This window comes from Pseudomonas sp. ES3-33 (genome assembly GCF_000952175.1).
Taxonomy (GTDB): Bacteria; Pseudomonadota; Gammaproteobacteria; order Pseudomonadales; family Pseudomonadaceae; genus Aquipseudomonas; species Aquipseudomonas gregormendelii.
Genome location: NZ_JZRI01000023.1, coordinates 1 through 40975 on the forward strand (window position 1 = coordinate 1; position 40975 = coordinate 40975).

The 40975-nt window shown below is 60.7% G+C and carries 38 protein-coding genes; 19 read left to right on the plus strand and 19 right to left on the minus strand.

Going from position 1 to position 40975, the window contains the following annotated elements; genetic code table 11:
* The coding region (locus UB23_RS02650; RefSeq protein WP_045057789.1) for an aminotransferase-like domain-containing protein at positions 1 to 766 on the plus strand (766 nt) is incomplete at its 5' end.
* A 110-nt stretch (positions 767 to 876) separates the two neighbouring features.
* On the opposite strand, the gene UB23_RS02655 is transcribed toward UB23_RS02650, so the two are convergent.
* From UB23_RS02655 to aspA, 6 genes are all read right to left on the minus strand, one after another.
* Positions 877 to 1977 (minus strand): polyamine ABC transporter substrate-binding protein, encoded by a 1101-nt coding sequence (locus UB23_RS02655; protein WP_045057790.1) that lies wholly within the window; start codon positions 1975 to 1977, stop codon positions 877 to 879.
* 13 nt (positions 1978 to 1990) lie between these two features.
* Positions 1991 to 3022 (minus strand): histone deacetylase family protein, encoded by a 1032-nt coding sequence (locus UB23_RS02660; protein ID WP_045057791.1) that lies wholly within the window; start codon positions 3020 to 3022, stop codon positions 1991 to 1993.
* A gap of 134 nt (positions 3023 to 3156) precedes the next feature.
* Positions 3157 to 4149, minus strand: coding sequence for an AraC family transcriptional regulator (locus tag UB23_RS02665; protein WP_045057792.1), 993 nt, complete (start codon positions 4147 to 4149; stop codon positions 3157 to 3159).
* Between the two features lie 154 nt (positions 4150 to 4303).
* On the minus strand, positions 4304 to 5308 hold the full coding sequence (locus UB23_RS02670; protein ID WP_045057793.1) for an asparaginase: 1005 nt from the start codon (positions 5306 to 5308) through the stop codon (positions 4304 to 4306).
* A gap of 165 nt (positions 5309 to 5473) precedes the next feature.
* Positions 5474 to 6925, minus strand: a complete 1452-nt coding sequence (locus UB23_RS02675) for an alanine/glycine:cation symporter family protein (RefSeq protein WP_045057794.1) — start codon at positions 6923 to 6925, stop codon at positions 5474 to 5476.
* 412 nt (positions 6926 to 7337) lie between these two features.
* Positions 7338 to 8762, minus strand: a complete 1425-nt coding sequence (aspA, locus tag UB23_RS02680; RefSeq protein ID WP_045057795.1) for an aspartate ammonia-lyase — start codon at positions 8760 to 8762, stop codon at positions 7338 to 7340.
* A gap of 180 nt (positions 8763 to 8942) precedes the next feature.
* On the opposite strand from aspA, the gene UB23_RS02685 reads away from it, so the two are divergent.
* The 5 genes from UB23_RS02685 (at position 8943) to UB23_RS02705 (ending at position 12720) form a co-directional block, all read left to right on the plus strand.
* On the plus strand, positions 8943 to 9851 hold the full coding sequence (locus UB23_RS02685; RefSeq protein WP_045057796.1) for a LysR substrate-binding domain-containing protein: 909 nt from the start codon (positions 8943 to 8945) through the stop codon (positions 9849 to 9851).
* 307 nt (positions 9852 to 10158) lie between these two features.
* Positions 10159 to 10650, plus strand: coding sequence for a 5-(carboxyamino)imidazole ribonucleotide mutase (gene purE, locus UB23_RS02690; protein ID WP_045057797.1), 492 nt, complete (start codon positions 10159 to 10161; stop codon positions 10648 to 10650).
* 11 nt (positions 10651 to 10661) lie between these two features.
* Positions 10662 to 11744, plus strand: a complete 1083-nt coding sequence (locus UB23_RS02695) for a 5-(carboxyamino)imidazole ribonucleotide synthase (protein WP_045057798.1) — start codon at positions 10662 to 10664, stop codon at positions 11742 to 11744.
* A gap of 106 nt (positions 11745 to 11850) precedes the next feature.
* A complete protein-coding gene (locus UB23_RS02700; RefSeq protein ID WP_045057799.1) occupies positions 11851 to 12096 on the plus strand; it encodes a GlsB/YeaQ/YmgE family stress response membrane protein in 246 nt (81 codons plus the stop codon).
* Positions 12097 to 12183: 87 nt separating this feature from the next.
* Positions 12184 to 12720, plus strand: coding sequence for a DUF3299 domain-containing protein (locus UB23_RS02705; protein WP_045057800.1), 537 nt, complete (start codon positions 12184 to 12186; stop codon positions 12718 to 12720).
* 22 nt (positions 12721 to 12742) lie between these two features.
* Here UB23_RS02705 and UB23_RS02710 read toward each other — a convergent pair whose 3' ends face one another.
* Positions 12743 to 13642 (minus strand): D-hexose-6-phosphate mutarotase, encoded by a 900-nt coding sequence (locus UB23_RS02710; protein WP_045057801.1) that lies wholly within the window; start codon positions 13640 to 13642, stop codon positions 12743 to 12745.
* A 70-nt stretch (positions 13643 to 13712) separates the two neighbouring features.
* On the minus strand, positions 13713 to 14117 hold the full coding sequence (locus UB23_RS02715; RefSeq protein ID WP_003176975.1) for an acyl-CoA thioesterase: 405 nt from the start codon (positions 14115 to 14117) through the stop codon (positions 13713 to 13715).
* 365 nt (positions 14118 to 14482) lie between these two features.
* On the opposite strand from UB23_RS02715, the gene UB23_RS02720 reads away from it, so the two are divergent.
* The 8 genes from UB23_RS02720 (at position 14483) to UB23_RS02755 (ending at position 25229) form a co-directional block, all read left to right on the plus strand.
* Positions 14483 to 15781, plus strand: a complete 1299-nt coding sequence (locus UB23_RS02720; protein WP_045057802.1) for an MFS transporter — start codon at positions 14483 to 14485, stop codon at positions 15779 to 15781.
* Positions 15782 to 16022: 241 nt separating this feature from the next.
* Entirely contained in the window at positions 16023 to 17024 is a 1002-nt protein-coding gene (locus UB23_RS02725) for a phosphate ABC transporter substrate-binding protein PstS (RefSeq protein WP_045057803.1), read from the plus strand.
* Between the two features lie 257 nt (positions 17025 to 17281).
* Complete coding sequence (locus UB23_RS02730; protein ID WP_045057804.1) at positions 17282 to 19564, plus strand: ABC transporter permease subunit; 2283 nt, start codon at positions 17282 to 17284, stop codon at positions 19562 to 19564.
* A gap of 15 nt (positions 19565 to 19579) precedes the next feature.
* Positions 19580 to 21250, plus strand: a complete 1671-nt coding sequence (gene pstA / locus UB23_RS02735; protein ID WP_045057805.1) for a phosphate ABC transporter permease PstA — start codon at positions 19580 to 19582, stop codon at positions 21248 to 21250.
* A 185-nt stretch (positions 21251 to 21435) separates the two neighbouring features.
* Entirely contained in the window at positions 21436 to 22269 is an 834-nt protein-coding gene (gene pstB, locus UB23_RS02740; RefSeq protein WP_045057806.1) for a phosphate ABC transporter ATP-binding protein PstB, read from the plus strand.
* Between the two features lie 70 nt (positions 22270 to 22339).
* The gene (gene phoU, locus UB23_RS02745) at positions 22340 to 23101 is read left to right on the plus strand and encodes a phosphate signaling complex protein PhoU (RefSeq protein ID WP_045057807.1); all 762 of its coding nucleotides are present in this window, start codon (positions 22340 to 22342) and stop codon (positions 23099 to 23101) included.
* Positions 23102 to 23267: 166 nt separating this feature from the next.
* A complete protein-coding gene (locus UB23_RS02750; protein ID WP_045057808.1) occupies positions 23268 to 24167 on the plus strand; it encodes a response regulator in 900 nt (299 codons plus the stop codon).
* Between the two features lie 165 nt (positions 24168 to 24332).
* Complete coding sequence (locus UB23_RS02755) at positions 24333 to 25229, plus strand: peptidoglycan DD-metalloendopeptidase family protein (protein ID WP_045057809.1); 897 nt, start codon at positions 24333 to 24335, stop codon at positions 25227 to 25229.
* Between the two features lie 115 nt (positions 25230 to 25344).
* Here the strand turns inward: UB23_RS02755 and UB23_RS02760 are convergent, their stop codons facing one another.
* The 3 genes from UB23_RS02760 to phoB all read right to left on the minus strand — a co-directional run bounded on the left by UB23_RS02760 (position 25345) and on the right by phoB (position 28922).
* Positions 25345 to 26685, minus strand: a complete 1341-nt coding sequence (locus UB23_RS02760; protein ID WP_045057810.1) for a hemolysin family protein — start codon at positions 26683 to 26685, stop codon at positions 25345 to 25347.
* Positions 26686 to 26808: 123 nt separating this feature from the next.
* Positions 26809 to 28131: a phosphate regulon sensor histidine kinase PhoR gene (gene phoR / locus UB23_RS02765; RefSeq protein WP_045057811.1), complete on the minus strand. Its 1323-nt coding sequence runs from the start codon at positions 28129 to 28131 to the stop codon at positions 26809 to 26811.
* Between the two features lie 101 nt (positions 28132 to 28232).
* On the minus strand, positions 28233 to 28922 hold the full coding sequence (gene phoB / locus UB23_RS02770) for a phosphate regulon transcriptional regulator PhoB (RefSeq protein ID WP_008150066.1): 690 nt from the start codon (positions 28920 to 28922) through the stop codon (positions 28233 to 28235).
* A 152-nt stretch (positions 28923 to 29074) separates the two neighbouring features.
* On the opposite strand from phoB, the gene UB23_RS02775 reads away from it, so the two are divergent.
* Complete coding sequence (locus tag UB23_RS02775; RefSeq protein WP_045057812.1) at positions 29075 to 29461, plus strand: COG4315 family predicted lipoprotein; 387 nt, start codon at positions 29075 to 29077, stop codon at positions 29459 to 29461.
* A gap of 126 nt (positions 29462 to 29587) precedes the next feature.
* Here the strand turns inward: UB23_RS02775 and ubiA are convergent, their stop codons facing one another.
* Both ubiA and UB23_RS02785 read right to left on the minus strand, forming a co-directional pair.
* Positions 29588 to 30478, minus strand: coding sequence for a 4-hydroxybenzoate octaprenyltransferase (gene ubiA, locus UB23_RS02780; protein ID WP_045057813.1), 891 nt, complete (start codon positions 30476 to 30478; stop codon positions 29588 to 29590).
* On the minus strand, positions 30478 to 31041 hold the full coding sequence (locus UB23_RS02785; RefSeq protein WP_045057814.1) for a chorismate--pyruvate lyase family protein: 564 nt from the start codon (positions 31039 to 31041) through the stop codon (positions 30478 to 30480). The genes ubiA and UB23_RS02785 overlap by 1 nt, the downstream gene beginning before the upstream one ends.
* A 200-nt stretch (positions 31042 to 31241) precedes the next feature.
* Between UB23_RS02785 and UB23_RS02790 the strand changes: the two genes are divergently transcribed.
* The 4 genes from UB23_RS02790 to UB23_RS02810 all read left to right on the plus strand — a co-directional run bounded on the left by UB23_RS02790 (position 31242) and on the right by UB23_RS02810 (position 33758).
* Positions 31242 to 31409, plus strand: coding sequence for a rubredoxin (locus tag UB23_RS02790; RefSeq protein WP_007954349.1), 168 nt, complete (start codon positions 31242 to 31244; stop codon positions 31407 to 31409).
* Between the two features lie 19 nt (positions 31410 to 31428).
* Positions 31429 to 32577 (plus strand): NAD(P)/FAD-dependent oxidoreductase, encoded by a 1149-nt coding sequence (locus UB23_RS02795; protein ID WP_045057815.1) that lies wholly within the window; start codon positions 31429 to 31431, stop codon positions 32575 to 32577.
* Between the two features lie 192 nt (positions 32578 to 32769).
* Positions 32770 to 33045 carry an HU family DNA-binding protein gene (locus tag UB23_RS02800; RefSeq protein ID WP_003195589.1) on the plus strand — a complete coding sequence of 92 codons (276 nt, stop codon included), beginning with the start codon at positions 32770 to 32772 and terminating at the stop codon, positions 33043 to 33045.
* Between the two features lie 329 nt (positions 33046 to 33374).
* Positions 33375 to 33758 carry a hypothetical protein gene (locus UB23_RS02810; protein WP_045057817.1) on the plus strand — a complete coding sequence of 128 codons (384 nt, stop codon included), beginning with the start codon at positions 33375 to 33377 and terminating at the stop codon, positions 33756 to 33758.
* Positions 33759 to 33913: 155 nt separating this feature from the next.
* Here the strand turns inward: UB23_RS02810 and UB23_RS02815 are convergent, their stop codons facing one another.
* From UB23_RS02815 to exbB, 6 genes are all read right to left on the minus strand, one after another.
* Positions 33914 to 35314: an aminoacyl-tRNA deacylase and HDOD domain-containing protein gene (locus tag UB23_RS02815; protein WP_045057818.1), complete on the minus strand. Its 1401-nt coding sequence runs from the start codon at positions 35312 to 35314 to the stop codon at positions 33914 to 33916.
* Positions 35315 to 35392: 78 nt separating this feature from the next.
* Positions 35393 to 37468, minus strand: a complete 2076-nt coding sequence (recG, locus tag UB23_RS02820) for an ATP-dependent DNA helicase RecG (protein ID WP_045057819.1) — start codon at positions 37466 to 37468, stop codon at positions 35393 to 35395.
* A 9-nt stretch (positions 37469 to 37477) separates the two neighbouring features.
* Positions 37478 to 38407, minus strand: coding sequence for a hydrogen peroxide-inducible genes activator (locus UB23_RS02825; RefSeq protein WP_045057820.1), 930 nt, complete (start codon positions 38405 to 38407; stop codon positions 37478 to 37480).
* Between the two features lie 175 nt (positions 38408 to 38582).
* Positions 38583 to 39332 carry an energy transducer TonB family protein gene (locus UB23_RS02830; RefSeq protein ID WP_045057821.1) on the minus strand — a complete coding sequence of 250 codons (750 nt, stop codon included), beginning with the start codon at positions 39330 to 39332 and terminating at the stop codon, positions 38583 to 38585.
* Positions 39329 to 39757, minus strand: a complete 429-nt coding sequence (gene exbD, locus UB23_RS02835; protein ID WP_045057822.1) for a TonB system transport protein ExbD — start codon at positions 39755 to 39757, stop codon at positions 39329 to 39331. The genes UB23_RS02830 and exbD overlap by 4 nt, the downstream gene beginning before the upstream one ends.
* Before the next feature lie 6 nt (positions 39758 to 39763).
* Positions 39764 to 40741, minus strand: coding sequence for a tonB-system energizer ExbB (gene exbB, locus UB23_RS02840; protein WP_045057823.1), 978 nt, complete (start codon positions 40739 to 40741; stop codon positions 39764 to 39766).
* Positions 40742 to 40975 lie beyond the last annotated feature (234 nt).

Sequence of the window (40975 nt, forward strand, 5' to 3'; positions counted from 1 at the left end):
GTTGCATGGGGTGGCGGTGGACAATGAGGGTATTGATTGCAACCAGCTGGCCAGCCTTGACGATTGCCGCCTCGCCTACGTAACGCCTTCTCATCAATACCCCACAGGGGTGGTGATGAGCCTGGCGCGGCGACTGGAGTTGCTGGCCTGGGCTGAACGCAACGGAGGCTGGATCGTCGAGGATGACTATGACGGAGAATACCGTTACAGCGGCGCCCCCCTGGCACCGCTGGCGGCACTCGATCGCCACGGCCGGGTCTTGTACGTCGGCACTTTTGGCAAAGTCGCCTTTCCGGCGCTGCGCCTGGGATACCTGGTGTTGCCGCCAGCACTGGTGCAGGCGTTTTCCCAGCGTCGGGCGGTGGACGTGCGACATTCCGAGGTCAGCACCCAGGCGGTCATGGCCGAGTTCATGGCCGCCGGGCATTTCCAGCGGCACATCCGCCGCATGCGCCGCGCCGCTCTTAGCCGACGTAATACCCTCCTGGCTGGTTGGCCGCAGGCGATTGCCGGCATCGGCAGCCTGCCCGGCGTGGCCGCCGGGCTGCATCTGACGGTGGCGGTCGACTCGCCGCGCCGAGAGCAGGAGCTGGTCGAGCAGGCCGCCAGCGTCGATGTGGAGATCAATCCGCTGAGCAGCTATTGGTTGCCGGACTCTTCAACCCCCCTGGGCCAGCGGGCCGGACTGGTCCTGGGTTTCGCGGCGGTTCCAGAGCAAGCCATCCGCGCTGCACTGGGCCGCCTGGAAAAGGTTTGGCGCCGGTAGCCGCTACGAGGCGATATTTGCCAGCGGTTTCAGGTCCAGATAGGGCGTGCGCAGTGCCGGCTCATTGAGTGTGCGTAACAGTCCATCGACAGGCTCAGCTCAATGATTACTCAAGTGCCTGACTTGATTTTGGTCCAGGCACGGGTGCGTGCCCGTTCGGCATCGCGCGGCAGAGGTTGCAGGGTATAGAGCGTGCTCATCGCCGAGTCGGTCGGGTACAGGTTGGGGTTATTGCGAATCGCCGGGTCAACCAGTTCGGTAGCGTCCTTGTTCGGGTTGGGGTAACCGACGAAGTCGCTGACCGGCGCAATCACCTGCGGTTGCAGCAGATAATTGATGAAGGTGTAAGCGTCTTCGGTGTTCTTCGCACCCTTTGGAATAGCCAGCATATCGAACCAGATCGGTGCGCCTTCCCTGGGCAGGCGCATGTCGACGCTCACACCATTGTTGGCTTCCTTGGCGCGGTTGGCGGCCTGGGAGAAGCTGCCCGAGTAACCGACGGCAACGCAGATGTCACCGTTGGCGATGTCGGCCATGTACTTGGAGGAGTGGAAGTAGGTGACATAGGGCCGGATTTTCATCAGCAGAGCTTCAGCCTTGGCGTAGTCCGCAGGCTGCTTGCTGTTTGGGTCCAGGCCGAGGTATTGCAGGGCCAGTGGCAGGATCTCCGATGGCGAATCCAGCAGGGCGACTCCGCACTGCTTGAGCTTGCTGATGTTTTCTTCCTTGAAGATCAGGTCCCAACTGTCGACAGGCGCCTTGTCGCCCAGGGCGGCCTTGACCTTGTCCGGGTTGAAACCGATCAGGATGGTGCCGTACATGTAGGGCACCGCAAATTTGTTGCCCGGGTCGTTGGCTTCGATCAGCTTCATCAACTTGGGATCAAGGTGACTCCAATTCGGCAGTTTGCTGCGGTCCAGCGGCTGGAACACGCCTGCCTCGATCTGTTTGGCGAGGAACACGTTGGACGGCACCACCACATCGTAGCCGGAGTTACCGGTCAGCAACTTGGCTTCGAGCGCTTCATTGGTGTCGAAGATGTCGTAGACCAGTTTGGTCTGGGTGTTTTGTGCCTTGAAGTCTTCCAGGGCCTTGGGGGTGATGTAGTCGAACCAGTTGTAGACGCGCAAGGTTCGCTCTTCAGCCTGAGCTGCGCCGCCGAGCACCGTGGCGCACAACACTGGCGCGATAAGACGCTTGAGTCTGTTCATTGTTATTGTTTCCTCATTGAGCGCGTTCGAAACCTTCAAGAACGTTCACCGCATTGATGCCGATTTCCTCCACGGCATAGCCGCCTTCCATCACGAACAGGGTCGGCACCCCCAGCTTGGCGATGCGCTCGCCCATCGCCAGGTAATCCGGGCTGTCGAGCTTGAATTGAGAGATCGGGTCGTCCTTGAATGTATCGACACCCAAGGACACCACAACGATGTCGGCACCGTATGTTTCGATTTCTTTGCAGGCTTGTTCCAGCGCCGCGCTCCAGGCATCCCAGCCGCTGCCAGCGGGCAATGGGTAGTTGAAGTTGAAGCCTTCGCCTGCGCCTTCACCCAGCTCATCATCGTAGCCGAGAAAGAACGGAAACTCGGCTTCCGGATGGCCGTGGATCGAGGTGAACAGTACGTCGTTGCGCTCGTAGAAAATCGATTGGGTGCCGTTGCCGTGGTGGTAGTCGACGTCGAGGATTGCGACTTTCCCATGGCCTTGGTCGAGGAAGGCTTGAGCGGCAATGGCGGCGTTGTTGAGGTAGCAGTACCCACCCATCAAGTCGCTGGCCGCGTGGTGTCCCGGTGGGCGGCAAAGGGCAAAGGCACTGTGGGCGCCGGCCTGGATCTGGGCCTGTGCGGTGAGTGCAACTTGCGCTGCGCTGTAGGCCGCCTGCCAGGTGCCGGCGGTAATCGGGGCGCCGCCGTCGAAGCTGTAGTAGCCGAGTTGGCCGTGCAGACTGGTGGGTTTGATTGCACGCAAGGTCCGCGCCGGCCAGGTGTACGGCAGCAAGTCGCCGTCAGTATTAAATTCAGTCCAGCGTGTCCAGGCGCCCTTGAAGAAGTCCAGGTAGTCGCGGCTGTGGATACGGGCGATGGGGTCGAGGCCGAAATCTTTCGGTGCATGCACGGGGCCGAGGTTCTGGTTCTGCACGCGTTGCAGCACGTGGTCTGCACGCGAGGGCATTTCAAAGCAGGGCTTGAGTTGCCCGTCTATCAATTCGCAGCGGCCGTGGTGCAGGTGATGGTCGTCAGAGTAGATGGTCAGCATTTCTTGTTCTCCGCAGGCTGATTCGGTTGAACACAGTCTTGCTCGCGCAGGGCAATTCGGAGAACGGCAGGAAAGGCCAAAAGGGGATCAATATGGCCAAAAAATGTGACCGAAATTCGCCCCTAAACGATTTTTCAGGGGCGGAACTGGCTTGGCGCTACGCCACTCCAGCGCACGAATGCATGTCGAAAACTGGCGGTCTCGCTGAAGCCCAGCGCTTCAGCAATCCGGTAGATCGGCATCTGGTCTTCGCACAACATGTGTTTGGCCTGTTCGAAGCGCAACTCGTCGAGCAGTTCCTGATAGCTGCACCCCAACTCCTTGAGATGGCGACGTAACGTGCGCGCGGAGCAATTCATCTGCTGCGCCAGGCCTTCGAGGCCCGGTGCGGCATTGAGCTGTGCGCGCAGCAACTGCCGGATCCGCCCCAGCCATGCCTGCCGTCCAGTGAATTCGAGATTCTGCTTGCGGCAGCGCTCGGCCATGGCTTGATGGGTGATGGTGTCGGCCAGTGGCAGGGGGTGGTCCAGCCAGCGCTTGTCGAAGGCGAACGCGTTGTCCCGCGCGTCGAAGTGCAGGGCGCAGTCGAAGTGCTCGGCGTAGATCGCCTGATAGTCAGGCGCCGGGTGTTCCAGGCGCGCCGCCAGCAACGGCAGGGGGTGCCCGAGGAGGTCGTCGCAGATGACTTTCAACGACACCAGGCAGAACTCGGCGTTGAACACCGCCAGTGCCGGGTTCTCCCGGTAATCGGCGGCGACGAACCAGATGCGCTCATCGTCCTCTTCCAGGCTCAACTCGAAAAGTGTTCCCAACAGCGCCGGATAGCGCATCGCCAGGCGCAAAGCGTCACCGAAGGTGGCACTGGTGAGCAGGGCATAACCGAGCATGCCGTAGGATGAAACGTGCATTCTCCGGCCCAGTTCCAGGCCGATATCACGCTTGAGCGCGACCGCGTTGGCGCAGACCTGCATCTCCTGGTTGGTCGTGATGCGCGTGTCCGCCCGGTTCAGATCCGCCGCACTGATACCGCTGCCGGCGAGCAGGGCGTCGCTGGACAGGCCTTTGGCCTTGAAGGCGTCAAGCACGAGGGAAACGGCGTTGAGGGTGGTGAGGTGGGAGTGGAGCATGGGCGGCTTCCAGCCTGGGGATGGCTGGAACGCAGCAAGTTATGTGCCCAATGATCAACCTGTGGGAGCGGGCTTGCCCGCGATGCGGCGGCACATTCAACATTGATGTGACTGACGTCCGCTATCGCGAGCAAGCTCCCACAGGTTTTGTATGTCAGCTGAGCTCGCCGCACAGGTCCAGCTCGACCAGCCGCTGTACCTCAGCGGAGTCCAGACCGGCACCCAGTAACGCATGCAACTTGCCGAACGCCGCTTCACGGGTCATGCCGCCGCCGGAAAGCACGCCAACGCCGCGCAATCGGCTGCCAGCTTCGTACACGTCCAGCTCTACGCCACCTTCATGGCACTGGGTTACCGCGACCACCACCACACCTTTATCCCGGGCCCGCGACAGCGCGGCGAGAAACTCGGGGTTGTCGCTCGGCCCGGTGCCGCTGCCGTAGCACTCCAGTACCAGGCCTTGAATGCCGCTGTTGAGCACGCCGTCCAGTTGCTCGGCGCCAATCCCTGGGAATAGCGGCATCACTGCCACTTTCGCCAGCTGCCTGTGTTGCTGGTAGCCAAGCTGCATCGGCACAGCAGACGCTTTCGCACCACCACCCTGACGCTCCAGACGCTTGAACGGGTGCCGACCGAAACTGCGTACTTTCGCGCAACGAGTCGGGTCCAGCAGTTCGCCATGGAAATACAAATGCACACCTGGGGCCACGCCATGCCCAAGCGCCACCAATGCTCCGCCGAGATTTTCCCAGGCATCGCTGTCAGCGACGCCGGCCGGCAGCATCGAACCGGTGAAACATACCCGGGCCTGCAGGCCGAGCAACTGAAAGCTCATGGCCGCCGCGCTGAAGGCGAGCGTGTCGGTGCCATGCAGGATCAACACGCTGTCGCAGCCCTGGACATCGACGGCGTCAACCACCGCTTCACGCAGTTGCTGCCAATACGTCGGGCTCATGTTGGCGCTGTCGATCAGCGGCGACATCTCGCGAAAACGCCACTGGGGCACCACCAGCTCAGGCTGGCTGTGCAGGTATTCGCGCATTCGTGCTTCGAAACCGGACGCCGGGGCCAGGCCGTTGGCACTGGCCTGCATGCCGATGGTGCCGCCGGTGTAGAGCACCATGACGTGCTGGGCGGCAGGGTAGGAACTGGGAACCATGGGCAAATCTCCGCAAGACATGACGTGTGGGAGTGAGCCTGCTCGCGATAGCGCACTGGCAGCCGACATTGCAGTGTCTGTCGTAGCGCCATCGCGAGCAGGCTTGCTCTCACAGGTTTTACATTTTAACTGACGAGCGCAGGGGATGCGCCCGTCATTCACCGATCAGCGTTGCGCTGCGGGTACGCCTTGCGCTTCAGCTTCAGCCTGGGTGGCTGCGGCTGGTGGCTTGGCTGGCCAGGCGTTCAGGTCGAGGTCCAGGTCCGGGAACTTGCTCGAATCGAACACCGGCGTCTTGATGCCGGCAGCGCGCTGGTCGTCGTAGTCACGCAGGATGCGCATGCCGACGTTAAACAGCAGGAACAGCGCGATCAGGTTGACGAAGGCCAGCATGGTCATGGTGATGTCGGCGAATGCGAACACCGTGCCCAGGTTTTCGATCGCGCCCCAGAAGATCAGCACCAATACCAACGCGCGGTAACCCATCAGCGCCTTGCGGTTTTCACCGATCAGGAAGCGCAGGTTGCTCTCGCCCAGGTAGTAGTTGTAGAGAATCGAAGTGAACACAAACAGGGCCAGCGCCACGGAAATGAACATCCGGCCCCACTCGCCCACTACGGCTGCCAGCGAGTTCTGGGTCAGGGCAATGCCATCGCCTTCGAAACCAGGGGTATAGAAACCCGAGAGCAGGATCAGCAGAGCGGTACAGGTGCAGATCACGAAAGTATCCAGGAACACACTGAACGCCTGCACCACGCCTTGTGCCACCGGGTGCTCGACCGAAGCCACCGCCGCCACGTTAGGCGCACTGCCCAGGCCTGCTTCGTTGGCGAACACGCCGCGCTTCACGCCCATGATGATCGCGCTGCCGATCAGGCCGCCGAACGCCTGGTCGAGACCGAAAGCGCTTTTGACGATGGTCATCAACATGCCTGGCACTTGATCGAACTGCAGCACGATCACGTAGATGGTCACGCCGATGTACACCAGGGTTTTTACGGGAACCAGCAGGTCGGCGACCTTGGCGATACGCTTGATACCACCAATGAACACCAGGCCCAGCAGCACTGCCAGACCGATACCGGTGTAAGTGGTGTCTAGCCCGAAGGCGTTGTTCAGCGAGTGGGTCACGGCGTGGGACTGCAAGCCGTTGAAGGCGAAGCCGAAGGTGATCAGCAGCAGGAATGCCATGATCATGCCCAGCCAGCGTTTCTGCAGGCCGTGCTGGATGTAGTAGGACGGGCCGCCACGGTACTGGCCTTCGGAATCGCAGCGCTTGTAGAGCTGGCCGAGGGAACATTCGAAGAAGCTGCTGGACATGCCGACCAGTGCAGTTACCCACATCCAGAACACAGCGCCCGGGCCACCCAGGGTCACGGCGATGCCGACCCCGGCGATGTTGCCTGCACCGACGCGGCCGGCGAGGCTGAGCATCAGGGCCTGGAACGAACTCAATTGCCCGGCGCTGCTTTTGAGGCTGTCACGGAACACCGCGAACATGTGGAAGAAGTGGCGCAGTTGTACGAAACGCGAGCGGATCGTGAAGTAGCTACCGAGCCCGACAATGAGCACGATCAGTACTTTTCCTGAGAGGAAGTCGTTAATGACTTCGAGCATGGATTATTCCTCGCTGTTTTTTTGTGTAGGCAAATGCTGGGCGGGGCAGAAACATCGCGTTACACCGATTTGCGCACGGCAAAACAGGCGAGGCGAAGTTTTCGTCCCGGTTCCAAATCGCGGGTTTGTTATTAGTTCGGGTTTCGCATGGGTTTGGGTCTCGTTACCGACGACCGCTCACGCGAAGAGGGGCGGCACTATACCCATGCTTTTGTGTGGGAGCGAGCCTGCTCGCGAAAGCGGTTTATCAGTCCCATCTAATCCAGGTTTGCCACCGCCATCGCGAGCTGGCTCGCTCCCACGGGTTTTTCGGTAAAAAAAAGGGCCTGGGGAGCAAGTCCCCAAGCCCTCAAAAGGTGAGAGGTGTCTAGTCCCTCGACCTGGTGAGCGGTACTGCAAACAACGTGTCGGCTCAGGCTTTAAGCGGGACCAGACGCGGAGCAATCATGTTTTCCGGGCGCAGGATGTCGGCGAGCATTTCGTCGTCGAGCAAGCCTTCTTCACGCACCAGCTCCAGCACGCCACGGCCGCTTTCCAGGGCAATACGGGCGATGCGGGTGGCGTTTTCATAGCCGATGTACGGGTTCAGTGCGGTGACCAGGCCGATCGAGTGCTCGACCAGTTCACGGCAGCGTTCTTCGTTGGCGGTGATGCCGACGATGCAGTGCTCGCGCAGCATGTCCATGGCGCGTTGCAGCAGGCGGATCGAGTCGAAGATCTTGAACGCGATCAGCGGCTCCATCACGTTCAGCTGCAGCTGGCCGCCTTCGGCCGCAATGGTCAGGGCCAGGTCGTTGCCGATGATCTGGAACGCCACCTGGTTCACTGCTTCCGGGATTACCGGGTTGACCTTGCCGGGCATGATCGAGCTGCCTGGCTGACGTGCCGGCAGGTTGATTTCGTTGATGCCGGTGCGCGGGCCGCTGGACAGCAGTCGCAGGTCGTTGCAGATCTTCGACAGTTTGACTGCTGTACGCTTGAGCATGCCGGAGAACAGCACGAAGGCGCCCATGTCCGAGGTGGCTTCGATCAGGTCGGCAGCCGGTACCAGCGGTTGTCCGCTGATCAACGCCAGGCGCTGAACGGCCAGGTGCTGGTAGCGCGGGTCGGCGTTGATGCCGGTACCGATGGCTGTGCCGCCCAGGTTCACTTCAGTCAGCAACTCGGGAGCCAGTGTCTTCAGGCGTGCCAGGTCTTCACTCAGGGTGGTGGCGAAGGCGCGGAATTCCTGGCCGAGGGTCATCGGCACGGCGTCTTGCAGCTGGGTACGCCCCATCTTCAACACGTGGCTGAATTCTTCACCCTTGGCGGCGAACGCCTGGATCAGGCTGTCGAGGCTGGCCAGCAGTGCGTCGTGACCCAGCAGCAGACCCAGGCGGATCGCAGTCGGGTAGGCGTCGTTGGTCGACTGCGCCATGTTCACGTCGTTGTTCGGGTGCAGGTATTGGTATTCGCCTTTCTGGTGACCCATGGCCTCCAGTGCGATGTTGGCGATGACTTCGTTGGCATTCATGTTGGTCGAAGTGCCAGCGCCGCCTTGAATCATGTCCACCACGAACTCTTCGTGGAAATCACCGCGGATCAATCGTGCACAGGCTTCGCTGATGGCAGCGTGCTTGGCTTCGCTCAGGTGACCCAGCTCGCGGTTGGCGTCAGCGGCGGCCTGTTTGACCATTGCCAAGCCGACAACCAGCTTCGGGTAATGCGAAATCGGAACGCCGGAGAGACGGAAATTATTCACCGCTCGCAGGGTCTGGATGCCGTAATACGCTTGAGCAGGTACTTCAAGTACGCCAAGCAGGTCTTTTTCTGTGCGGAAAGATGCAGCGGAGGACATGATAGAAATCATCTCAATATGGACCCGGGCTGTGCCGGAACACTGCAAATGCTAGGCTTGTAGAGAGTTTTCGGCCAATGCTGTTAAACACTGACCTATGCAAATTCGGCATAATGGGAATGTGACGCCGTGTTGGTAAAGAGCGTGTGACCTAATTTGGTGCGTGTCCGGGAGGACTTGATGAATCTGGAAAGTAAATGGCTCGAGGACTTCAGTGCCCTGGCCGCTACCCGAAGTTTCTCCCAGGCCGCCGAACGCCGTTTTGTGACGCAGCCTGCCTTCAGCCGGCGCATCCGCAGCCTGGAAACGGCGCTGGGTCTGCAGCTGGTCAACCGCTCGCGCACGCCGATTGAACTGACGGCGGCGGGGCAGTTGTTTCTGGTCACCGCACGAACGGTGGTCGAGCAACTCGGTGAAGTGCTGCGCCACCTGCATCACTTGGAAGGCGGGCAGGGTGAGGTCATGCAAGTCGCTGCGGCGCACTCGTTGGCCCTGGGCTTTTTTCCGCGCTGGATTGCGCAGTTGCGCAACGAAGGCCTGAACATCGCCACTCGACTGGTCGCCACTAACGTAGGTGACGCGGTGCATGCGTTGCGCGAAGGCGGCTGCGATCTGATGCTCGCGTTCTATGACCCTGACGCTGCGATGCAGATGGACCCCGAGATTTTCCCGTCTCTACACTTGGGCCAGACCGAAATGCTCCCGGTGTGCGCCGCCGATGCCGATGGCAAGCCACTGTTCGATCTCGAAGGCGAAGGCAGTGTGCCGCTGCTGGCCTACAGCGCCGGTGCATTCCTGGGGCGTTCGGTCAATATGCTGCTGCGCCAGCGGGCACTGCGCTTCACCACCATCTACGAGACGGCGATGGCCGACAGCCTCAAGAGCATGGCGCTCGAAGGCCTGGGGATAGCGTGGGTGCCGCAACTGAGTGTGCGCGCCGAGCTGGCGCGCGGGGAGCTGGTGGTATGCGGCGGCCCGCAATGGCATGTGCCGCTGGAAATTCGTCTGTATCGCTGTGCGCTGGTTCGCAAGGCGAACGTGCGATTGTTGTGGCGCAAGCTGGAAGGCGGCGCGGCGCAGGGTTCATAAACTGCGCTGTGTTTACGGACGCCAAGATCGCAGCCTTCGGCAGCTCCTGAAGAGATCGGCGCAGGAGCTGCCGAAGGCTGCGATCTTTTGATCTTGTTGGCTGACCTTCAGGTCAATAAAACCGGCACTTTGCGCCGTAGGACAGATGGTCGTTTCGGGGGCTGTTTATCTGCTTCATTACGGTATACTGCGCGGCCTTTGGCCGGTTCGACCGGCCTGAATTCGTACAACAAGCCACGCCGGATTTCCCGCGTGGCTTGTTGTTTTTTGACGCGCCTGCGGGCGCCCAGAGAGAAGAGGCACGACGATGAGTGCACTGGTTGGCGTGATCATGGGCTCCAAGTCCGATTGGTCCACCCTTAGCCACACCGCCGATATGCTGGAAAAGCTCGGCATTCCTTACGAGGTGAAAGTGGTCTCTGCCCACCGTACCCCGGACCTGCTGTTCCAGTATGCCGAAGAGGCCGAGGCGCGTGGCATCGAGGTGATTATCGCCGGTGCCGGCGGCGCGGCGCACCTGCCAGGCATGTGTGCGGCCAAGACCCACCTGCCAGTGCTGGGCGTCCCTGTGCAGTCGTCCATGCTTTCGGGCGTCGACTCGCTGCTGTCCATCGTACAGATGCCTGCGGGCATTCCGGTCGCCACGCTGGCCATCGGCAAGGCCGGTGCAATCAACGCAGCCTTGCTCTCGGCAAGCATCCTGGGCGCCAAGCACCCGCACTTCCACGCGGTGCTGAAAACATTCCGCGCTGAGCAGACAGACAGCGTCCTGGAAAATCCAGACCCACGCATCGCCTGAGGTTGTTGACGATGAAGATCGGTGTAATCGGTGGCGGCCAGTTGGGTCGCATGTTGGCGTTGGCGGGCACCCCGCTGGGTATGAACTTCGCTTTCCTGGACCCTGCGCCGGATGCTTGCGCAGCCGCGTTGGGCGAGCATCTGCAGGCCGATTATGGCGATCAGGATCACCTGCGCCAGCTGGCAGATGAAGTCGATCTGGTGACTTTCGAATTCGAGAGCGTACCGGCGGAAACCGTCGCATTTCTCTCACAGTTCGTTCCGGTGTACCCGAGCGCCGAAGCCCTGCGAATCGCGCGTGATCGCTGGTTCGAGAAGAGCATGTTCAAGGACCTGGAGATACCGACGCCAGCGTTCGCCGACATCCAGTCGCAAGCCGACCTGGACGCCGCAGTGGCGTCTATCGGCCTGCCTGCCGTGTTGAAAACCCGTACCCTGGGTTACGACGGCAAGGGTCAGAAAGTCCTGCGCAAACCCGAAGATGTAACAGGTACGTTTGCCGAACTGGGCAGCGTGGCCTGCCTGCTGGAAGGCTTTGTACCTTTTACCGGGGAAGTTTCGCTGATTGCCGTGCGCGCTCGCGATGGCGAAACCAGGTTCTACCCGCTGGTGCACAACACTCATGACAGCGGCATCTTGAAGCTGTCCGTGGCCAGTACCGATCACCCCCTGCAGGGCCTGGCCGAAGATTACTCAAGCCGCGTGCTCAAACACCTGGATTATGTGGGCGTGATGGCGTTCGAGTTCTTCGAGGTTGACGGTGGTCTCAAGGCCAACGAAATCGCCCCTCGCGTTCACAACTCCGGACACTGGACGACGGAAGGCGCCGAGTGCAGCCAGTTCGAGAACCATCTGCGCGCCGTTGCCGGCTTGCCGCTGGGCTCGACGGCCAAGGTCGGTGAGAGCGCCATGCTCAACTTCATCGGCGTCGTGCCGCCGGTAGAGAGAGTGATCGCCATCGCCGATTGCCACCTGCATCACTATGGCAAGGCGTTCAAGGCTGGTCGCAAGGTCGGTCATGCCAACCTGCGCTGCGCCGACAAGGCTACGCTGGAGCAGCAGATCATCAAGGTCGAAGCGCTCATCGCCGAATAGTTTCACCTGACAGCGGCGGAACCATTCAAGGCCCGCCGTTCTCTGATGGCAGTATGCGAAAGTCTGACTAGTCTTCTGCATAGCCATTCAATCAGAGGGAAATGTCATGGGAATTATTGGAACCATCTTTATCGGCTTGATCGTCGGCCTGCTGGCGCGTTTCCTGAAACCGGGCGATGACAGCATGGGCTGGATCATGACCATCTTGCTCGGTATCGGCGGTTCGCTGGCGGCCACTTATGGCGGCCAGGCGTTGGGCTTCTACCAGGCCGGCGAAGGCGCAGGTTTCCTGGGCGCGCTGGTCGGTGCCGTGATTTTGCTGGTGATCTACGGCTTGATCAAAAAGAACTGATTCAAGCGACAAAGCCCTCTCTGCGCGGCGTGCAGAGAGGGCTAGAATGCTCGGCGTTCCAACATTCCCCCAAACCCGAGCACCTCCATGCGCCGCATTCTGTTGACCGTACTTTTATTGGGCGCCGGCCTCGTCCATGGCAGTGAGCTGCCGGAAACCGACTGGCTGCAATTGATGCCCAAGTCCGACCAGAAGGCCCTCGAGGCCATGCCGGAAATCGATCACGACTCTCCCGAAGGCGATGGCACCTTTACCGAAAAAGGTGGCATGAAGCAGAGCAAGGGCTTGCCCGCAGTGATGTATTCGACCAAAACCGTAGCGTCGATGAACGACAAAAAGATTCGTATCGGTGGTTATCCGGTGCCGCTGGAGAGCGACGCCAAGGGTCGCAGCACGCTGTTCTTCCTGGTGCCCTATCCAGGCGCCTGCATCCACGTGCCACCACCGCCGCCCAATCAGCTGGTGCTGGTGCGTTACCCAAAAGGCTTGAAGCTGGATGATATCTACACGCCGCTGTGGGTCACCGGCACGCTGAAAGTCGAGCAGGTCACTAACGACCTGGCTGATGCGGCGTATGCCCTGGATGCGGCCACGGTGCGGGTGGTGCAGGAGTCGGATTTGTAGGTGTCCGGTAAAAGCGATGCTTTTAAAGCGGCTTGCTGGCGATGCTCACACCAAGCGTGTGACTCGACCCCGGCGCCAGCACCACCACATCGTCCATCACATTCGCCGTCTCGATGCACAGCATGCGCTGCCAGCCATCGTCAGCCATGTCGCTGAACGCTGCCGCGCGCTCAACCCACGGATTCCAGATCACCGCCGAGCGCGAACCGCTGCTGCGCAGCTCGATCCGCCGTTCCCACGCCGGGTCAACAATGCTCAGCGTTTGGGGCGTATCGAGATAGATGCGATCAGTCTCGCCGGTGAACTGCAGGTCACCGATCTGCTTCACGGTTTTCCAGTCATCCAGCGTCTCGATGTAGTTCAAGCCATCCAGGCCCTCGATATGCACAGTGCGCACATCGCTGACCGCGAAATAGCTGTGCAATGCCTGGCTGATCGTGACGCTTGAGTTGCCGCGGTTATGACTGGTCAGGCCGATGTGCAGCTGCTCATCCAGGCGAATGCTCAGCTTCAGATCCATTTCATGCCGCCAGCCTGGAAAGCCGCCATCGGGGTAGGGCAGGGCGAACTCGACCTTCAGGGTTTCACCCTCGGTCTCGATGCCGGCCAGCTCCCAGTCCATCGCCCGGACAAACCCGTGGGCCGTCGCCGGCTCCTGGCTGGAACGCATGGCCTGAACGCTTTGCGGGTTGCGCGCCAGATTGCCGAACCATGGCCAGCAGACGGGCACACCGGCACGAATGCTCTTGCCGGTGTTGAACACTGCCTCATCGTTGAGCCAGATCAGCGGCGGTTGGCCGGCCAACTGATAGCTGAGGATTTGCGCGCCTTGCTGGGCGACCAGCAATTCGGCCTGACCGTGGCGGATGCGCCAGCAGTTCAGGTCATCCAGTTTCATGGCTTCTACGTTGGGCGTGCTCATGGGGCGACTCTCAATCTGGAACAGGGCTGCAATGGACCGCAAAACGCTCCCGGCGTTTGACGCTTTAGGGCTATCGAGCTCTGGACGGAACCGAACGGGTACGCCCACTGCCGTCGATGGCAACGAACACGAACACCGCTTCGGTGACCTTGCGCCATTCGCTGGACAGCGGATCGTCGCTCCACACCTCAACCATCATCTGGATCGAGCTACGGCCGATTTCCAGGGCCTGGGTATAGAAGGAGAGCTGGGCGCCTACCGCTACAGGTACCAGGAACGCCATGCGATCGATCGCCACGGTAGCTACGCGACCGCCCGCGACCTTGCTGGCCATCGCAGTGCCAGCCAAATCCATCTGCGCCACCAGCCAACCGCCGAAAATATCGCCGAAGCCGTTGGTTTCGCGCGGCAATGCAGTGATTTGCAGGGCCAGGTCGCCTTGCGGGATTGGATCTTCTTGTTCGAGCTCTATCATGCCGGGGGGGCCTCTGACCCGTGAGTCTTCATTGGTACTTCAGGTGAATAGCCGTCCTAAGAAAAAACGATTCAGCCCCGAACATACTACGTTCGTCACGTTTTTCGAAAGGCGCCTAAAAGGGAAACTCTGCGAAATCGCCTATGTACCCCGGCAGGCGTTTTCGCACAGCAACCCAGTCAAATCCTTGCAGGATTGCGAGTATATCGGTCGGTAGACTCCGAGACGACCGTCGGGTTCTCATTTTGACCGTCAAATATGCACATCCATGTGCTTTTTCGAACAATTTGCTATCGTGCCGGACCTGCCCAAGCCTCGGCCAGAGCTGTTGAGGTTGCAGATTCGACTATAAGAGAAGCCTTGCCATGACCACAGCGCCCTCGAGCGTCGCGCAGCCAACACAACCCGCACGTCCGCTGACTCGGAATGACTACAAGACCCTGTCGCTGTCCGCCCTCGGTGGTGCGCTGGAATTCTACGACTTCATCATCTTCGTATTTTTCGCCACGGTGGTGGGCAAACTGTTCTTCCCGGCCGACATGCCCGAGTGGCTGCGGCTGATGCAGACCTTCGGCATCTTCGCTGCCGGTTACCTGGCGCGCCCGTTGGGCGGCATTGTCATGGCGCACTTCGGCGACCTGCTGGGCCGCAAGAAAATGTTTACCTTGAGCATTTTCATGATGGCGGTGCCGACCCTGATCATGGGTCTGCTGCCAACCTACGCGCAGATCGGCATGTGGGCACCGATTTTGTTGCTGGTGATGCGGGTCATCCAGGGCGCGGCTATCGGCGGGGAAGTGCCCGGCGCGTGGGTTTTCGTTTCCGAGCATGTGCCCCAGCGTCACATCGGCTACGCCTGCGGCACCCTGACCAGCGGCCTGACCGCCGGCATCCTCCTGGGCTCATTGGTCGCCACCGCGATCAACAGCCTTTACACCCCCACCGAAGTCGCTGATTACGCCTGGCGTATCCCGTTCCTGCTGGGGGGCGTGTTTGGCCTGTTCTCGGTTTACCTGCGTCGCTGGCTGCACGAGACCCCGGTATTTGCCGAGCTGCAACTGCGCAAAGCGCTGGCCGAAGAAGTGCCGCTCAAGGCCGTGTTGCGTGACCATCGTGGCGCTATCCTGATTTCCATGCTGCTGACCTGGTTGCTGTCTGCCGGCATCATCGTCGTCATTCTCATGACCCCGACCGTGCTGCAGACCGTCTACCATTTCGCGCCAACCGTCGCCTTGCAGGCCAACAGCCTCGCCATCGTCTTCCTGAGCCTGGGGTGTGTTGCGTCCGGCGCACTGGCAGACCGCTTTGGCGCAGGTCGGGTATTCGTGTTCGGCAGCGCCGCGTTGCTGATCAGCTCGTGGACCTTCTATCACAGCCTGTTCAACCACCCCGACTGGCTGTTCCCGATGTATGCCCTGACCGGCTTGCTGGTAGGCACCATCGGTGCGGTGCCCTACGTGATGGTCAAGGCCTTCCCGGCGGTGGTGCGCTTCAGCGGGCTGTCGTTTTCCTACAACCTGGCCTACGCCATCTTCGGCGGCCTGACGCCGATGGTGGTGACCCTGCTGCTCAAGGAAAGCCCGATGGGCCCGGCCTACTATGTCGCGATCATTTGTGGCGTCGGGATAGTGGTGGGTGGGTACCTCTGGAAGAAGGGGCGCTAGCGCGCAATCTTCTTCAATCTTGCCGACCCCGTCGCGAGCAGGCTCGCTCCCACACTGACTCTGTAATCACTTCAGAACCGCTGTGGGAGTGAGCCTGCTCGCGATGCGGGCAACGCGGGTCTCCCTTCCGGCATCGAATGGTGGCCTTTCATCCAATTGTCATATTTCAGCCATAGAGTGTTCACACGGCCTGCTAATACTTGGCCCCGACTTAACACACCCTATCTGCTAGGAGTAAGGCATGAAACTGAAGCGTTTGATGGCGGCAATGACTTTTGTCGCTGCTGGCGTTGCGACTGCCAACGCGGTTGCCGCTGTTGACCCTGCTATCCCGAGCTACACCAAGACCACTGGTGTGTCGGGCAACCTGTCCAGCGTCGGCTCCGATACTCTGGCCAACCTCATGACCTTGTGGGCCGAGAACTACAAAAAAGAATACCCGAACGTAAACATCCAGATTCAGGCCGCTGGTTCCTCCACCGCGCCACCTGCGCTGACTGAAGGCACCGCCAACCTGGGCCCGATGAGCCGCAAGATGAAGGACAACGAGCTGCAGGCCTTTGAAACCAAGTACGGCTACAAGCCAACCGCCATCCCGGTTGCCGTGGACGCCTTGGCTGTGTTCGTGCACAAGGACAACCCGATCCAGCACATGACCATGGAACAAGTCGACGCGGTATTCTCGTCGACTCGTCTGTGCGGTGGTAAAGCCGACGTTAAAACCTGGGGCGACCTGGGTGTGACCGGCGACCTGGCGAACAAGCCGGTTCAGTTGTTCGGTCGTAACTCGGTATCGGGCACCTACGGCTACTTCAAGGAAGAAGCCCTGTGTAAAGGCGACTACAAGCCGAACGTCAACGAACAACCTGGTTCGGCTTCGGTCGTGCAGTCCATCAGCTCCTCGCTGAACGGCATCGGTTACTCGGGCATCGGTTACAAGACTGCCAGCGTGAAGACCGTGGCACTGGCCAAGAAAGGCAGCACTGACTTCATCGAAGACACCGAAGAAAACGCCCTGAACGGCAAATACCCGCTGTCGCGCTTCCTCTACGTGTACGTCAACAAGGCGCCGAACAAGCCTCTGGCCCCGCTGGAAGCTGAGTTCGTGAAGCTGGTTCTGTCCAAGCAAGGCCAGGAAGTTGTAGTGAAAGACGGCTACATCCCACTGCCAGCCAAAGTTGCTGCAAAAGCACTGGCTGACCTGGGTCTGCAGGAAGGCGGCGCTGAAGTCGCAAAAAAGTAAAACCCTGAGTCCGGGGAAACCCCGGACTCCGTGTGCAGGAGCTGTGTAGGAGCTGTCGAGTGCAACGAGGCTGCGATCTTTGGATCTGGCTTTTATCAGCAAGATCAAAAGATCGCAGCCTCGTTGCACTCGACAGCTCCTACAGGGTTCCCCACACGCCTCCAATTCCCGCTCCGCTGCCAGTTTCCACAGGCGGCGGATTTGTCGCGTCACTGCACTGTCATCTTTCTGTCATACAGGATCGCTAGGGTGTGCGAATGAATGATCTGGCCAATTCCACAATGACTACAAATCCCCCCAAGCGAATTGATTTCAATACGCCTGAGTTGCAACGCAAGCGCCGTATGCGCGCGCTCAAAGACCGCCTGACGCGTTGGTACGTCCTCATTGGCGGCCTTGCCGTGCTTGGGGCGATCACGCTGATTTTCTTCTTCCTGGGCTACGTTGTCGCGCCGCTGTTTCAAGGCGCCGACCTGACGGCCAAGGACTCGATCACGCCTGCCTGGATGCAGGACGCCGGCAAGCCGCTGATGATCTCCCTGGAAGAACAGAACAAGGTGGCCATGCGGGTTTCGGACAAGGGCCAGGCGTTGTTTTTCGACATCGACAGCGGCGCAGAGCTGCGTCGTGTCGACTTGCCGGTCCCGGCTGGTAGCCAGGTCACTTCCATCGGTGAAGACCAGCCGGGTTCCCCATTGGTTGCGGTCGGCTTTTCCAACGGCCAGGCTTTGGTGTTCCGCCACACTTACAAAGTTAGCTATCCCGACGGCAATAAGACCATCTCGCCAGCCATTGAATACCCGTATGGCGAGACCCCGATCGCGTTGAACGAAGCGGGCGGGGCGCTGGAGCATATCAGCCTCAACGCCACAGATTCGACCCTGTTGCTGGTGGGCTCCACGGGTGCGCAGCTCAACGTGTTGTCGCTGACCCGCGAAGAAAACATGATGACCGGCGAAGTCACCAGCGAGCAGAAGCGTATCGATCTGCCGCAGATGACCGAGACGGTGAAAAACATCTTCGTCGACCCGCGCCAGCAGTGGTTGTACGTAATCAATGGGCGTGCCCAGGCCGACGTGTTCAGCCTGCGCGACAAGAGCCTCAACGGTCGTTACAAGCTGCTTGAAGATGGCGAGGCGCAGATCACCGCCAGCACTCAGCTGGTGGGCGGTATCTCGCTGATCCTCGGCGATTCCAAGGGTGGCCTGGCCCAGTGGTTCATGGCTCGCGACCCGGATGGCGAACAGCGCCTGAAACAGATTCGCACCTTCCAGATGGGCACCACGCCCATCGTTGAGATCACTGCCGAAGAGCGTCGCAAAGGCTTCATCGCCCTGGATGCATCCGGCAAGCTCGGCGTGTTCCACAGCACCGCACACCGCACCCTGCTGGTGGATCAGGTCGTCGACGGCCAGGGCATTTTTGGCCTGTCACCACGGGCTAACCGCGTGATCGTCGAGGCCGGCGGCAAGATTCAACCGCTGCTGCTCGATAACCCGCACCCGGAAGTTTCCTGGAGCGCACTGTGGAGCAAGGTCTGGTACGAGAACTACGACGAGCCTAAATACGTCTGGCAATCGACCGCCGCCAACACCGATTTTGAACCCAAGCTGAGCCTGTCCCCGCTAACGTTCGGTACCCTCAAAGCCGCCTTCTACGCCATGCTGCTGGCCGCGCCACTCGCCGTAGCGGCCGCGATCTACACCGCCTACTTCATGGCGCCGAGCCTGCGCCGCAAGGTCAAGCCGGTGATCGAGCTGATGGAAGCAATGCCGACGGTGATCCTCGGCTTCTTCGCCGGCCTGTTCCTGGCGCCCTACGTGGAAGGACACTTGCCGGGCATTTTCAGCCTGTTGATGCTCCTGCCGATCGGCATTCTGGTGGCGGGTTTCGTCTTCAGTCGCCTGCCTGAATCCGTGCGCCTGAAAGTGCCGGACGGTTGGGAAAGCGCGATTCTGATCCCGGTGATCCTGTTCGTGGGCTGGCTGTCTTTGTACATGAGCCCGTACATGGAAAACTGGTTCTTCGGCGGCGACATGCGCATGTGGATCTCCCACGACCTGGGCATCACCTACGACCAGCGCAACGCCCTGGTGGTTGGCCTGGCCATGGGTTTCGCGGTCATCCCGAACATCTATTCCATCGCCGAAGACGCCGTGTTCAGCGTGCCTCGCGGCCTGACCCTCGGTTCCCTGGCCCTCGGCGCCACGCCTTGGCAAACCATGACTCGTGTGGTGATCCTCACCGCCAGCCCGGGGATTTTCTCGGCGCTGATGATCGGCATGGGGCGTGCGGTCGGTGAAACGATGATCGTGCTGATGGCCACCGGTAACACCCCGGTCATGGAAATGAACCTGTTCGAAGGACTGCGCACACTGGCCGCCAACGTTGCGGTGGAAATGCCCGAATCGGAAGTTGGCGGCAGCCACTACCGCGTGCTGTTCCTCTCGGCCTTGGTGCTGCTGCTGTTCACCTTCGTCATGAACACCCTCGCGGAACTGATTCGTCAGCGTCTGCGCAAGAAATACTCGTCGCTTTAAGAAAGGTAGAAGTCTGTGAAACAGAACTCCCTGAACGGATGGTTCAAGAGCGGCGCCCCGGGCGTCTGGATCAGCGGTGGCGCGGTGTCCATCGCGGTCATCATGACGATCGGCTTGCTGGCCGTGATCGCCGTGCGCGGCCTGGGCCACTTCTGGCCGGCGGACTTGATCCACGCCAGCTACGACGTGCCTGGCCAGGCCAATCACCTGGTCATCGGCGAAGTGGTGCAGAAAGAAGAAGTGCCCCGTGAGCGCCTCAAAAGCGCTGGCCTGCCGGTGCCCGAGCAGGGTCCGGAGTTCATGACTCGTGAGCTGATCAAGGTCGGCAACCGTGACTTGAACGGCAATGACTTCACCTGGGTCGTCGGCGAGTGGCTGACTAACCAGAAGACGCCGCCGGAGCTGATGGCGATCGAACGCCGCGAGTGGGGCAACTTCTACGGCTACCTGGTCAACGTTAAGCAGGATGGCAAAGTCATCGCCGAAGGCGAGGCGGCGTGGCCTGAGTTGCAGGCCCGTGTCGAGCGCGTGAACAGGCTGGCGAGCGAGCTCAAGACCCTGGAGAAGTCCGACATTGGCGCGATCAACGCCGGACTGGAACGCATTCGCCTGCATGGCCGCAAACTGGAACTGGACGGCAAGCTGGACGCTACCGCGCAAGCGGACATGGAGTCCGAGCGCGCCGAGCTCAATGCCCGTTATCAGGACATCGAAGCGCGCCTGGCCGACCTGCATGCCCAGTTCAATCGCGACAGCCTGACGGCCCGCGATGCCAACGGCAAGGAGATCGAAATCGGCATCGGCAAAGTGGTTCACGCCTACCAGCCGAACGCCATGGGCACCATGACCAAGATCGGCTTCTACTTCAGCAAGGTCTGGGAATTCCTGAGCGACGATCCGCGTGAAGCGAACACCGAAGGCGGGATTTTCCCGGCGATTTTCGGCACCGTGATGATGACGTTGATCATGGCGATGATCGTGACGCCGTTTGGCGTACTGGCTGCGGTGTACCTGCGTGAATACGCCAAGCAGAACACCATGACCCGGCTGATCCGCATCGCGGTGAACAACCTGGCCGGTGTACCGGCCATCGTGTACGGCGTATTCGGCCTGGGCTTCTTCGTTTATGTCCTGGGTGGCTCGGTTGACCGGTTGTTTTTCCCTGAAGCCCTGCCGGCGCCGACTTTCGGTACTCCGGGGTTGCTCTGGGCATCCCTGACCCTGGCGCTGCTGGCGGTGCCGGTGGTGATTGTGGCCACTGAAGAAGGCCTGGCGCGGATTCCTCGCACCGTGCGCGAAGGCTCGCTGGCCCTCGGCGCGACCAAGGCGGAAACCCTGTGGAAGATCGTACTGCCGATGGCCAGCCCGGCGATGATGACCGGCATGATCCTCGCCGTTGCCCGTGCCGCGGGTGAAGTGGCGCCGCTGATGCTGGTGGGTGTGGTGAAACTGGCGCCGTCGCTGCCGCTGGACGGTAACTACCCGTACCTTCACCTCGATCAGAAAATCATGCACCTGGGCTTCCATATCTACGACGTCGGCTTCCAGAGCCCTAACGTCGAAGCCGCACGCCCACTGGTCTACGCCACGGCGTTGCTGCTGGTGCTGGTGATTGCGACCTTGAACCTGTCGGCGGTCTATATCCGTAACCACCTGCGCGAAAAATACAAAGCTTTAGATAGCTAAGACAAACCCTGTGGGAGCTGGCTTGCCAGCGATGGCATTACTGCGGTGTAACTTGAAACACCGCACCGCCTGCATCGCTGGCAAGCCAGCTCCCCCAGGGACCGGCACAAGCCACAGATTTTCAGTAACCCATTGGCAAGGCCAGTGGCTCAACGAACCGAATTTGTTAGCACAGGGAGCCTCCCATGCAACACGAAACACATACCCACGGCATCAACATGTCGGCCCTGGGTCGCGACAAACAGAGCCTGAACCTCGAGCAGGAAACCGTGGCTATCGAAGTGCCTGGCCTGAGCCTGTTCTACGGTGACAAGCAGGCGTTGTTCGACGTCAGCATGAACATCCCGAAACAGCGCGTCACAGCCTTTATCGGCCCGTCTGGCTGCGGCAAATCCACGCTGCTGCGTACTTTCAATCGCATGAACGACCTGGTCGACGGTTGCCGTGTGGAAGGCGCCATCAACCTGTACGGCAACAACATCTACCGTAAAGGCGAAGACGTTGCAGAGCTGCGTCGACGCGTGGGCATGGTGTTCCAGAAGCCGAACCCGTTCCCCAAGACCATCTACGAAAACGTGGTCTACGGCTTGCGCATCCAGGGCATCAACAAGAAGCGTGTGCTTGATGAAGCCGTGGAGTGGGCGCTCAAGGGCGCGGCTTTGTGGGACGAGGTAAAAGATCGCCTGCACGAATCCGCACTGGGCCTTTCCGGTGGTCAGCAGCAGCGTCTGGTGATTGCCCGTACCATCGCCGTGGAGCCGGAAGTGCTGCTGCTCGACGAACCCTGTTCGGCTCTGGACCCGATCTCCACGCTGAAGGTTGAAGAGCTGATCTACGAGCTGAAATCGAAGTTCACCATCGTCATCGTGACCCACAACATGCAACAGGCCGCGCGGGTCTCCGACTACACAGCGTTCATGTACATGGGCAAATTGGTGGAATTCGGCGACACCGATACCCTGTTCACCAATCCGGCGAAGAAGCAGACCGAAGATTACATTACCGGTCGTTATGGCTAGCAATAGTGGTTGTTCACTGAACTGACGCTGCGGTCCACCGCACCTTACCGGACGCTCCAAGGACGCCAACATGATTAGTAAAGAAGGCCTTACCCATCACATCTCCGCGCAGTTCAACGCCGAGCTAGAGGAGGTGCGCAGCCACCTCCTGGCCATGGGCGGACTGGTCGAGAAGCAGGTCAATGACGCGGTTACCGCGCTGATCGAAGCCGATTCCGGTCTGGCCCAGCAGGTTCGCGAAATCGATGACCAGATCAACCAGATGGAACGCAACATCGACGAAGAATGCCTGCGCATCCTGGCCCGTCGTCAACCTGCGGCGTCCGACCTGCGTTTGATCATCAGCATTTCCAAGTCGGTGATCGACCTGGAGCGCATCGGTGACGAAGCGACCAAGATCGCCCGCCGGGCCATTCAGTTGTGCGAAGAAGGTGAAGCGCCGCGCGGTTATGTCGAAGTGCGTCACATCGGCGACCAGGTGCGCAATATGGTCCGTGACGCACTGGACGCTTTTGCCCGCTTCGATGCCGACCTGGCATTGTCGGTAGCCCAGTACGACAAGATCATCGATCGCGAATACAAGACCGCCCTGCGTGAACTGGCGACCTACATGATGGAAGACCCGCGCTCTATCTCGCGGGTCTTGAGCATCATCTGGGTGCTGCGTTCCCTGGAGCGAATCGGCGATCACGCGCGCAACATTTCCGAGCTGGTGATCTATCTGGTGCGCGGCACCGATGTGCGTCACCTGGGCTTGAAGCGCATGAAGGAAGAAGTTGAAGGCACAAGTGGCGAAACCGCTAATGTTCCGGGTGTAGCTGACGATAAGTAAGTTTGCCCAAGAGAAACGCCCGGCCTTTTGGTCGGGCGTTTTTGTTTGTGGCTTACGAATTCGAAGCAGCACCCCGCGAACGAAAAGTCCCGGCGTGACTGAGAGTTTATGGCAGTGTGCCATCAGCAAGGCGCTAAGCTTGCCGGGGTTTTGGAAGGGGTGATGGATGAGTAAGGTCAGTGTTTTGGTCGTGGACGATGCGTCATTCATTCGTGACCTGGTGAAAAAATGCCTGCGCAATTACTTTCCGGGCATTCGGATCGAGGACGCCGTCAACGGCAGGAAGGCCCAGGTCTTGCTGGCCAGGGAAACATTCGACCTGGTCCTGTGTGACTGGGAGATGCCGGAAATGTCCGGCCTGGAACTGTTGACCTGGTGCCGCGAGCAGGACCGTCTCAAGACCATGCCGTTCGTGATGGTGACCAGCCGTGGCGACAAGGAGAACGTTGTCCAGGCGATCCAGGCAGGCGTTTCCGGCTACGTCAGCAAGCCCTTCAACAACGAGCAGTTACTGACCAAGGTCAAGCAGGCCCTGAACAAGGTCGGCAAGCTCGACGCGTTGATGAGCAGCGCGCCGGTGAAGATGAGCTCCGCCTTCGGCAACGACTCCCTCAACGCCTTGACCGGTGGCCAGGCGACCGTGGTTGCTGCGCCTGCGATTCCGACGCCGTCACGTGGCCTGATCAGCAACTCGCCACCCAAGGCCGCTGCTGCACCGTCTGCGTCTGCAGGCCGCGGCCATGGGCAGTTGCGCCTGTCCAGTGGTAACCAGCAGTGCGTGATCAAGGCCTTGAGCCTCAAGGAAGCCTTGTTGGTGGTGAAGCGTACTGACACGTTGCCGCAGGTGCTCGACAGTGCCGTGCTCGACCTGGAGCAGGGCGACAATGCCGAGATCGCGCGTCTCAACGGCTACCTGCATGCCATCGTCGCCTATGAACCGAGGCCTGACAGCGAGTGGTTGCAGCTGACCTTCCGGTTCGTGGACCAGGATGCTCAGAAGCTCGATTACATATCGCGATTGATAGCACGTGGTACGGTACAGAAGCATTTTGTGCCGGGTGCTTAAATCCTTGGTTGCCTGAAAGCCGCCATCGCGAGCCTGCTCGCGATGGCGTCATCCGATTCACCACACATCCATTGATCTGCCGATTTTGAAACATCTGCCGCCTACCCAGGTCCATTGCAGCTGCTAGGCTCCCTCCCAGGACTCTCCTCGACAGAACCTCTGCCCATGCTCGCGCGCTTGCTGTTTTTCTGTGGTCTTTTCCTGGCCTCCACCTCGGTTGTGGCCATGACTATCTACAAGTCCAAGGACGCCAACGGCGTGGTCTCCTACAGCGACCGCCCCTCGAAAGGCGCCAAGGTGTTCGTTTTCCGCGATCGCATGGTCGAGCGCCTTGAAGGCCAGGTGTACCTCGACATCAAGAAACAGCAGGGCGCTGATAGCGTATTTGTGCGCAATGACCTGTACGCGCCGGTCGAAATCGAATTGAGTTTTGCCGGTCTGAAGAACGTCAGCGGTGCGCCGAGCCGCCCGATCCGTCGGGTGCTGCCGGCACGCAGCAACCTGCGCCTGGCGCTGCTCACGGCCACCCGGGCGGGAAAGCCGCTGGTGTATACCCCGGCGTTCAAATATTCCCTGGGCGACCCTGCAGGGGCTGCCCTGGCTTATCGCTACCCATTGCCCTGGCGGGGTGGGCCGTTTCGGCTGAGCCAGGGTGCCAACGGCCAATACAGTCACTTCGGCGCGAAAAATCGCTACGCCATGGACATTGCCATGCCTGAAGGCACGCCGATCATTGCGGCGCGAGGCGGGATGGTGGTGAAGACCGAGAATAACCAGGCCGGCCAGGGGACCGACCCATCAGGCAACTTCGTACGGGTGCTGCACGACGACGGGACCATGGGCGTGTACCTGCACCTGATGCAAGGTTCGGTCAGCGTCCGGGAAGGTCAGCGGGTTGGGGTGGGCACTGCGTTGGCGCTGTCGGGCAATACCGGCAACAGCAGCGGGCCGCATTTGCACTTTGTGGTACAGCGCAATACCGGGATGGGACTGGTGTCGATACCGTACCAGTTCAATCAGCCGGTAGGTGCATTACCCAACTTTGCGTTGGGCAAGCAATAGGTTCTGAAAGCAAAAGATCGCAGCCTGCGGCAGCTCCTACATGGGATTGCGATTCCCTGTAGGAGCTGCCGCAGGCTGCGATCTTTTGGGGTCAATGCGGTTCCCCGCATTGCAATTAATCGAGCATCAACACCTTGGCCAACACAATCTTCGGCCCTTTCATCTTCTTGATGATGATCCGCAGGCCTTCGACTTCCAGGACCTCCTCCTCTTCCGGCACCCGCTTCAGGCTGTCATACACCAGCCCGGCAAGGGTTTCGGCTTCAACGTGGTCCAGGTCAATGCCCAGCAGTCGTTCCACCTTGAACAGCGGTGTATCGCCGCGTACCAGCAGCTTGCCCGGTTGATACGCGAGGATTCCGCGTTCGGCCTTACGGTGTTCGTCCTGAATGTCGCCCACCAGCACTTCCAGCACGTCTTCCATGGTCAGGTAGCCAATGATGTTGCCGTCGGCCTCCTCAACCAGTGCGAAGTGCGAGCCACCCTTGCGGAACTGCTCCAGCAGCTGCGACAGCGGCATATGGCGCGATACGCGTTCCAGGGGGCGGGTCAGCTCAGCAAGGTTGAACGACTCGGGAATATGGTCCAGTGCCGCCAGTTCCAGCAGCAGGTCCTTGATGTGCAGCAGTCCGACGAACTCCTGTGTATCACTGTCGTACACCGGATAACGGCTGAACTTGTGGCGACGGAACATCGCCAGGATTTCCTTGAGCGGCGCATTGAACTCCAGCGTCACCAGGTCTTCCCGGGAATTGGCCCAGTCGACCACTTCCAGCTCGCCCATTTCCACCGCCGAAGCCAGCACGCGCATGCCCTGGTCGCTTGGGTCCTGACCGCGGCTGGAGTGCAGGATCAGCTTCAGTTCTTCGCGGCTGTAATGGTGGTCGTGATGAGGGCCGGGTTCACCCTGGCCAGCGATGCGCAGGATGGCGTTGGCGCTGGCGTTCAGCAGGTAGATGGCCGGGTACATGGCCCAGTAGAACAGGTACAGCGGCACCGCAGTCCACAACGACAGCAGCTCGGGTTTGCGGATGGCCCAGGATTTTGGAGCCAGCTCGCCGACCACGATGTGCAGGTAGGAGATGATGAAGAACGCGGTGAAGAACGACACGCCCTTGACCACTTCGGCGGACTCGACGCCTACGGCACTCAGGACCGGTTCGAGGATATGCGCGAACGCCGGCTCACCGACCCAGCCGAGGCCGAGGGATGCCAGGGTGATACCCAGTTGGCAGGCCGACAGGTACGCGTCGAGCTGACTGTGAACGGTGCGCAGGATATGTCCGCGCCAGCCGTTCTTTTCTGCAATGGCTTCGACCCGGGTCGAGCGCAATTTGACCATGGCGAATTCCGCTGCAACGAAAAAACCGTTGAGCAAAACCAGGATCAGAGCAAAAAGAATCATGCCGAAATCGGCGAAGAGTGTCGCGAGGGTCAAGCCAGGGGATGGGTCCATGATGGAGTTTTGCGGGTTCCGTGTATTCGAAAGAGGGGACAGCTGTGCACCTGAAGGGCAGGCACAAGTCAGCCAATGTAGCGGCTGACTGGGCGATTGCCTAGTGGCGCGTGCTGGCCGGTATCAGTCGGCGGCGTTGATGGTCAGGGATTTGCTGACCTGAGCCGGGGCGAAATGACAGGTAAACGTGCTGCCGTGCCCGGGTACGCTACTGATTTCCATCCGTGCACGGTGGCGCAACAGCACGTGTTTGACGATGGCGAGCCCAAGGCCTGTGCCGCCTGTATTGGAGTTGCGGCTGGAATCGACCCGGTAAAAGCGCTCTGTCAGGCGCGGCAGGTGCTTGCTGTCGATACCGATGCCCGAATCCTGGACGCTCAAGTGCGCGCCCTGTTCGTCGCCCCACCAGCGAACGCGGATATTGCCTTCGGCCGGGGTGTATTTGACGGCGTTGAACACCAGGTTCGAAAACGCACTGCGCAATTCCGCCTCGCTGCCCTTGAGCAGGATCTGCGGGTCCGCTTCGAGGGTGATGTGCTGGTTTTTCTGGCCGGACAGCTGCTGTGCGTCACTTTTGATCGATTGCAGCAAAGTGTCGATAGCCACCGGTGCATTGTCCGACGGGTAATCGGTGGCCTCCAGTTTGGCCAATAACAGCAGGTCATTGAGCAGCGTCTGCATGCGCCCCCCTTGCTGTTGCATCTGCTGCAAGGCACGGGACCAGCGCGGGTTTACGTCTTCGACGTTATCCAGCAGCGTCTCCAGGTAACCGCAGATCACTGTCAGCGGTGTGCGCAGTTCGTGGGAGACGTTGGCGATGAAGTCTTTGCGCATCTGCTCCAGCTGATGAATGCGCGTGACGTCGCGCACCAGCATCAGGTGCTCGTTATTGCCGTAGCGGGTGATGTACAGCTGGATACGTACCCGATCATTGGTGGGCGACGGGATTTCCAGCGGCTCGGAGTAACTGTCCTGCTCGAAATACTCCTTGAAGCGCGGATGGCGCACCAGGTTGGTGACGGGCTGGCCGCTGTCTTGCGGGGTCTTGAGGCCCAGCAGGGTTTCGGCGGCGCGGTTCCACCATTCCAGGTTGCCGTCGGTGTCGAGCATGATCACCGCGTCCTTGAGGGCCGCCGTGGATTCCTGAACCCGGTCGATCACCGCTTGCAGGCGCCCCCGCACGCGCTGGTCGCGGCGTTGCAGGTGGTAGATGCTGTCGAACACTTCGCCCCACAGGCCGTAGCCGTCGGGTGGTGCTTCATCGGGTTTGTGCAGGCGCAGCCACTCGTGCAGGCGCAGCAACTGCTTGAGGGTCCAGGCCAGGTACAGGGCCAGGCCTGCAGCCAGGCTCCAGCCGTAGTAGCCGGTAATCAGGCCGATCACCAGGCAGGCGGTGACCAGCAAAAGCATGTGGCGAATCAGGGTGCCATGCCAGTTTTGATTCACGGAGCGTCCTTAGCGCAGCTCAAGTTTCAAGCTGCAAGCTTCAAGTAGGGGATCGGCTGTGCTTCTGCTGGCCGCTTGTAGCTTAATGCCTGCCGCTGCTTTTATGCCTTCGTGGAAAACCGGTAACCGGTGCCACGCACGGTTTGTACCAGATTTTCGTAGGCATCGCCGAGGGCTTTGCGCAGGCGACGGATGTGCACGTCGACGGTGCGTTCCTCGACATAAACGTTGCCGCCCCAGACTTGATCCAGCAACTGGCCGCGGGTGTAGGCGCGTTCCTGGTGGGTCATGAAGAACTGCAGCAGACGGTACTCGGTGGGGCCCATCTCGGCGGGCTTGCCGTCGATGGTCACGCGGTGGCTGATGGGGTCCAGCAGCAGGCCACCGACTTCGATCGGCGTCTCGCCATCGGTCGGGCCGGCGCGGCGCAGCACGGCTTTGAGCCGCGCTACCAGCTCGCGTGGGGAGAACGGTTTGGTGATGTAGTCGTCGGCCCCGACCTCCAGCCCCTGGATCTTGTTGTCCTCTTCGCCCTTGGCGGTGAGCATGATGATCGGGATGTCCCCGGTCAGCTCGTCGCGCTTGAGGCGGCGGGCCAATTCAATGCCGGATGTACCCGGCAGCATCCAGTCGAGCAGGATCAAGTCCGGCTTGCGGTCGACGATGATGGCGTGGGCTTGCTGGGAGTTCTCAGCCTCCAGGCAGTCATAGCCGGCCATTTCCAACGCAACGGCGATCATTTCGCGAATGGGCGCTTCGTCGTCGACGATCAGAATGCTCCTGCCAACCATGCGTATATCCTCTTGTCATTTAACTGTCTTGCGCCGCATTAGATAACGGAATTATTGCAGTCGTGTGACAGTATTTTAGTCGCCCGGCGATCGCAGGGATCCTGGACTAAGCTCTAAGTCCGAATCCTGACAACCACAAAAGGAAGGTTTCCATGAAGCACATCGCGCAATCCTGGAAGGCACTATTGGTTAGCGCAGCGCTATCGCTGCCGACAATGGCCTTCGCGGCAGACCCGGGCATGGTCAAGGACGGCATGTTGGTCGACCATAAGGGTATGACGTTGTACACCTTCGATAACGACACGGGTGGCAAATCGGCCTGTACCGGTAAGTGCGCAGAAAACTGGCCGCCGCTCAAAGCGACCGAATCCGATAAGCCCGAAGGAAAATGGACCGTTATCAGCCGTGACGACGGCACGATGCAGTGGGCCTTTGACGGCAAACCGCTGTACTACTTCGTTCAAGACAAGAAGCCAGGAGACATGACTGGCGACAAGAAAATGGACAAGTGGCACGTCCTCCAAGGGCCGAAGATGTAAGCCATCTTCAGTAGGAGCGAGCTTGCTCGCGAAAAACTTGACCGATGACGCGGTGTTCTCCCGGGTTCATGCGTCGATCTCGGGTTCATCGCGAGCAAGCTCGGTCCTGCAAGGGGCGTGTGTTCGTTAGCGCAACGCATAATCCAGGACGATGCCGATAAAAATCGCCAACCCGGCCCAATGGTTGTGCAGGAACGCCTTGAAGCAACGCATGCGGTCCTTGCTGCGGGTGTACCAGAACTCCCAGGCAAAACAGCCCGCCGCCGCCAGCAATCCCAAGTGGAACCAGCCGCCCAGCTCGAATTTCGACCCGGCCAGAAGCAGGCAGCCCAGCGCCAGGCCCTGCAGCGTCAGGATGATCACCCGGTCCGCCTCGCCGAACAGGATGGCAGTGGATTTCACGCCGATCTTCAGGTCGTCATCACGATCAGTCATGGCGTAGTACGTGTCGTATCCCACGGTCCACAGCAGGTTGGCGATCCACAGTAGCCAGGCCGCAGCTGGCAACTCACTGGTCTCGGCGGTGAACGCCATCGGCATCCCCCAGGAAAATGCCGCGCCCAGCACCACTTGCGGGTAGTAGGTGTAACGCTTCATGAACGGGTAGGTAAAAGCCAGCGCCAGGCCGCCCAACGATAGCCAGATCGTCGGCGCGTTGGTACACAGCACCAGCAGAAAACTCAAACCCATCAGCAGCGCAAAGAATACCAGCGCCTCTTTTGAGCTGATTCTGCCGGCGGCCAGAGGGCGTTGTGCGGTGCGTTTGACGTGGCCATCGACCTTGCGGTCCGCCCAGTCGTTGATCACGCAACCACCCGCACGCGTCAGCACTACTCCGAGGACAAAAATCACGATGTTGGCCAGCGACGGCGAACCTTTGCCGGCAATCCATAACGCCCACAGCGTCGGCCACAGCAGCAGGTAGATGCCGATGGGCTTATCCATGCGGGTCAGCTGAATGAAATCCCAGGCCCTTGGATTCAGACGGTTCAGGGACTTGAGCAGGCTCTGGTACATCAGCAGTTCTCCGGATGAGCGCGGGCGGCGGTCCACAAGGTTGGCAGAAAGACTTCGGCCACCAGCACACTCAGGGCCCCCCGGTCGAAGCGCGAGCGGCGCGCCCACAGTTGTGGTGCCCGGCACTCTTCAGGTAGCCATTGCTCAGGATAGTGACAAACCTCGATGGCACGGCGCTGAAACGCCTGGTCGCAAAACAGCAGCTCACCCAGGGAGCGGCTGCCCAGTTCGTCCATGTGCAATCCATCGCCCTGCAGCGCATTGCGCGACGCCACGCTGCGGGCAAACACCCAGGCCTCGCCGTGGCCGCGCAGGTACACCTCGCGCACCCAGCCGTCGCTGCCTTCGGCCAGGTCCAGCGCGGCGCATTCATCGGCGCGCAGCGCTTGCCAGCCTTCGAACAGCGGCGTGACGCTGAAAGCGTCATTCGACAAACGGGTCAGGCGCCGGGTCAACGATCCTTCGTCGAACAGCCAGTCGAGGGAAAATGCGTCGGGGAGGGGAGCGAGCTGGCCTTGAGGGAGCCAGAGCGGGGCCGTTCGGGGGATAATTGAGTGCGGCACGGTGAGTCATTATTGGCAGCAAATGAGGCGCCGAGCTTACCATGTCGTTCGGCGATTTTGATTGATCGGGCATGGCGCTGCGTCGAACAGGCTTGCATCTGTCGGGCTCGATCAGTACAAAACGCCCTGAGCCGGACGGCAGTGCTGCAACCATCGACCGTTCGTGCCGGCAAAAGCCTGAAACCTGAGGAAATACCTGAATGAAAAAGTGGCAATGTGTGGTCTGCGGCCTGATCTATAACGAAGCCGACGGCTGGCCGGACGACGGCATTGCGCCGGGCACCCTGTGGCAGGACGTGCCGGAAGACTGGCTGTGCCCCGACTGCGGCGTGGGCAAGATGGATTTCGAAATGATCGAAATCAACTAAGACATTAGGGGAGTAGAGAATGAACGCACCTGTCGTGATCGTAGGCACCGGGCTGGCTGGCTACAACCTGGCCCGGGAGTTTCGCAAACTCGATGGCGAAACCCCGCTGCTGCTGATTACCGCAGATGACGGACGTTCCTACTCCAAGCCGATGCTCTCCACCGGCTTCGGTAAAAACAAGGACGCCGATGGCCTGAGCATGTCTGAGCCAGGCGCCATGGCCGAGCAGTTGAAGGCCGAGGTGCGCACCCACACGCGCATCAGCGGCATCGACCCGGGCCACAAGCGTCTGTGGGTCGGCGAAGAGTCGGTGATTTATCGCGACCTGGTGCTGGCCTGGGGCGCAGAAACCGTGCGTGTGCCCATCGAAGGGGATGCCGCAGACTGCGTGTTCCCGATCAATGACCTGGAAGACTACGCGCGCTTTCGTGCAGCCGCTGTCGGCAAGCGCCGGGTATTGCTGCTGGGCGCCGGGCTGATCGGCTGCGAATTTGCCAACGACCTGATACTCGGTGGCTACGAGGTGCAACTGGTCGCCCCGTGCGAACAGGTCATGCCCACTTTGCTGCATCCCGCCGCCGCTGCTGCGGTTCAAGCCGGCCTGGAAAGCCTCGGTGCACGCTTCCATCTCGGCCCTGTGCTTAACCGCCTGCAACGCGTGACGGACGGGCTGGAAGCGCACCTGTCCGATGGCCAGGTGATTCCCTGCGACCTGGTGGTCTCGGCCATCGGCTTGCGCCCGCGCATCGACCTGGCCGCAGCGGCTGGCGTGCAGGTCAATCGTGGCGTAGTCGTCGACCGCCACCTGCAGACCTCCCACGCCAACATCTACGCCCTGGGCGACTGCGCCGAGGTCGATGGGCTGAACCTGCTGTACGTAATGCCCCTCATGAGCTGCGCCAGAGCACTGGCCCAGACCTTGTCCGGCAATCCCACGACCGTCAACTATGGCGCGATGCCGATCACTGTCAAAACCCCCGTCTGCCCCTTGGTCGTTTCCCCGCCACCGCGCGGTGTGGAAGGCGTCTGGACCGTCGAAGGGCAGGGCGCAGACATCAAGGCACTGTGCCGCGATGCCAGCGGAAAACTGCTCGGTTATGCCCTCACAGGCGCGGCAGTCATGGAAAAACTGGCACTGAACAAAGAGCTTCCGGCACTGCTGGCGTAAATACTGGTCGTTCTGTCGGAATCACCCCGCTTTTGCCCCCACAAACGTCGCGCCGAGACTGGCGCAGCACCCCGCTGCGTGCCATTCTCACTCCCGTCTGCCGCAGAGTAGAGCACCTGCGGCGCTTTTGGCGCTGTTCCAACGAGAACAGCACGGACATAACAACAAAAAACCGTCAAAGGGGCTTCACTAATGCGTAAACCAGACCTCGCCGCCGCAATTGCTGAAAAAGCAGATCTCACCAAAGAGCAGGCCAACCGCGTCCTCAACGCCGTTCTCGAAGAAATCACCGGCGCTCTGCACCGCAAGGACAGCGTGACGCTGGTGGGCTTCGGCACCTTCCTGCAACGCCACCGCGGCGCCCGCACCGGCAAAAACCCGCAAACCGGTGAGCCAGTCAAAATCAAGGCCAGCAATACTGTTGCGTTCAAGCCAGGCAAGTCGTTGAAGGACAGCGTTAATCCGTAATTGCGACGAACTCCTTGGGTGAACCGGGAGGGGCGCTGGAAAAAGGGCATGCCGATTAGATCGGGTGCCCTTTTTTTATGGGGCGCGGGTGAGTGGTGGTGGGCATGGCGGTCTGTGTTTCAGAGATCGAAAAAGCCCAAAGAGTTGTGGGGCTTAAGATCAAAGGATCGCAGCCTTCGGCAGCTCCTACAGGGGGTTTTCGTTGGTGACTTGGTAGTCATTGGCGTCAAAAAGAGGGTCATCTTCCGCTAAAGTTACGCGATGGTGGCGTTCCTGGGTGAAGCCGCTACACTGCGCCGGCCGTTCATTTTTCTCTTGAGGCTGTGCGCATGAAATTTCGTTTTCTTCTGTGGATGCTGGGTTTGTTGATGGCCAAGGCCAGTAGGAAAAATCCTGCGTTCCAACAGCAGTTGGGGGACAAGGATCTGGTCTTTCAGCTGCAGACCCTGGACGGCAAAGTGGCCCGGCACTTTCGCGTGAAGGATCAGCGCATTACCAGCAAGTCCGGTGTGTACTCCGAGCCGGCGTTTGCGATTGCATTTAAAGACGCTGCCTATGGCTTCGCGACAATGCAGGCGAAGAACAAGCAATTGGCGTTCATGACGGGGATTCAGGACAAGTCGATCCAGATCAAGGGCAACCCGGCGCTGGTGATCTGGTTCCAGGGTTTGACCAAGTACTTGAAGCCGCGTAAAGCCAAAGCGAAGGTTTGAGACGTATTGATAGCTCGGCAGAGTAAAAACACTCCAGACCGGGTTGAGGCCATCGCGGGCAAGCCTTGCTCCCACAGGATTGGGATCACTTTTGTGGGTGCTCCCACAGGATTGAGATCACCCTCTGTGGGAGCAAAGCTTGCTCGCGATCGCTTTCAGGGCTGGCCGAATTGCGAAGCCAGTTCACGCAACAACACTTCCGCATCCAGCACTTTACTGGTCACATCATTGGCCTTCTCGCGGCTGAGGCCCAGACGTTCCAGCAGGGCGTCGGGGATTTCCTCGACCGGACCCGAGCCGATGCCGTGGCTGCGTAGCAGGCGCACGGCCAGGCACACCAGGTTCGGGTACTCCGCGTAGACGCCGTCGTAGCTTGGGTCATGCTGGAAGCGCAGGGCGGTGGCCAGTTCGTCGGGCATGTCCCAGTAGCGCATCAGCCAGGCGCCGATTTGCTCGCGGGTGATGCCCAGCAGGTGTTGCTCGATGTAGCTGTGGGACAGATGCGGGTTGACTTCCAGGTGGCGGCAGATCAGCGAGAAGTGCGGCGGGAATACGTGCGCCAGCAGCAGATAGCCGAAGTTGTGCAGCAGGCCGGCCAGGTAGGTGAGGCCGGCTTCCGGGCGCTGTGCGCGGGGCATGGCTCGGGTCAGGCCTTCGATGACGGCGGCGGTGTAGATCGACTGTTGCCAATAAGGTGTTGCTTGTTGCGGGTGATCCTTGGGCAGGCTCATGGTTTTGCCCAGGGCCAGGCCCAGCGCCAGGTTGATCACCAGGTCGAAACCCAGCACCCGCACTATCGCGTCTTCCACTGAACGAATCTTGCCCGGCGAGGCATAGTACGGCGACGCTGCCCAACTGACGACTTGCGCGGCCAGGGCCGGGTCGGTCTCTACGACGCTGGTGATGTCGTCGATGGTGGCGTTGGGGTCGACCCGCAGCTTGATGATTTTTTGTGCCGTCGAAGCCAGCGGCGGGATCTCGATGGTGGCTTCCAGTCGTTGCTGAATGCGTCGCGCCGTGAAGGCCTGGACGGCCTGGGTGATTTCCTCGCGGTCGTCGTCGGGGCGGTCGAGGTTCGGACGGATGCTGGTTAGTGCCTCACCGAAGCGGGCGGCGCTGGCCTTGCTCAGCAGGGTCTTGAAATCGTCGCAGGCGATTTCCAGCAGCAAGCCCGGCACGCCCGAATTGATTAGCAACTTGGGTTCGCGCAGCAAGCTGTCTTCGTAAAGGCACGGTGCCGCAGTGAGCGAAGGCAGGCCGGGCAACAGGCCCAGGTTGTGCTTACCGAGCAGGCGCTCCAGGCGCTCAGGCGAAACCGCAGTGAGGCGGCGGCCGGTGAGCTGGGCGAGGCGATTGAGGTCCAGCAGCTGGCTTTGCGGGAACAGCACCATGAGCGAGCCGACGGCATCGTCCAGCAGCACTGCCTGCACTTTGCGCGCAGCATTCAGGCCGTGGTGGTCGAGGACTTCATCAAAGGCTATGTCCAGCTTGCCCAGCAGCAGCCGAACTGCAGACGTAGCGTGCGGGGTTTCGGGAGCGAGGGCAGCGTCGATCATGGTTTGGATCCGTTCTCAAACAGTTGCAAGAGTATAACCATCATGTTTAACACGGTGGTCCGGAAACTGCGACGGTGCTCACACTTGGCCGTATTGCTGCCCATGACGCAACCAGCGATCCAGCAACGGGCTGACGTGATCCGGCCACCGCTCAAGCAGGGCCTGCGCCGCGTCGCGCACGGCGGGAAGCAGGTCGGCATCGCGCATCAAATCGGCGACCTTGAACTGCAGCAAGCCGGTCTGGCGGGTGCCGAGCATTTCGCCGGGGCCGCGTAGCTCAAGGTCTTTTTCGGCGATGACAAAGCCATCGTTGGTTTCGCGCATGATGCCCAGGCGCTGGCGGCCGATCTGCGACAGCGGCGGGTGATACAGCAGCACGCAGTGGCTGGCGGCGCTGCCCCGGCCGACTCGACCGCGCAACTGATGAAGTTGCGCGAGCCCCAGGCGCTCGGGGTTTTCAATGATCATCAGGCTGGCGTTCGGTACGTCGACGCCCACTTCAATTACCGTGGTCGCCACCAGCAACTGCAGGTTGCCGGCCTTGAATTCGGCCATGACTGCGGCTTTTTCCACAGGCTTCATGCGCCCGTGAATCAACCCGACCTTGAGCTCGCCGAGGGCGGCGGTGAGGTCTTCGTAAGTGGTTTCGGCGGCCTGGCAGGTCAACTCTTCCGATTCTTCGATCAGGGTGCAGACCCAGTAGGCCTGCCGGCCTTCGGCGCAGGCGCCACGAACCCGCTCGATCACTTCCACGCGCCGGGTGTCAGTGATCAACACAGTGTTTACCGGAGTGCGCCCGGGAGGCAGTTCGTCGAGGATCGATGTGTCGAGGTCGGCGTAGGCGCTCATGGCCAAGGTACGCGGAATCGGCGTGGCGGTCATGATCAGCTGGTGCGGGCACATGCGTCCCCCTACGCCTTTCTGCCGCAGTGCCAGGCGTTGCTGCACACCGAATCGATGCTGTTCGTCGATGATCACCAGTGCCAGGTTCTTGAACTGCACTTCGTCCTGGAACAATGCGTGGGTGCCCACCACCATTGGGGTGCCGCTGGCGATCTGCTCCAGCGCAGCCACGCGATTTTTGCCCTTGAGCTTGCCGGCCAGCCACGCGACTTCGATGCCCAGCGGTTCGAGCCAGCGCTTGAAGGTGATGAAATGCTGCTCGGCGAGGATCTCGGTGGGGGCCATCAGCGCGACCTGATAGCCAGCTTCCAGTGCCTGCAAGGCGGCCAGGGCGGCGACTACGGTTTTGCCCGCGCCAACGTCACCCTGGATCAGTCGCAGCATGGGCTCGGGCTGGCTGAGGTCGTAGGCGATTTCATTGCCAACTCGTTGCTGGGCCCCGGTCGGCGCGAAGCCGAGATTGGCCAGGTACCTGGCCGGCAGTTTTGTCGCCTTGGGCATCGCCGGTGCGCGCAGCGAGCGCATGCTTTCGCGCAGGCGCTGCTGGGACAGTTGATGGGTCAGCAATTCTTCGAAGGCCAGCCGGTGCTGGGCCCAGTGATGCCCTAGCGCGAGTTCGTCGACATCGGCATCGGCGGGCGGGTGATGCAGGTAGCGGATCGCGTCGGCCAGCGGGGCGAGTTGATAGTCCCGGGCCAGTTCGGTCGGCAGCCAGTCGGGCAGGCTGCTGGGTCCCAGCAGCGTCAGGGTCTGCATGCACAGTTGGCGCAAACGCTGCTGGGTCAGGCCTTCGGTGAGCGGGTAGACCGGGGTCAGGGTTTCATCGACCGGCGGCGGCTCGTCACCGGTGATGGCGCGATACTCCGGGTGGTAGATCTCCAGCCCCGAGGCACCAGGCCGCGCTTCGCCGTAACAGCGAATCCGTGTGCCACGCTTGAGACCTTCTTTCTGGGCGTTGCTGAAATGGTAGAAGCGCAGGCTGAGTCCACCCGTTCCATCCTGCAGCCGAACGACCAGGCTGCGGCGGCGGCCCATGACCACATCGGCACCGCTGACGGTACCTTCGATCACGGCGTCCTGGCCAGGGCGCAAGTGGCCGATCGGGACTACGCGAGTGCGGTCCTGATAACGCAATGGCAGGTGAAACAGCACGTCCTGGAGGTTCTCCAGGCCGACCTTGGCGAGCTTCTCGGCCATGGCTTCCCCAACGCCCTTGAGTGCCGTCACCGACACTTGCGACAACTCGGTCATGGCCGCGGCTTAGCCGGCAACGACCGGCGCTGGCGGCTTGGCGACCGAGCACAGGCGAATCGAGTCAGCGAGGATCTCAATCGCTTTGGGACGTGGAAAGCTGGCGCGCCAGGCGATGGCTACCGTGCGGAAAGGCACCGGTGGCGTCAGTGGGCGCACTTCGAGCACGCCGGGAGCGTAGTGGTGACTGTCCACGGCCGAGAGCGGCAGGATCGAAATGCCCAGGCCGGAGGCGACCATATGGCGGATGGTTTCCAGGGAGCTGGATTCGACGGTGGTGTGTTTGGCGCCGTCCTTGCCATTGGCCAGGGTCGGGCAGGCTTCCAGCACCTGGTCGCGGAAGCAGTGACCTTCGCCAAGCAGCAGCAGGCTCTTGTCGTTGAGCAGGGCGGCGTCGATGGATTCTTTTTGCGTCCATGGGTGCTGAGCCGGCATCAGGACGTAGAACGGCTCGTCGTAGAGCTGCAGGGTCAGCACGTCGGCTTCGTTGAACGGCAGGGCGATGATGATCGCGTCGAGCTCACCGTTGCGCAGCTTGTCGCGCAGGATGTGGGTGAAGTTTTCTTCGATGTACAACGGCATCTGCGGGGCGACCCGGTGCAGTTGTGGAATCAGGTGCGGAAACAGGTAGGGCCCGACGGTGTAGATGGCGCCGACTTTTAGTGGGGCCGTCAGCTGGTTCTTGCCGGCCTGGGCCAGTTCACGGATGCCTTGTGCCTGCTCCAGCACTTTCTGCGCCTGGGCGACAATGCCTTCGCCGACTGGCGTGAGGCGCACGGCACTTTTGCTGCGCTCGAAAATCAGCACACCGAGTTCGTCTTCAAGCTTTTTCACGCCCACCGACAAGGTCGGTTGACTGACGTGGCAACGCTCGGCGGCATGGCCGAAGTGCTGCTCTTGGGCGAGAGTAACGATGTAGCGTAATTCTGTGAGGGTCATAGCAGGCGTCCATGAAGTTGCGCGCCAAGCATACCGGCTGCAATCGATAGACGCACGTTATGTAGGAGCGAGCTTGCTCGCGAAAAACCTGAGACCGCTGTGGGGTGTCAGTCTTCAAGCGTTATCGTTCGATTCCATCGCGAGCAAGCTCGCTCCTACAGGGTTTCAGGGTTGCTTAGCGGCGACCCTTTTCCAGCGAGTAGACGAAAGGTGCATAGAGTTCAATCGGGCCGTTTTTCACCATGTCCGCGGGTGGCTTGGGCAGCGGTTGGGCGCGGCGGATCATTTCCAGAGTAGCGCGATCCAGATCGGCATTGCCGGATGCACCCACCAGTTCGAATGACAACACGTTGCCTTCAGCATCTACCACGAACCGCAGGCGGTTAACGCCGGTCTTGCCCCTGGCCTGAGCGCTGGCCGGGTACTTTTTGTACTTGGCCAGGTGAGCGAGCAGGGTGTTTTGCCAGCTGGCCTTGGCCGCTTGCTGCGCCGGTGATGGTCCAGGTGCCGGTTGTGCGGATTTTTCCGTGGGTGCCTGGGTCGGTTGAGCGTCAGCCGGTTTTTCCTCGGAAGGCTTCTCCTTCGGCGGTTCCGGTTTCTTCTCCACAGGCTTTGGCGGTTGCGGCTTGGGCTTGGGTTTTACCGGCTTGGGTACGGTGATCTCGGCCTTAGGCGCTTCAGCCAGTTTCGGGATCGGCAGTTCTTCCACCGGTGCCGGTGGTTGTGGCGGCGTTATCACCTTCGGCGGGGCCGGTGGTGGCGGGGCCGGTACTGGCGCCAACTCGACCATCATTGCCTGGGGCGGCAATGGGATCGGCTGGCGCGAGGTCCAGTTCAGTGCCAGCGCGATGGCCAGCGCGTGCACGCCCAGCACCACGGCCAGGCTCCCGCTGTAACGCGTCAGCTTATGGCGCGTCGTGATCATTTTTTGGCTGCCGTCTCAAGACCCACCAGGCCAACCTTCAGGTAACCGGCGGCGCGCAGGGCGTCCATCACGCTCATCAGGTCGCCGTAGTCCACGCCCTTGTCGGCCTGGAAGAAGATGGTCGTGTCTTTTTTGCCTTTGGTCCGGGCGTCCAGAGTGGCACCCAGTGCTTCGGCCTTCACTTCGTCTTCGCCCAGGAACAGGCGTTGATCCGCCTTGACGCTGAGGAACACCGGTTTTTCCGGCCTCGGTGCCGGTTTTGCGCTGGAGGCTGGCAGGTCGACCTTGATGTCCACGGTAGCCAGGGGAGCGGCCACCATGAAGATGATCAGCAGCACCAGCATCACGTCGATAAACGGCGTGACGTTGATTTCGTGGTTCTCGGCCAGATCGTCGTCTGCGCCTTCTTTCAAATGCAAGCCCATGGCTGATTACCCTACTTTGACCACGTGGGGTTGCGCGGAGCGCTCGGTGGTCGGCAGGTGATCGAGGTCGCGGCTGACCAGCAGCAGGACTTCAGCCGAGGCATCCGAAACTTGTGCCTTGTAACCGGCGATGGAGCGGGCGAAGACGTTGTAGATCACGACCGCCGGAATCGCTGCCACCAGGCCCAATGCCGTGGCCAGCAGGGCTTCAGCGATGCCGGGTGCCACTACTGCAAGGTTGGTGGTCTGGGTTTTGGCGATGCCGATGAAGCTGTTCATGATGCCCCACACGGTGCCGAACAGGCCGACGAATGGCGCGGTGGAACCGATGGTGGCAAGCACGCCGGTGCCGCTGCTCATGTTGCGACCGCAGGCCGCGACCAGGCGCTCAAGGCGAAACGCGACGCGCTCCTTGATACCTTCTTTTTCGCGGCTGTTGACCGACAGGCGCATCTCTTCCAGGGCGTCATGCACCAGTACATTGGCGAGCGTGCCTGGCTTGGTCGCCGTGGCGCTGGCTTCCTTGAGTGTGGTGGCCTTTTTCAGGTGGGCGATTTCACTGCGCAGACGACGCTTGGCGCCCATCAGCTCGAAACCCTTGGCGATCCAGATGGTCCAGGTGATGATCGACGCGATGGCCAGGCCTATCATCACGATTTTCACGATGATGTCGGCGTTCTGGTACATGCCCCATGGCGACAGGTCGTGGGCCATGCCCAAGGTGTTGTCGGCTTCAAGTACTTCCGGAGCGTCTGCGGCGGTGGCGTCTAATGCCTGGGCCGGGTCGGTGACAACCGGTGTGGTGGCCGGGGCAGCGGGGGCCGGCGCGGCGGCAGGTGCCTCGGCGGCTGCCGGGGTTGCAGGCGCCTGGGCGTCGGCGTAAGCAGCAGTCGGGACCAGCATTACGCTGAGCAACAGTGCAGCCATTGCGCTCCAGGCGCGAGGTCGTTTGGTTGGCGAAGCGGGAGATTGATTGCGTGTCATGCTGGCCGGACCTGAGAGAGAAAGACGGTAAATGTTCTTCCAGGCCTCGCGAGGCCGAGAACAAAAGTGGCGGGGGGTTTTTTACGGGATTTCTGTTTACCAAACAAATATAGGAGTTTTTTTTCCTTGTTTCTTTTACGCCTGCCCGTCTGTCGCCCCTGCCTGGTCCTCTTTCTCAGGGAGTTTTGGTTGGCCGGCCCTTCTGGTTTGTTTGCCGGTGGTGGGGGCGGGGGG

Coding starts and splice junctions, on each gene's coding strand:
- exbB (WP_045057823.1), bottom strand. CDS start 40,741: ATGACACGCAATCAATCTCCCGCTTCGCCAACCAAACGACCTCGCGCC.
- UB23_RS02705 (WP_045057800.1), top strand. CDS start 12,184: ATGCGCCGCATTCTGTTGACCGTACTTTTATTGGGCGCCGGCCTCGTC.
- UB23_RS02675 (WP_045057794.1), bottom strand. CDS start 6,925: ATGCTCGAAGTCATTAACGACTTCCTCTCAGGAAAAGTACTGATCGTG.
- UB23_RS02800 (WP_003195589.1), top strand. CDS start 32,770: ATGCGTAAACCAGACCTCGCCGCCGCAATTGCTGAAAAAGCAGATCTC.
- aspA (WP_045057795.1), bottom strand. CDS start 8,762: ATGTCCTCCGCTGCATCTTTCCGCACAGAAAAAGACCTGCTTGGCGTA.
- UB23_RS02695 (WP_045057798.1), top strand. CDS start 10,662: ATGAAGATCGGTGTAATCGGTGGCGGCCAGTTGGGTCGCATGTTGGCG.
- UB23_RS02795 (WP_045057815.1), top strand. CDS start 31,429: ATGAACGCACCTGTCGTGATCGTAGGCACCGGGCTGGCTGGCTACAAC.
- UB23_RS02715 (WP_003176975.1), bottom strand. CDS start 14,117: ATGATAGAGCTCGAACAAGAAGATCCAATCCCGCAAGGCGACCTGGCC.
- UB23_RS02825 (WP_045057820.1), bottom strand. CDS start 38,407: ATGACCCTCACAGAATTACGCTACATCGTTACTCTCGCCCAAGAGCAG.
- recG (WP_045057819.1), bottom strand. CDS start 37,468: ATGACCGAGTTGTCGCAAGTGTCGGTGACGGCACTCAAGGGCGTTGGG.
- UB23_RS02670 (WP_045057793.1), bottom strand. CDS start 5,308: ATGGTTCCCAGTTCCTACCCTGCCGCCCAGCACGTCATGGTGCTCTAC.
- UB23_RS02760 (WP_045057810.1), bottom strand. CDS start 26,685: ATGGACCCATCCCCTGGCTTGACCCTCGCGACACTCTTCGCCGATTTC.
- phoB (WP_008150066.1), bottom strand. CDS start 28,922: ATGGTTGGCAGGAGCATTCTGATCGTCGACGACGAAGCGCCCATTCGC.
- UB23_RS02810 (WP_045057817.1), top strand. CDS start 33,375: ATGAAATTTCGTTTTCTTCTGTGGATGCTGGGTTTGTTGATGGCCAAG.
- UB23_RS02665 (WP_045057792.1), bottom strand. CDS start 4,149: ATGCTCCACTCCCACCTCACCACCCTCAACGCCGTTTCCCTCGTGCTT.
- UB23_RS02775 (WP_045057812.1), top strand. CDS start 29,075: ATGAAGCACATCGCGCAATCCTGGAAGGCACTATTGGTTAGCGCAGCG.
- UB23_RS02660 (WP_045057791.1), bottom strand. CDS start 3,022: ATGCTGACCATCTACTCTGACGACCATCACCTGCACCACGGCCGCTGC.
- UB23_RS02730 (WP_045057804.1), top strand. CDS start 17,282: ATGAATGATCTGGCCAATTCCACAATGACTACAAATCCCCCCAAGCGA.
- UB23_RS02720 (WP_045057802.1), top strand. CDS start 14,483: ATGACCACAGCGCCCTCGAGCGTCGCGCAGCCAACACAACCCGCACGT.
- exbD (WP_045057822.1), bottom strand. CDS start 39,757: ATGGGCTTGCATTTGAAAGAAGGCGCAGACGACGATCTGGCCGAGAAC.
- pstB (WP_045057806.1), top strand. CDS start 21,436: ATGCAACACGAAACACATACCCACGGCATCAACATGTCGGCCCTGGGT.
- UB23_RS02725 (WP_045057803.1), top strand. CDS start 16,023: ATGAAACTGAAGCGTTTGATGGCGGCAATGACTTTTGTCGCTGCTGGC.
- UB23_RS02700 (WP_045057799.1), top strand. CDS start 11,851: ATGGGAATTATTGGAACCATCTTTATCGGCTTGATCGTCGGCCTGCTG.
- UB23_RS02790 (WP_007954349.1), top strand. CDS start 31,242: ATGAAAAAGTGGCAATGTGTGGTCTGCGGCCTGATCTATAACGAAGCC.
- phoU (WP_045057807.1), top strand. CDS start 22,340: ATGATTAGTAAAGAAGGCCTTACCCATCACATCTCCGCGCAGTTCAAC.
- UB23_RS02750 (WP_045057808.1), top strand. CDS start 23,268: ATGAGTAAGGTCAGTGTTTTGGTCGTGGACGATGCGTCATTCATTCGT.
- UB23_RS02685 (WP_045057796.1), top strand. CDS start 8,943: ATGAATCTGGAAAGTAAATGGCTCGAGGACTTCAGTGCCCTGGCCGCT.
- UB23_RS02830 (WP_045057821.1), bottom strand. CDS start 39,332: ATGATCACGACGCGCCATAAGCTGACGCGTTACAGCGGGAGCCTGGCC.
- UB23_RS02815 (WP_045057818.1), bottom strand. CDS start 35,314: ATGATCGACGCTGCCCTCGCTCCCGAAACCCCGCACGCTACGTCTGCA.
- UB23_RS02655 (WP_045057790.1), bottom strand. CDS start 1,977: ATGAACAGACTCAAGCGTCTTATCGCGCCAGTGTTGTGCGCCACGGTG.
- UB23_RS02710 (WP_045057801.1), bottom strand. CDS start 13,642: ATGAGCACGCCCAACGTAGAAGCCATGAAACTGGATGACCTGAACTGC.
- purE (WP_045057797.1), top strand. CDS start 10,159: ATGAGTGCACTGGTTGGCGTGATCATGGGCTCCAAGTCCGATTGGTCC.
- UB23_RS02755 (WP_045057809.1), top strand. CDS start 24,333: ATGCTCGCGCGCTTGCTGTTTTTCTGTGGTCTTTTCCTGGCCTCCACC.
- ubiA (WP_045057813.1), bottom strand. CDS start 30,478: ATGTACCAGAGCCTGCTCAAGTCCCTGAACCGTCTGAATCCAAGGGCC.